Annotated in this window: 55 protein-coding genes and 2 pseudogenes (2 of these 57 only partly in view); 15 read left to right on the forward strand and 42 right to left on the reverse strand. The window is 47.4% G+C overall.

All coding sequences use genetic code 11. From position 1 onward, the window contains the following. Positions 1 to 812 (forward strand): annotated as a pseudogene (locus OF158_RS16445) (carbohydrate ABC transporter permease); its annotated part reaches 271 nt to the left of the window's first position; the annotation flags it as partial. Here OF158_RS16445 and OF158_RS16450 read toward each other — a convergent pair. Next, positions 813 to 2174, reverse strand: coding sequence for an IS4 family transposase (locus OF158_RS16450; protein ID WP_043052472.1), 1362 nt, complete (start codon positions 2172 to 2174; stop codon positions 813 to 815). Positions 2175 to 2343: 169 nt separating this feature from the next. On the opposite strand from OF158_RS16450, the pseudogene OF158_RS16455 reads away from it, so the two are divergent. From OF158_RS16455 to OF158_RS16475, 5 genes and pseudogenes are all read left to right on the forward strand, one after another. After that, positions 2344 to 2574, forward strand: a pseudogene (locus tag OF158_RS16455) (sugar ABC transporter permease); the annotation flags it as partial. 1 nt (position 2575) lies between these two features. Further along, on the forward strand, positions 2576 to 3427 hold the full coding sequence (locus tag OF158_RS16460) for a sugar ABC transporter permease (protein WP_017551143.1): 852 nt from the start codon (positions 2576 to 2578) through the stop codon (positions 3425 to 3427). A gap of 97 nt (positions 3428 to 3524) precedes the next feature. Beyond that, positions 3525 to 4367, forward strand: a complete 843-nt coding sequence (locus OF158_RS16465; RefSeq protein ID WP_017551144.1) for a DUF1189 family protein — start codon at positions 3525 to 3527, stop codon at positions 4365 to 4367. A 29-nt stretch (positions 4368 to 4396) separates the two neighbouring features. Beyond that, positions 4397 to 6679 (forward strand): glycoside hydrolase family 65 protein, encoded by a 2283-nt coding sequence (locus tag OF158_RS16470; protein ID WP_035183263.1) that lies wholly within the window; start codon positions 4397 to 4399, stop codon positions 6677 to 6679. Next, positions 6676 to 8343: a glycoside hydrolase family 13 protein gene (locus OF158_RS16475; protein WP_035183260.1), complete on the forward strand. Its 1668-nt coding sequence runs from the start codon at positions 6676 to 6678 to the stop codon at positions 8341 to 8343. Before OF158_RS16470 ends, OF158_RS16475 begins: the two co-directional genes overlap by 4 nt. A gap of 1222 nt (positions 8344 to 9565) precedes the next feature. Here OF158_RS16475 and murF read toward each other — a convergent pair. From murF to OF158_RS16490, 3 genes are all read right to left on the reverse strand, one after another. After that, positions 9566 to 10942 (reverse strand): UDP-N-acetylmuramoyl-tripeptide--D-alanyl-D-alanine ligase, encoded by a 1377-nt coding sequence (gene murF, locus OF158_RS16480; RefSeq protein ID WP_017551146.1) that lies wholly within the window; start codon positions 10940 to 10942, stop codon positions 9566 to 9568. Between the two features lie 127 nt (positions 10943 to 11069). Further along, positions 11070 to 12137, reverse strand: coding sequence for a D-alanine--D-alanine ligase (locus OF158_RS16485; protein WP_017551147.1), 1068 nt, complete (start codon positions 12135 to 12137; stop codon positions 11070 to 11072). A gap of 419 nt (positions 12138 to 12556) precedes the next feature. After that, the gene (locus OF158_RS16490) at positions 12557 to 13330 is read right to left on the reverse strand and encodes a hypothetical protein (protein WP_014096788.1); all 774 of its coding nucleotides are present in this window, start codon (positions 13328 to 13330) and stop codon (positions 12557 to 12559) included. Positions 13331 to 13763: 433 nt separating this feature from the next. Between OF158_RS16490 and OF158_RS16495 the strand changes: the two genes are divergently transcribed. The 3 genes from OF158_RS16495 (at position 13764) to OF158_RS16505 (ending at position 17132) form a co-directional block, all read left to right on the forward strand. After that, complete coding sequence (locus tag OF158_RS16495) at positions 13764 to 15077, forward strand: hemolysin family protein (RefSeq protein ID WP_014096787.1); 1314 nt, start codon at positions 13764 to 13766, stop codon at positions 15075 to 15077. A gap of 161 nt (positions 15078 to 15238) precedes the next feature. Then, positions 15239 to 15667 (forward strand): MerR family transcriptional regulator, encoded by a 429-nt coding sequence (locus tag OF158_RS16500; protein WP_017551150.1) that lies wholly within the window; start codon positions 15239 to 15241, stop codon positions 15665 to 15667. Between the two features lie 82 nt (positions 15668 to 15749). After that, a complete protein-coding gene (locus OF158_RS16505; protein WP_014096785.1) occupies positions 15750 to 17132 on the forward strand; it encodes a hemolysin family protein in 1383 nt (460 codons plus the stop codon). A 97-nt stretch (positions 17133 to 17229) separates the two neighbouring features. Here the strand turns inward: OF158_RS16505 and OF158_RS16510 are convergent, their stop codons facing one another. Beyond that, on the reverse strand, positions 17230 to 17373 hold the full coding sequence (locus tag OF158_RS16510) for an Lmo0850 family protein (protein WP_013860706.1): 144 nt from the start codon (positions 17371 to 17373) through the stop codon (positions 17230 to 17232). Positions 17374 to 17709: 336 nt separating this feature from the next. Between OF158_RS16510 and OF158_RS16515 the strand changes: the two genes are divergently transcribed. From OF158_RS16515 to OF158_RS16530, 4 genes are all read left to right on the forward strand, one after another. Continuing rightward, positions 17710 to 19173, forward strand: coding sequence for an ISLre2 family transposase (locus tag OF158_RS16515; RefSeq protein ID WP_048339786.1), 1464 nt, complete (start codon positions 17710 to 17712; stop codon positions 19171 to 19173). Positions 19174 to 19383: 210 nt separating this feature from the next. Then, positions 19384 to 20979 carry a hypothetical protein gene (locus OF158_RS16520; RefSeq protein ID WP_014096783.1) on the forward strand — a complete coding sequence of 532 codons (1596 nt, stop codon included), beginning with the start codon at positions 19384 to 19386 and terminating at the stop codon, positions 20977 to 20979. Continuing rightward, positions 20963 to 23764 carry a DEAD/DEAH box helicase gene (locus OF158_RS16525; RefSeq protein ID WP_017550307.1) on the forward strand — a complete coding sequence of 934 codons (2802 nt, stop codon included), beginning with the start codon at positions 20963 to 20965 and terminating at the stop codon, positions 23762 to 23764. Before OF158_RS16520 ends, OF158_RS16525 begins: the two co-directional genes overlap by 17 nt. A gap of 87 nt (positions 23765 to 23851) precedes the next feature. Then, entirely contained in the window at positions 23852 to 24286 is a 435-nt protein-coding gene (locus tag OF158_RS16530) for a DUF4944 domain-containing protein (RefSeq protein WP_014096781.1), read from the forward strand. 31 nt (positions 24287 to 24317) lie between these two features. Here the strand turns inward: OF158_RS16530 and OF158_RS16535 are convergent, their stop codons facing one another. Further along, positions 24318 to 24740, reverse strand: a complete 423-nt coding sequence (locus OF158_RS16535) for a YwpF-like family protein (protein ID WP_014096780.1) — start codon at positions 24738 to 24740, stop codon at positions 24318 to 24320. Between the two features lie 306 nt (positions 24741 to 25046). On the opposite strand from OF158_RS16535, the gene OF158_RS16540 reads away from it, so the two are divergent. Together OF158_RS16540 and OF158_RS16545 are read left to right on the forward strand one after the other, a co-directional pair. Next, positions 25047 to 25406 carry a single-stranded DNA-binding protein gene (locus tag OF158_RS16540; protein WP_014096779.1) on the forward strand — a complete coding sequence of 120 codons (360 nt, stop codon included), beginning with the start codon at positions 25047 to 25049 and terminating at the stop codon, positions 25404 to 25406. Between the two features lie 6 nt (positions 25407 to 25412). Next, on the forward strand, positions 25413 to 25577 hold the full coding sequence (locus OF158_RS16545; RefSeq protein ID WP_013860712.1) for a hypothetical protein: 165 nt from the start codon (positions 25413 to 25415) through the stop codon (positions 25575 to 25577). Between the two features lie 184 nt (positions 25578 to 25761). Here the strand turns inward: OF158_RS16545 and fabZ are convergent, their stop codons facing one another. The 36 genes from fabZ to OF158_RS16725 form a co-directional block, all read right to left on the reverse strand. Further along, positions 25762 to 26187, reverse strand: a complete 426-nt coding sequence (gene fabZ, locus OF158_RS16550; RefSeq protein ID WP_014096778.1) for a 3-hydroxyacyl-ACP dehydratase FabZ — start codon at positions 26185 to 26187, stop codon at positions 25762 to 25764. A gap of 127 nt (positions 26188 to 26314) precedes the next feature. Then, positions 26315 to 27145, reverse strand: a complete 831-nt coding sequence (locus OF158_RS16555) for a flagellar hook-basal body protein (protein ID WP_014096777.1) — start codon at positions 27143 to 27145, stop codon at positions 26315 to 26317. A 27-nt stretch (positions 27146 to 27172) separates the two neighbouring features. Further along, positions 27173 to 27961, reverse strand: coding sequence for a flagellar hook-basal body protein (locus OF158_RS16560; protein WP_035183247.1), 789 nt, complete (start codon positions 27959 to 27961; stop codon positions 27173 to 27175). Between the two features lie 38 nt (positions 27962 to 27999). After that, positions 28000 to 29001, reverse strand: a complete 1002-nt coding sequence (locus tag OF158_RS16565; protein WP_014096775.1) for a rod shape-determining protein — start codon at positions 28999 to 29001, stop codon at positions 28000 to 28002. 389 nt (positions 29002 to 29390) lie between these two features. Then, on the reverse strand, positions 29391 to 29657 hold the full coding sequence (gene spoIIID / locus OF158_RS16570; protein WP_014096774.1) for a sporulation transcriptional regulator SpoIIID: 267 nt from the start codon (positions 29655 to 29657) through the stop codon (positions 29391 to 29393). A 329-nt stretch (positions 29658 to 29986) separates the two neighbouring features. After that, positions 29987 to 30757 (reverse strand): stage II sporulation protein SpoIIQ, encoded by a 771-nt coding sequence (locus OF158_RS16575; RefSeq protein WP_017550310.1) that lies wholly within the window; start codon positions 30755 to 30757, stop codon positions 29987 to 29989. Positions 30758 to 30839: 82 nt separating this feature from the next. Then, positions 30840 to 31850: a stage II sporulation protein D gene (gene spoIID / locus OF158_RS16580; RefSeq protein WP_017550311.1), complete on the reverse strand. Its 1011-nt coding sequence runs from the start codon at positions 31848 to 31850 to the stop codon at positions 30840 to 30842. A gap of 395 nt (positions 31851 to 32245) precedes the next feature. Further along, a complete protein-coding gene (gene murA / locus OF158_RS16585; protein WP_035183245.1) occupies positions 32246 to 33559 on the reverse strand; it encodes a UDP-N-acetylglucosamine 1-carboxyvinyltransferase in 1314 nt (437 codons plus the stop codon). A 32-nt stretch (positions 33560 to 33591) separates the two neighbouring features. Next, the gene (locus OF158_RS16590) at positions 33592 to 34332 is read right to left on the reverse strand and encodes a YwmB family TATA-box binding protein (protein ID WP_014096770.1); all 741 of its coding nucleotides are present in this window, start codon (positions 34330 to 34332) and stop codon (positions 33592 to 33594) included. A 232-nt stretch (positions 34333 to 34564) separates the two neighbouring features. After that, positions 34565 to 34801, reverse strand: coding sequence for a DUF1146 family protein (locus OF158_RS16595; RefSeq protein ID WP_014096769.1), 237 nt, complete (start codon positions 34799 to 34801; stop codon positions 34565 to 34567). A gap of 133 nt (positions 34802 to 34934) precedes the next feature. Beyond that, positions 34935 to 35345, reverse strand: a complete 411-nt coding sequence (locus tag OF158_RS16600; RefSeq protein WP_014096768.1) for a F0F1 ATP synthase subunit epsilon — start codon at positions 35343 to 35345, stop codon at positions 34935 to 34937. Positions 35346 to 35367: 22 nt separating this feature from the next. Next, positions 35368 to 36789, reverse strand: coding sequence for a F0F1 ATP synthase subunit beta (atpD, locus tag OF158_RS16605; protein WP_014096767.1), 1422 nt, complete (start codon positions 36787 to 36789; stop codon positions 35368 to 35370). A 75-nt stretch (positions 36790 to 36864) separates the two neighbouring features. Continuing rightward, the gene (gene atpG, locus OF158_RS16610) at positions 36865 to 37722 is read right to left on the reverse strand and encodes an ATP synthase F1 subunit gamma (protein ID WP_014096766.1); all 858 of its coding nucleotides are present in this window, start codon (positions 37720 to 37722) and stop codon (positions 36865 to 36867) included. Between the two features lie 146 nt (positions 37723 to 37868). Continuing rightward, positions 37869 to 39383 carry a F0F1 ATP synthase subunit alpha gene (gene atpA / locus OF158_RS16615; protein ID WP_014096765.1) on the reverse strand — a complete coding sequence of 505 codons (1515 nt, stop codon included), beginning with the start codon at positions 39381 to 39383 and terminating at the stop codon, positions 37869 to 37871. Between the two features lie 23 nt (positions 39384 to 39406). Further along, complete coding sequence (locus tag OF158_RS16620) at positions 39407 to 39943, reverse strand: F0F1 ATP synthase subunit delta (RefSeq protein WP_014096764.1); 537 nt, start codon at positions 39941 to 39943, stop codon at positions 39407 to 39409. Next, positions 39940 to 40461, reverse strand: a complete 522-nt coding sequence (atpF, locus tag OF158_RS16625; protein ID WP_014096763.1) for a F0F1 ATP synthase subunit B — start codon at positions 40459 to 40461, stop codon at positions 39940 to 39942. Before atpF ends, OF158_RS16620 begins: the two co-directional genes overlap by 4 nt. A 183-nt stretch (positions 40462 to 40644) precedes the next feature. Further along, the gene (atpE, locus tag OF158_RS16630; protein ID WP_026104500.1) at positions 40645 to 40857 is read right to left on the reverse strand and encodes a F0F1 ATP synthase subunit C; all 213 of its coding nucleotides are present in this window, start codon (positions 40855 to 40857) and stop codon (positions 40645 to 40647) included. Between the two features lie 65 nt (positions 40858 to 40922). Then, positions 40923 to 41639 carry a F0F1 ATP synthase subunit A gene (atpB, locus tag OF158_RS16635; protein WP_014096761.1) on the reverse strand — a complete coding sequence of 239 codons (717 nt, stop codon included), beginning with the start codon at positions 41637 to 41639 and terminating at the stop codon, positions 40923 to 40925. Positions 41640 to 41655: 16 nt separating this feature from the next. Continuing rightward, on the reverse strand, positions 41656 to 42030 hold the full coding sequence (locus OF158_RS16640; protein ID WP_014096760.1) for an ATP synthase subunit I: 375 nt from the start codon (positions 42028 to 42030) through the stop codon (positions 41656 to 41658). Between the two features lie 491 nt (positions 42031 to 42521). Then, positions 42522 to 43151: a uracil phosphoribosyltransferase gene (gene upp / locus OF158_RS16645; protein ID WP_014096758.1), complete on the reverse strand. Its 630-nt coding sequence runs from the start codon at positions 43149 to 43151 to the stop codon at positions 42522 to 42524. Positions 43152 to 43400: 249 nt separating this feature from the next. Then, positions 43401 to 44645: a serine hydroxymethyltransferase gene (gene glyA, locus OF158_RS16650; protein WP_014096757.1), complete on the reverse strand. Its 1245-nt coding sequence runs from the start codon at positions 44643 to 44645 to the stop codon at positions 43401 to 43403. A 133-nt stretch (positions 44646 to 44778) separates the two neighbouring features. After that, positions 44779 to 45342 carry a TIGR01440 family protein gene (locus OF158_RS16655; RefSeq protein ID WP_035183243.1) on the reverse strand — a complete coding sequence of 188 codons (564 nt, stop codon included), beginning with the start codon at positions 45340 to 45342 and terminating at the stop codon, positions 44779 to 44781. A gap of 14 nt (positions 45343 to 45356) precedes the next feature. Further along, positions 45357 to 45797 carry a ribose 5-phosphate isomerase B gene (rpiB, locus tag OF158_RS16660; RefSeq protein WP_014096755.1) on the reverse strand — a complete coding sequence of 147 codons (441 nt, stop codon included), beginning with the start codon at positions 45795 to 45797 and terminating at the stop codon, positions 45357 to 45359. A 267-nt stretch (positions 45798 to 46064) separates the two neighbouring features. After that, positions 46065 to 47354 (reverse strand): methyl-accepting chemotaxis protein, encoded by a 1290-nt coding sequence (locus OF158_RS16665; protein ID WP_014096754.1) that lies wholly within the window; start codon positions 47352 to 47354, stop codon positions 46065 to 46067. Between the two features lie 3 nt (positions 47355 to 47357). Next, positions 47358 to 47807: a low molecular weight protein arginine phosphatase gene (locus OF158_RS16670; RefSeq protein WP_035183241.1), complete on the reverse strand. Its 450-nt coding sequence runs from the start codon at positions 47805 to 47807 to the stop codon at positions 47358 to 47360. Between the two features lie 117 nt (positions 47808 to 47924). After that, entirely contained in the window at positions 47925 to 48476 is a 552-nt protein-coding gene (locus tag OF158_RS16675) for a manganese efflux pump MntP (protein ID WP_035183239.1), read from the reverse strand. A 144-nt stretch (positions 48477 to 48620) separates the two neighbouring features. Further along, positions 48621 to 49682: an L-threonylcarbamoyladenylate synthase gene (locus OF158_RS16680; protein ID WP_035183237.1), complete on the reverse strand. Its 1062-nt coding sequence runs from the start codon at positions 49680 to 49682 to the stop codon at positions 48621 to 48623. A gap of 199 nt (positions 49683 to 49881) precedes the next feature. Next, positions 49882 to 50643, reverse strand: coding sequence for a stage II sporulation protein R (gene spoIIR, locus OF158_RS16685; RefSeq protein ID WP_035183236.1), 762 nt, complete (start codon positions 50641 to 50643; stop codon positions 49882 to 49884). A 74-nt stretch (positions 50644 to 50717) separates the two neighbouring features. Continuing rightward, positions 50718 to 51569, reverse strand: a complete 852-nt coding sequence (gene prmC, locus OF158_RS16690) for a peptide chain release factor N(5)-glutamine methyltransferase (protein ID WP_035183249.1) — start codon at positions 51567 to 51569, stop codon at positions 50718 to 50720. Positions 51570 to 51580: 11 nt separating this feature from the next. After that, on the reverse strand, positions 51581 to 52651 hold the full coding sequence (prfA, locus tag OF158_RS16695) for a peptide chain release factor 1 (protein ID WP_035183234.1): 1071 nt from the start codon (positions 52649 to 52651) through the stop codon (positions 51581 to 51583). Positions 52652 to 52801: 150 nt separating this feature from the next. Next, complete coding sequence (locus tag OF158_RS16700) at positions 52802 to 53191, reverse strand: hypothetical protein (protein WP_035183232.1); 390 nt, start codon at positions 53189 to 53191, stop codon at positions 52802 to 52804. Positions 53192 to 53256: 65 nt separating this feature from the next. Beyond that, positions 53257 to 53829 carry a thymidine kinase gene (locus tag OF158_RS16705; protein WP_014096746.1) on the reverse strand — a complete coding sequence of 191 codons (573 nt, stop codon included), beginning with the start codon at positions 53827 to 53829 and terminating at the stop codon, positions 53257 to 53259. Between the two features lie 116 nt (positions 53830 to 53945). Beyond that, positions 53946 to 54146 (reverse strand): 50S ribosomal protein L31, encoded by a 201-nt coding sequence (gene rpmE, locus OF158_RS16710; RefSeq protein ID WP_013860746.1) that lies wholly within the window; start codon positions 54144 to 54146, stop codon positions 53946 to 53948. Between the two features lie 159 nt (positions 54147 to 54305). Next, positions 54306 to 55586, reverse strand: a complete 1281-nt coding sequence (gene rho, locus OF158_RS16715; RefSeq protein ID WP_013860747.1) for a transcription termination factor Rho — start codon at positions 55584 to 55586, stop codon at positions 54306 to 54308. Positions 55587 to 56020: 434 nt separating this feature from the next. Beyond that, complete coding sequence (gene glpX / locus OF158_RS16720; protein WP_014096744.1) at positions 56021 to 56986, reverse strand: class II fructose-bisphosphatase; 966 nt, start codon at positions 56984 to 56986, stop codon at positions 56021 to 56023. Positions 56987 to 57096: 110 nt separating this feature from the next. Then, positions 57097 to 57671, reverse strand: the end of a protein-coding gene (locus tag OF158_RS16725; protein ID WP_035183230.1) for a UDP-N-acetylglucosamine 1-carboxyvinyltransferase. It continues 712 nt past the right edge of the window; only the last 575 of its 1287 coding nucleotides appear in the window; its start codon lies off the right edge, out of view — the gene reads right to left on this strand; the stop codon is at positions 57097 to 57099.

The following is a 57671-nucleotide window of genomic DNA, read 5'->3' on the forward strand; positions in this document are numbered from 1 at the left end:
TTTATTTGCTGAATATTTATGATGCCCGGCGTGTTGCCGCCATCTGGAACTTAAAGGGGACAGCCAACACATCCACCAAGGCCATTTTAAAAAACGCATGGGATGCAGGCTTTCCTTATTTGCTGACGATTCCGGCCTATGTGGCCATGACATTCGTCATCATTTTTCCTGTGCTTGTGACGCTGTTCACTGCTTTTACAAACTATGATTTTTATCATATTCCGCCTTTCCGCTTGATTGACTGGGTCGGGATCAAAAATTTCTTAAATATTTTTTCGCTTAGCTCGTATCGGGCCACGTTTACAAGTGTGCTCAGCTGGACAATCATCTGGACATTATGCGCGACCACCGGCCAGATTGTGCTCGGCATTTTAACAGCCTGTGTGGTAAACCAGCCTTTTATCAAAGGGAAAAAGCTGTTTCGGATCATTTTTTTGCTGCCATGGGCGGTGCCGGCCTTTATTACCATTATGAGCTTTTCCAACATTTTCAATGACAGTATCGGTGCCATCAATGCCCAGGTCATTCCGCTGCTCAACCATCTTCTGTTTACCGACATTCCGGCCATCTCGTGGAAAACGGATCCGTTCTGGACAAAAGTGGCCTTGATCATGATCCAGACATGGCTCGGTTTCCCGTATATTTATGTGATGGTCACCGGCGTTCTGCAGTCGATCCCGGGCGATTTATACGAAGCCGCCATCATTGACGGCGCAAATTTCTGGCAAAAGTTCCGCAGGATTACCCTGCCGATGATTTTATTTGCCACCGCGCCTGTTCTGATCACCCAGTACACATTTAATTTTAATAACTCAACTTTCGCAGACTGAAACAGGTAGGTATACCTTGATATAATTCGGCAGACCCGCAATCCATTGTTGTAGTTGACTTTTGATCAGTTGTTGAATTTTCTTATTACTTTTATCCAGAGTATCTTCAAGAATCTCGACTAACTGCTGCAATGCAACAGCCCAATCAAGGTCATCTATTTCATCACATAATTCATAAAACATGCCACCTAATGTTCTGTCATCTACACTGCAACGGTTTTGCCATGACAAGACAATATACCTTGCAAACACAATGGTCGTGTGGCTGATAAGCGCGTCATATGAACGACTCTGGAATTCCTTTTGTAGTTTTAATAGGGACTTTGTTGTTTTGAAGAAAACCTCAATATCCCAACGCATCCCGTAAATACGGATGATTTCCTGGTCACTCAGTGTACAGTCTGTACTCAAAATCGCCAACCAGTCGCTTTTCTTGTTGCGGTTGCGAACAAAGACAACTTTAATTGGCACGCCATTGGCCTGCGTTGTATGGATGGAACGCAAGATTCCTTTCTTTCCACTAGTCGGTTTAGCTAGACGATACAATTCATCTAGGCTAACACGCTTACCATCGACAAAATAGCGTTGTTTTAATTTTTTGACCATACCAATTACGTCAAGACCTTGTTCTGTAATCTCCTTGATGAGAGGTTGTTGGGTGAACCACGAATCCATTAGAACATAGGAAGCATCGATACCAGAATTCATCGCCCGGGCAATCATGCCAGGAATCTGTTCTGGTGCCGTTTGTAATGCTTCTTTTCGGCGCTTATAACCGGAGCTGCGTTTATCGATATTTTCGGATATGCCGTTGATCTGGCTCTTTTTCGAACTCAATAATGAGAAGTCAACGGGTAGGAATGTTGCGCCATCAGACCATCCTAATGTCAACATGCGGAATCCTTTGTAAAAACGCATTTTTTGAGATGCATGATCAAAGCAGCGAGCCAGAAGCTCAACGTGTTTGCTTCGGTTCCGGTCATAAGATGAATCATCTAAAATCAATACTTTCGGACGGTCATGACGTGTCAATTTCGAAACTTTTCCAATCACTGAGGCAACCAGTGAAAGGAGGAAACGACGCCAGTTGAACGTTGATTGGTTGAGAAACCGATAAACGGTATCTTTGGCTGGAATGTCTGTAGCTTTCTTACTTTCCAACATCCTGAACCAGTTTTTGTTTTCAAAGATCATACAAAAAATCAATTGAAAAATGTAGGCACAAGAAAAACCAAAGGACTTCGTAATACCGGCGATTCGCAAGTGTTTCAACATATTCAACTCTTTAAATGTTGATTTTATTTCATTTGGTAGTTGATTATTCAGGCTGTTTTTCGCTATCATAGTAGGAGACACCTCTTCTATTTGGTAGTGATTTTCGATAAATCAACTATACCAAAAGTAGAGGTGTTTTTTCATATATTAATTTTACTGTCAAGTGCTGTATCTGAGACGTAATAGACATTAGCCAGCACTGAATTTATTATGATTTTCTAGGTGCGAAAGTTGAGTTAATAACTTCTCAATTATTTATCTCTTTAATAACGGCGGGCCGGGCAGTGTCGGAGCGGGGGCCGGGTCGAGCGATATTTTAATTTCCTGGATTTATAAACTGACGACCGGGACATCGCCGCAGTACGCGATGGCCGCGGCGATTACCCTTATGATTTCATTTATTGTAATTGCCTTCTCGATGATCGCCTTTAAAAAGACAAACGCTTTCGGCAATGAGGAGATGATGTAGGATGAAGGCGTTAATGAAAAATCAAAAATTTACCCGTTTCTGGAACCGGTTTTTCACCTATGCATTTTTAATCCTATTAAGTGTGATCATTCTGTACCCATTGCTCATTACAGCGTCGTCTGCTTTCCGGGAGTCCAATATCGTTTCCTTCCAGCTGGATTTTCATTCCCACTGGACATTGGACAATTTCCGCCAGCTGTTTACCCAGACGCTGTATCCGGAATGGTATAAAAACACGCTTATCATCGCGGTAGCAACGATGGTTTTACAGATCGTCATCGTGACGCTTGCCGGCTACACTTACAGCCGCTACCGTTTTAAAGGAAGAAAGTACAGCCTTGTCTTTTTCCTGATCATCCAAATGGTTCCGACAATGGCGGCCTTGACCGCATTTTATGTCCTGGCGAATATCCTGAACGCGCTCGATACGTACTGGTTTTTAACCTTGCTTTATGTTGGCGGCGGCATTCCGATGAATACGTGGCTGATGAAAGGTTATTTCGATACGGTGCCGCGCGATTTGGACGAATCGGCAAGAATTGACGGAGCCGGCCATTTGCGCGTATTTTGGCAAATTGTGCTCCCGCTTGTTAAACCGATGCTTGCCGTCCAGGCACTCTGGGCATTTATGGGGCCGTTCGGGGATTATTTGCTGGCTAAATTTTTGCTCCGGACACCAGAACATTTAACCGTGGCGGTCGGCCTCCAACAATTTATTTCCAACCCGACCCAGCAAAAGGTGACGCTCTTTGCTGCCGGCGCCATTTTAGCCGCGCTGCCAATCTGTATTTTGTTTTTCTTCCTGCAGAAAAACTTTGTATCCGGGCTGACGTCGGGGGGCACAAAAGGATAAAGTGCGTAACGAGATGAACAGCTTTAACAGCTGCCGGCCCATGCGGAAAAAACTTGCAAAAAAACATAGAATACTTTATTGAAATGTGGGATTGCTTATGGAACAGATTCAAAGATTCCCTGCTGGTTATTTTGCGACGATCGTTTCACCCGTAAAAATCTTCCGGCACCGGGGCGCGCTTGGCGTTTGGAAACTGATTCTCATTTTTTTCTTTTTAAACGCCTGCCTGATTGCCCCGCTTTCACTCTCTTTTGCGCAGGCAGGAAATATCAGTTTAAAGCAAGTGGCGCCGCATTTATACGAAGCAGTGCAAACCGGATATACCGGGCAAAACGCCGTCCTTTCCTTTCAAAACGGCATGCTCCAATCCAGCAACGCGTGGACAAAGGATCACGGAGATACGATTATCTCCTTTGACCCAGGCAAAACCGCTGCCGTTTCAGAAAGCCATTACCATACAAAAGTCACGCATTACAAAAATGCGCTCCTTTTCCGGAAAGACCGGCTCATTCTGGCTGATGAAAACGGCTTTGGCTTTTCCGTCCGCTACCCGGCCGGAAACGAGAAGATCACGATCCAAAACGGCCGTGACCTTGCTTCTTTTGCCGGCGCTCTCTGGTTCCGGCAATATAAAGTCAACCTGATTCCGCTTGTTTCATGCCTGATCGGAATCCTGTTTCTTTTCAGCAATATACTTTTAATGGGGGCAGTGTCCCTGATACTTTGGCTGACACGTTTTTCAAGTTCTTCCGGCATCCGGTCATTGAGACAGGCTGCAACCATTACACTATCTGCAGCAGGGGTTCCGTCCATTATTGCCATGTTGGCAGGCTTTGCCGGCGCAGGTGCTGCAACGATGATGATGATCCAATCACTGGGCATGGTGCTTTTCATTGCGATGATTTTTTTAAAAACAAAATTTCTGGCGGACGACATGTAAATACAAGATGCTGACGAGGAGGATTTCTCATGTATTATAACCGGCTTTTCGATGTAGATGAATGGACTTTAAAAACAACGAAGCTCCACCGTGAACATATTCGGCTTCAGGAAAGCATCACTTCTTTAGGAAACGGCTATATGGGAATGCGCGGGAATTTCGAGGAGTCTTATTCCGGGGACCATCACCAGGGCACGTATATTGCAGGGGTCTGGTACCCGGATAAAACAAGGGTGGGCTGGTGGAAAGTCGGCTATCCCGATTATTTCGGAAAGGTCATTAACGCAGTCAATCTTGTCGGGTTGCGCGTCTGGATTGATCAAGAGGAAATTGACCTGTTTCTGGACCCGCTCGAACAATTTCAACTGGAACTTGATATGAAAAATGCCGTCTTGCGCCATTCCTATCTTGTCGAAAAGTCTGGCAAGAAAGTCAAAATTGAATTTGAACGTTTTTTCAGCATTGTCTATAAAGAAATTGCCGCGATCCGAATCCGTGCCACCAATCTTGGCAATCCGGCCGTCCTCACGTTAAAACCTTTCCTGGACGGCAATGTCAAAAACGAAGACGCCAATTATGATGAAATGTTCTGGACGGAAATCCAGTCTGAAGCAACGGAAGACAAGGCCGCGGTTGTCACGGAAACAATTGAAAACCCGTTCGGTGTTCCCCGTTTTACCGTAGCTGCCGCCATGGGCAATCTGACGGAGGCAACGCTTGCTTCCTGTGAGTCGGATACGCTTTATGCCGGCCACGTATATGAAAAAACGCTCGGCGAAAACGAGTCGCTCCTTCTGGATAAAATCGTTTCTGTCACGACAAGCCGGGACTATGAAAAAGATGCGCTCCTCCCCCGCGCCTACGAATTGCTTGAACAGGCTTTGGAAAACGGGTACGAAAAGCTGTACGAGGAGCACGCAGCAGCCTGGCATAAACGGTGGGAGAAAGCAGACGTCCGCATTTCCGGCGATCCGGAAGCCCAGCAAGGGATCCGCTTTAACCTATTCCAGCTTTTTTCGACCTATTACGGCGATGATCCGCGCTTAAACATCGGCCCGAAAGGTTTCACCGGCGAAAAATACGGCGGCGCGACGTACTGGGATACAGAAGCCTATGCCGTACCCATGTATCTGGCCGTTGCCACGCCGGAAGTCACAAGAAATTTACTGCTCTACCGCTACCATCAGCTTCCAGAAGCGTATGAAAACGCAAAAAAACTCGGGCTGAAAGGCGCTTTATATCCGATGGTCACCTTTACCGGGATCGAATGCCATAACGAATGGGAAATCACATTCGAAGAAATTCACCGGAACGGCGCCATTGCTTATGCCATTTACAATTATGTCAATTACACCGGCGACAAAGACTACATCAGCCAGTACGGGATTGTCGTCCTCGTCGGGATCAGCCGCTTTTTCGCCGACCGTGTCCATTTTTCCGAGCGAAAGAAAAAATACATGATCCATGGCGTCACCGGCCCGAACGAGTATGAAAACAACGTCAACAACAACTGGTACACAAACCGGATTGCCGTCTGGACGCTTAAATATACCCTTGCGTCCCTTGATTTTACCGGTGCGGAAAAAGCAGCCGCGCTGAATATTACGGAAGAAGAACGCGCGCATTGGCAGGATATTATCGACCGGATGTATTTTCCGTATGATGAAGAGCTGGGCATTTTTCTACAACAGGACGGCTTCCTGGATAAACCGATCAAACCAGTTAGCTGCCTCCCGAAAGAAGATCTGCCGCTCAATCAGCACTGGTCATGGGACCGGATTCTGCGCTCCTGTTATATTAAGCAGGCTGACGTACTGCAAGGGTTTTATTTCTTCAATGATGCGTTTACAATAGAAGAAAAGCGGCGCCATTTTGAATTTTACGAACCGCTCACCGTCCATGAATCGAGCCTCTCCCCGTGCGTCCATGCGATTCTAGCGGCTGAGCTTCGAAAAGAAGACAAAGCGGTCGAACTGTATAAGCGCACGTCCCGGCTTGATCTTGACAACTATAACCATGATACGGAAGACGGGCTGCACATCACGTCCATGACCGGAAGCTGGCTTTCCATTGTCCACGGGTTTGCCGGCATGCGCACCTTCCATGAAACATTGTCGTTTGTGCCGTTTTTACCGAAAGACTGGGATGAATACGCATTTAAAATCAATTACCGGCACCGCCTCCTTGAAGTGAAAGTAAACAAAAAAGAAGTCACCATCTCCCTTTTGGAAGGCGAACCGCTTGAATTGAAGTTATACGGGGAATTCATCCATCTAACAAATACGTACACGAAGGAGTATGAGCTGTCATGACAGAATGGTGGAAAAAAGCCGTTGTTTACCAGATTTACCCGCGTAGTTTTTATGATACAAATGGTGACGGGATCGGCGATTTGCGGGGAATTATGGATAAGCTCGACTATTTGAAGAAACTTGGGATCGACTGCATCTGGATCAGCCCGGTGTACGACTCGCCGCAGGATGACAATGGCTACGACATCCGTGACTACCGCAAGATCGACAAGATGTTCGGGACAAATGAAGATATGGACCGCCTGCTTGACGAAGCCCATGCACGCGGGATTAAAATCGTAATGGATCTTGTCGTGAACCATACCTCCGATGAACATGCCTGGTTTGTCGAAAGCCGGAAATCGAAGGATAATCCGTACCGCGACTTTTATTTTTGGAAAGACCCGAAACCGGACGGCACCCCTCCGAACAACTGGGGTTCGATGTTTTCCGGTTCCGCCTGGGAGTACGACGAAACAACCGGGCAATACTATTTGCACTATTTTTCAAAGAAACAGCCTGACTTAAACTGGGAAAACGAAAAAGTGCGGAAAGAGATTTACGATATGATGAAGTTCTGGATGGATAAAGGGGTGGACGGCTGGCGCATGGATGTGATCGGCTCGATTTCCAAGTTTCTTGATTTTCCTGATTATGAACTTCCGGAAGGGCAAAAATACGACATTGGCAAGTATCATGCAAACGGGCCGCGCCTCCATGCGTTCATCCAGGAAATGAACCGCGAAGTGCTGTCGAAATACGACTGCATGACTGTCGGGGAGGCCATTGGATCCGATGTCGAAATCGCCAAGAAATATACGGGGCCGGACCGCCATGAACTCAATATGATTTTTAACTTTGAACATATGGATGTCGATACGAAACCAGGCAGCCCTGCCGGCAAATGGGCTCTGAAGCCTTTTGACCTCATTGAATTGAAACAAATCCTTTCCCGCTGGCAATATGCGCTCGCGGATACCGGCTGGAATGCGCTCTACTTTGAAAACCATGACCAGGCAAGGGTTGTATCGCGCTGGGGCAATGATACAACGTACCGGGCGGAATGTGCAAAAGCGTTTGCCACCATTTTGCACGGACTGAAAGGGACCCCTTTTATTTACCAGGGGGAAGAAATCGGGATGGTGAATGCCGCGCTTGAACTCGAAGAATATGATGATATTGAAATCCGGAATGCTTATCAAGAACTCGTACTGGAAAATCAAATCATGACGAAGGATGAATTTTTAACAGCTGTCCGAAAAAAAGGACGTGACAATGCACGGACGCCGATGCAGTGGGACAGCGGTCCGAATGCCGGCTTTACAACCGGAAAACCGTGGCTTAAAGTGAACGCCCGCTATCCGGAGATCAACGTAGCAAAAGCGCTTCAAGATTCGAATTCGATTTTTTATTACTATCAATCTCTGATCAAGCTGCGGCATACATATGATGTGTTTACAGACGGCCGGTATGAGCTGCTGATGCCGGACCATCCGCATTTGTACGTATACACGAGGGAGAATGAATCGGAAAAGCTGCTCGTTGCCGCCAACTTAAGCGAAAACACGGTAAGCTTTGATCAACCGGATGGCAACTGGAAACTGCTGCTTGGAAACTATGAAGATACGCGCTCCAGCACGCTGTTCCGCCCGTATGAAGCAGGAATTTATTATCTGGAAAAATAGATTTTTGTGCTATGTTCACCCGATTGCCTTTGGATGCAAAGAGCGTGTTTGTACGGCGGTTGCTCCGCCATACGCCTCCGCTTTGCCCGGTTGCTTTTTTATGCAAAGAGCCCTCTATCCTGCGTATGAGGGGCTCTTTGCTGTTTCTTTGGTTTGGTAGATTTTTGGCTGAAAGTCTAGGCACGTTTCTTTCGCAGGAGATATGGCTGGAATTTGTCCCGCTTCTTATCGCAGACGCCTCCCTACGATCACTTTTGAACGAAATTCTGACCGCTTTCTTAACGTAGATGCGGCCTATGTGAAGAAAGGCCGGCTTTTTCCCCCGCTTGCTTCACTTAGAGGTGGTCTATGTGAAGGAAGAGATCCTTTTTGGCTCGGTTTCTTAATGTGGACGCGCTCTATGTTAAGAAACAAGCTCATTTTCCTCCGCTTCCTTAACGTAGACGCGCTCTATGTTAAGGAAGCACCTCATTTTCCCTCGCTTCCTTAACGTAGACACGCTCTATGTGAAGGAAGCACCTCATTTTCCCTCGCTTCCTTAACGTAGACGCGCTCTATGTTAAGAAACTATCTCATTTTCCTCCGCTTCCTTAACGTAGACACGCTCTATGTTAAGAAACTATCTCATTTTCCCTCGCTTCCTTAACATAGACGCGCTCTATATTAAGAAAGCACCTCATTTTCTATCGCTTCCTTAACGTAGACGCGCTCTATGTTAAGAAACTATCTCATTTCCCTCGCTTCCTTAACGTAGACGACGGGCTCTAAGTTAAGAAACAAGCCCATTTTCCTCCGCTTCCTTAACGTAGACGCGCTCTATGTGAAGGAAGCACCTCATTTTCCCTCGCTTCCTTAACGTAGACGTGCTCCATGTTAAGAAACTATCTCATTTTCCCTCGCTTCCTTAACGTAGACGCGCTCTATGTTAAGAAACAAGCTCATTTTCCTCCGCTTCCTTAACGTAGACACCTCTATGTTAAGAAAGCATCTCATTTTCTCTCGTTTCCTTAACATGGACTCGTTCTATGTTAAGGAACAAGCTCATTTTCCCCAGCTTCCTTCACATAGACACACTCTATAGCCAAGTTCCCGACCGCTTCCCTTACATTGAACCCGTCCAATCTCCATTCCACATGACAAAGCTTGCCGGAAAATATCCTTTGCCAAAAATGAAAGACAGCCGCCGGAAAAAACTGGCAGCTGTCTTTCACGTATCATCTATTTAGGAAACCGTAATGGCCTTGACCACTTCTTCCAGCTGCATGCCTCTTGAGGCTTTGACCAAAACCAAATCGCCGGCTCCGATTTTTCCTTTCAACATATCGATCAGCCTCTTCTTGTCCTCAAACGCAAACACACGGTTGTCCGGAAAATCGCAAGCATCCGCAATCAAACGGCCCAACTTGCCATATGTAAAAACAAAATCAATTTTTTCGGGATTCAAGTCGCAGCCAACCTCCCTGTGAAACGCCGCTTCCTTTTCGCCCAGTTCAAGCATATCCCCGAGCACGAGGATTTTCCGGCCCGTTCCTTCAAACTGCTCCACAAGCCGGATGGCCGCACGCATCGACGTCGGGCTTGCATTATATGCATCGTTGATAATTTTTGAACCGTTGATGCCGTCCGCCATTTCCATCCGCATTTCGCTCAGCCTCGTTTTCCCAAGCCCTGCGCGGATTTCCTCAAATGGCATGCCAAACTCGCGGCCGGCAAGAATGGCGGCAAGCGAATTGATGACATTGTATTCACCAAGGACCGGCAGATAAAAATCGATATCTTCCGATGCATTTGTCCGGAACGCGCTGCCGCTTGTCTCTTGTTTCCATTCCACCGGATAAAGATCATTTCCGTGCCCTTTGCCAAACGTCTTTGTTCGGATGCCGGTAATGTTTGGCACCCGTTCCTGCAAAAGCGGTTCATCCCCCATATAGATCAGCAGCCCGTTTTCCGGAAGGCCTTCTGTAATTTCGAGTTTTGCATCGGCAATCGCTTCACGGGAACCGAGATTTTGAATATGCGCCTCACCGATATTTGTAATAATGGCCACATCCGGGCGGGCAATCGATGTGAGGAAAGAAATTTCCCCTTTTGCACTCATGCCCATTTCCACTACGGCGATTTCCGTGTCTTCATCAAGGGACAAAAGCGTTAACGGAACGCCCTGGTGGTTGTTAAAATTGCCTTCCGTTTTTTGCACTTTAAATTTTTCGGAAAGGACGGAGGCGACCATATCTTTTGTTGTCGTTTTGCCGTTGCTGCCGGTAATGCCGACAACTTTTGCCCGCAAGGCGTTCCGGTAGCTTTTTGACAGTTCTTGCAAGCTCTTCTCTGTGTCTTCCACGATAAGAAGCGGCACGTTCGCCGGCGGGTTTGGCACATCTTTTTGCCAGAGGGATGCAGCTGCGCCTCTGCGGAACGCGTCTTCCACATATTGATGGCCGTCCGCATGTCTGCCAGTAAGCGGCACATACAGATTCCCTTTTTCGATTTTGCGCGAATCAATGCATACGCCATGTACAAGCGTTTCGTTGTGCTGCAGTTGTTCCCCGTTTTCCACATGGATCATTCCGGTCATTTCCCGGATCGTCCGTCTGATCATTTTCGCTCTTTTCCTCCTTGAAAACAGAACGGGAACCATTCAGAATGGTTCCAAACTGAGATTCGGAAAGCTATTTCGTCCGAGTAAAATTCAGAACAGAAACCATTAATAATGGTTCCAAACCCCGTTACAAAGTATATTTAATCCGCTGTTTTTCCGCATGTCGCTCCAGGGCAAGTTCAATCAGCTTTTCGATCAGCTGCGGGTAATCCAGCCCTGCCTCTTTCCACAGAAGCGGAAACATGCTGAACGGTGTAAATCCGGGCATCGTATTGATTTCATTGATGATCACCCGTTCGTCTTCTGTCACAAAAAAGTCAGCACGCACCAGCCCCGAGCAGTCGAGTGCTTTAAATGCTGTAATCGCAGCTTCGGTACATTTTTTATACACTTTTTCGGGAATATCGGCCGGAATGATTAACGCCGTTTCCCCGTCTTCGTATTTCGCTTTATAATCGTAAAAATCTTTTTTCGCGACAATTTCGCCGGCAACGGAACATTGCGGATCGTCATTCCCAATCACGCCAAGTTCAATTTCCCTGGCCGTGACGCCTTCTTCGACAATGATTTTCCGGTCGTACTGAAAGGCTTCCTTAAATGCTGCTTCCAACTCCGTGCGGTTTTTACACTTACTGATCCCGACGCTTGAACCGAGATTCGCCGGTTTGACGAAACAAGGGTAGCCGGTCTTTTCTTCCACTTGTTGAAAACAGGTTTCGGGCGCATTTTCCCATTCACTCCGGATAAAAGAAACATATTTCACTTGGTCGAGCCCGGCTTGTGCAAACAGGTTTTTCATAATTACTTTATCCATTCCGGCTGAAGAGGCAAGCACGCCGTTTCCGACATACGGCAGGTTTAACAGTTCAAGCATGCCCTGTACGGTGCCGTCTTCCCCGTTTGGCCCGTGCAGCAGCGGAAAAATGACGTCATAGCCGCCTTTTTCACCCGATACAGTGGTTGACAGCGCATTGGGGGCCATTTTCTTTCCGTCACGGAACTCAAGCTGTTTCACGGTTTCAACAGGTCCGGTTAAAAGCGGCCCTTTTATCCAGTCCCCTTCCGTTGTAATGAAGATGGGGTAAATATCGTATTTTTCGTGATCCAAGGCCTGTATTACAGCTTTGGCGGTTTGCAGGGATACTTCGTGTTCAGCGGATTTCCCGCCGTAAAGCAAACAGATTTTCTTTTTCATTGTCATCCTCCATCATACGAACAGGATATTCCTATTTTAACATTTTACACACCCGGTGTGCGCCAAATTTGCCATTTTGATTTGTTCAGTTTCTTCCCTATTGTATGGCAAAACGGGCATTTGTGTAACACGATTTGTTCAGGATTTTTTTAACAGGGGGCTGTTTCCCGTTGCGCTTTGCGACTTGAAAGATGGTGCCCGTTAAAAAACGCCGTCGTCTGCAGCCCTAAAGATGGTTTTACTAAAAAGGTTTTCCGCCGCTATCCATTTTAAAAATAAAACAGGACCCGATACCATTGAAATGCGGGGGATCGGCCCTGACGTTGAAGAGGATTTTGCATCATGAAAAGCGGGGTGGCTTCCTTCCCCGCTTTTCTATCGTAAAACGCGCCAGCTACTTTTCACTGCAGCATGGACGTCTAATGAATTAAAATTTTCCATTCCTGCATCCTGCGGTCATAGACCATTTTTCCATCGATTGGCGTGCCGGAGATGGCGGCATATTCTTCGTGCATTTCATCCATATCATGAAAATCGCCGATCGTCCAAAACGGGATTTCAATTTGCACCCGGGTCTGCACGGCATATTCCATCGAAATAACCATCCCTTCCTTCATCTTCTCCGAAAGCGGCAACAGCACCTCCACCGGGATAGCGGGCAATGCTTTCCGCTTTTTCCGCCCGAACAGAAACGGTTTCTCTCCTTTGATCCTGTTGATCCGCTCGGCAACCACATAGCCAAGCATCGCATAAAAATCACGGAAAGAACGGAAATAAATTTTGCTGTAGTAGCCGTCATCCTGCGATAAATAGACGAAATGGTTATTTAATTTCCGGTAAAAAGGCATCCGCAAATGATGTTTCATATGGCTCAGATACAGCAGTTCCGCAATTTCATACCCCTCCAGCAGATCGAGCCCTTCCTCATCCTCAAAATCCACCCAGCAAAAATCCCCGTAGCTGTAAATGTCTTCTTCTAGCAGGCGCCCGATCGTTTCCTCATCCGCATATTCAAACAGCGTATGTAAATTTACAGTGCCTGCCTCAAATTGATGACGGAGAAGAAGGAGATTCGTCAAATTGGGAAAAGCATGGTAAAATTCATAAAAACAGATGCCGTGCAATAAAACATAGTGATTCACTTCATTCGCGTGAACATATATGAGCTCCCTGTTGCCACCATGGTTTTTCAAACGATTACCCCCGATTGTGCAGAACATGTTATGGACTAAAACCTGCCAGTTCTCATAATTTTATTTTAACAAATTTGGCAAAAAAATTGGATTTTTATTTCATTCCTATCTGAAAATCGTGCATCCTTTATCCTCACTGATGATTATAATGTATTTCCACTAAATGCAAAACCATATACCCCCTAAACCAGTATGATCATTTTTACCGGGAGAAGATGCGCCTTGTGCTTGCAGTTCTGATTGAAATGATTCAAAATATGGATAGGAATATACAGAAAACGACGAATTACTTTCTTGTTCCCGGGCAAGCCCCGTTTTTTCTCCTGTTTTTCGGGAACAGTATACAGGAAGAGTCTCTTAAGGAGGTGCATGTCTTGCCGAATCAGGGGCCATGTAAAACGATTCGTTTTTGCATCTCTTGGCAGGACAAACCATGCTGACGATCAAATTGCTTATTATTGTCTTATTAATCGGGGCCAATGCGTTTTTTGTCGCCTCGGAATTTTCTCTCGTAAGGGTGCGAACATCGAGAATTGACCAGCTCATTGCGGAAGGCAACAAAAAAGCCGCTTCCGCCAAAAAAGTAATCTCCAGCCTGGACAGCTATCTGTCGACAACACAGCTGGGCATCACCGTGATTTCTCTTGTTCTTGGGTGGCTGGGCGAGCCGACATTAAGGGTGATTTTTAATCCGCTTTTAATCAAACTCCATGTTCCCGGGACACTCATCCACGTGGTGACCTTTATTCTTTCTTTTCTCATCATCACCTTTTTCAGCGTCGTGGTTGGGGAGCTTGCACCGAAAAATATTGCTATCCAGACAGCAGAAAATATTGTGCTGCTCGTCGCCAAACCGCTGATTTTCATCAACAAAATCATGTATCCCTTTACGTGGACGCTGAACAAGTCTTCGCGGCTTGTGACAAAAGCGCTCGGTTACGACATGCAATCGGACAATGAAATCACCCATTCGGAGGAAGAACTGCGGATTATCCTGTCGGAAAGCTTAAAAAGCGGTGAAATTAACCAGTCCGAATATAAATATGTCAACAATATATTTGAATTCGATAACCGGATCGCAAAAGAAATTATGGTCCCCCGCACAGAAGTAGTGACGGTCGACAAGAGTGACCGGATTGCCGATCTCATCCGGCTGGCACAATCTGAAAAATATACACGCTACCCGGTTACAGACGGGGACAAGGACAATGTCATCGGCGTGCTCAACATGAAAGAAGTGCTGACGGATTGTGTTTCAAACCCGGATCTCAGGGATGATGCGACGATTGAACCGTATATTAATCCGATTATCCATGTCATTGAAACGGTACCGATTCAGGGTGTTCTTGCTCGCATGCAAAAGGACAACACCCATATGGCCGTTTTACTGGATGAATATGGCGGGACTGCCGGCATTATTACAGTCGAGGACATTTTAGAGGAAATCGTTGGTGAAATCCGGGACGAGTTTGATACGGATGAAATCCCGCTTATCCAAAAGATCGGGGATGCGCATTATATTTTGGACGCCAAAGTGCTGATTGAAGATGTAAATGACCTCCTTGCGATCGAAATTCCCGATGATGATGTGGATACGATCGGCGGATGGCTGTTGACACAGAAATACGATTTAAAAAAGGGCGATTCCGTGCCGTTCCAATCGTATGACTTTAAAGTAAAAGATATGGAAGGTTCGCACGTCCTGTATGTGGAAGTATCAAAAAAACAGGAAGCAGCTTCCTCCTAACGGGGGCTGCGCAACCTGGTTTTTCCTGCTTTTGAATAAATTGAATTTTCCTAATTACATTTTATTTCTAACCGATACGTTTGACTGTATGGTATTTATGTTTTATAATAGTCGTAATATAAGTGTGCTTTTTCAGAGATTGGGGTGATTCCAATGGGGCTTTGTACCGCATCGGGGAATTAGCATCCATTGCCAATGTTTCAAAACGGACCATTGATTACTACACCCGGCTCGGGCTGTTAAAACCACAACGTACCGGTGCAAATTACCGGATTTATGACGAAAACGCCGTAAACGAACTGCAGTTTATAGAAGAATGCAAAAAAATGCATCTTCCGCTGAAGGCGATCCGGGCCAAACTGGAATGCAGAAGGAACGGCATATTGAATGCACATGCCTTAATCCAGCAATTGAACCTCTTCTCCGAACAGCTAAAACAGCTCAATACGGAACTGAAGGATATAACACCGAATCTGGAAAAACTGCCGGAAGCGCAAAAAGAAACATTGCGCAATCAATTATCGGGAGACAGCCTGGCACTCGTCCAGTCCCTTTCCTCCATTTTAAACAGGGAAGTGGTTTGGCACTAAAATCGGGAATAGAATCATTCAATTTTGTAAAAATACAGGAGGTGACTCCTGCCCCGTCTCTATTCGGAGCAGGGAAACTTATTTGGACATATTTAAATTGGTGCTGATTTTTATATTAATCGCACTTTCCGCTTTTTTTGTAGCTTCAGAGTTTGCAATCGTAAAGATTAGAAGTTCCCGGATTGACCAACTCATCGAAGAAGGAAACAAAAAAGCGATTTCGGTAAAAAACATCATCACAAATCTTGATGAGTATTTATCGACCTGCCAATTGGGCATCACCATCATTTCGCTTCTGATCGGATGGATCGGAGAAGAAACCGTATCGCATCTTCTCGCCCCCGTGTTCGGGCTGTTGCATCTTCCGGAGTCTTTTGGCGCCGTTTTCTCCGTCATCCTTGCCTTTGCTGTCATTACCTTTGTGCATGTTGTGGCAGGAGAACTTGCACCAAAAACAGTTGCGATTCAAAAAGCGGAAACCATTACGTTTCTTGCAGCAAAGCCGTTAATTTTGTTCCACAGGCTGATGTACCCGTTTATTTGGCTATTGAACAGTTCTGCCGGCCTGATTACAAAAATGGTTGGGATGGAATCCGCATCCCGGCATGACGTCGCCCATACGGAAGAGGAATTGCGGTTTATCCTGTCTGAAAGCTATAAAAATGGTGAAATCAATCAATCAGAGTTTAAATATGTAAATAAAATTTTTGAGTTTGATAACCGGATTGCGAAAGAAATTATGGTGCCAAGAACCGAGATTGTCTCCCTTTCCAAAGGTGATTCCCTCCGGACGTTCATGGACCTCGTGCAGGAAGAACGGTTTACCCGCTACCCTGTCATTGACGGAGATAAGGACCATATTATCGGGATCATCAATTTAAAGGAAGTCTTAACCGATGTACTGAAAAAACAGGCTCCCCCTTCGTCACTGGAAGCGTATGTCCGGCCGATTATCCGCGTGATCGACACGATTCCGATTAATGAGCTGCTCGTCATGATGCAAAAAGAGCGCATTCACATGGCCGTCTTGCTTGATGAATACGGCGGCACGAGCGGCATTGTGACGGTCGAGGATATTTTGGAGGAAATCGTCGGTGAAATCCGTGACGAATTTGACATGGATGAGGTGCCGCTGATCCGGAAAGTCAAGGACGGTCACTTTATTATCGACTCGAAAGTACTGATCAGTGAAGTGAATGACCTGCTCGGCACACAAATTTCCGATGAAGACATTGATACCCTCGGCGGCTGGATTTTAACCAAAAAGATCGAGGCGAAGCAGGGCGACACGGTTGAATTCGGGGATTACACCTTTACGATCAGTGAAATGGAAGATATGCATATCCGCTATATCGAGGTGAAAAAGAAAGCGGCACGGCCGGCGGTTCAAACTGCAAAACAGGAACCCGTGTCCATGCTTCAAAATGAATCCGGACATCCTGAAATGTTAAAAGCTTTTGAGTAATGGAAGGCAGCAAAAACCTGCCTCGGTGCAAGCCAAAACCAAAAAAACGCGGACGATCGCTTGGTCGCCCGCGTTTTTCCGCTCCGCAAAACAGGAATTAATGTTTTTTGTAAACCGGTTGCAACTTTCTCCCTTCCAGCACTTCGAACAATTCCAGCCGGGATTTCGTAAAAGAGGTTTTAATTCCCATTTCCGAAAAGGCCGATATCATCTTTATTAAATGATCATGGTTTTTTTTCATACGACCACCTCATCTATCATGGATTTCCGTACTGTTTCCTTATCTGTATATGTATTCCCATCTATATAGGATTTTACACGGCATTTCTTAAAGTTTTATGAAAATTTTCTTGTCTTACTCTTAATATAGCAAAAAAATTAAAAAAATATAAGGGTTTTCATCAAAATTGTTTGATTTCCTTTCATAAGTCTGCGAGAAGAACAAATAGACCGGTTGCAGCTGTCTCCTTGTATGTGTAAAATTTTACTCGAAGGGGCAAATGAGTGGAAAAAAATGGGAAGACACTCTATCATCTAAATGTACACCTTGAATGAACATCTAGAGAGAGGTCTTCCCATGGATATTATATCAATAATTGCTGGATTATTAAAGGGTACAAAGAGTCTTATGGAATTTGAAGAACAGCTTAAACTTCTGATGCAGAAGGCTTTTACACAATGGGTTGGGGATGTATTTGAGGAGTTAGATAAAACAATTAAACAAAAGAAGTTGGAGGAAGGCTGGGAGTACTGCCGTAGTGATAACAGAAGCGTTCAGTTTCTATTTGGAAGTGTGACTTTTAAACGTTCATTAATGCGTGATAAGAGAGGGAACTCACATTATCCCTTGGATGAATGCTTGGGGCTGGTACCCCACCAGAGATATAGCCCGTTAGTGGAATTAAAGGTGGCAGAGTTGGCAAGTGAGAACACCTATCGGGAGGTGGCGAATATTTTAAAAGAATGGACAGCCGTGAGTCTTAGTCATACAACTGTAGGGGAAATGGTGAAACGCGTAGGAAAAACGCAGGTGGAAGCCGACAAGGCCCTTGTAGAAGAGATGGAAATAGCTGCTTCACTGCCTGATGGGAAGAAGGTAGACTACCTGTTTTCCGAAGCAGATGGCGTATTCATCCGGGGACTGGAAAAGAAACAGAGTATGGAAGTCCACCATGCCATTCTCTATGAAGGTTGGGAAACCAATGGAAAAAGGGTCTCCCTGCGTCAGCCCACAGTCATCATGACGACGGAAGACATTCAGACATTTTGGGATGAAGTCCAAGCCACAGCTGCCAACACCTATTCCCTCGAAAAAGCGCAAGTCATTACAAACAGTGATGGAGGTGCTGGGTACACAGCTGAACGGTTTCAAACAGCATTCTCACAGTCGGAATTTCCGGTGCTCAACCAGCTGGATACCTACCACGTTGCACAAGCCATCATAAGGACATTTGGGGGCGGAAAGAGCGAGATCAAGGAGCAAATTAGAAAAGCGATTAGAACGCATGATCTGGACCAATTCACGTTATATTTGGATACGCACGAAAGCACCTTGACGGATAAAAAGGCCCTCAAGAAAATCAAGGAATTCCGTTCGTATATCTTGAAAAACTGGGACCGCATTTTTGACTGGAGAGACAGGGTGAAAAACGTGCCGGAAGGTGCGAGAGGCCTAGGAGCGATGGAATCGAACCAAAGGCATATCTCCTTCAGGATGAAAAAAAGGGGCATGCATTGGAGTGAACTTGGCGCAGAAGCCATGGTGAAAATCAAACAAGGCATACTCAATGGGACATTTAAGCAAAATATTAGAGCTTTCGTTTTAAGCCTGGATCAGTGGGGACTGATCGTTGAGGCGCGCGAAATTTACGAGACTCCTGCGGGAAAAGCGAGCCAGGAGAGACCCCGCAGCGAGGTACGAGCGAGGAGGCTCGCCGGCCGCCCGCGGAAAGCGAGTGAATTTCGCGCGCCTCAACATCCCCGTTATCCATCTTTATACGAAAATACTACATCTTTTCCGAAAATTACACCGAGCAAGTAAAGCACGGTAGCCGAAAGTGTACAAAAAGAGTGTCTAGGAATACCCGATATTTAAACCTTGTCGAGAAAAACTTGACACATACTGTCTCCTTTCCGCACTGGACATCAACGGAAATGTGTATTATGCTAAATAGTTGAATTATCATCTGTCACAATCGAAGCAGCTACCTGCTTTTTGTTTACATATTTTACTAAGGAAGTGTGTCGTCCTATGGCCGCCTTACTGAATGATTATGCCAAAAAACTTCAGAACCATTTGCAGCCGGAGCGCGATTCCCACCAGAAACTGGTGCAAAAAGGGCTGCTGTTGTACCGCCAGCATCTAGTCCATGACAAACGGATTTCGGGACGGTTTTTGCGCGGGAAAGTTCAGGATGTGACACCGGTGGATTGCGGGCTGGATCTTTTTGACCCGTTGTTTTTTGATTGTTCCTGCCCCCATGACGGTTTTTGCCGCCACCTGATGGCTTTGTTTTTCTCTGCCTATAGTGAAGAAAACAGTGTGTTTGACTGGGTCCGGGAGTGGAAGCGACGCAGTACGGACGGGGACATTCTGCAATCCGTGAAACGGGCAAGCGATTTGCTGGAGAAAAAGGCGGAAACATCCGGGCAAAACATCAGCATGTGGCTGGACGATTTCCATACCGCTTTTGAAGAGATCAATGTGAATGATGAATTTCTTCTCGATCTCTCGGCAAGGGAAGTATACCGCCGGCTTACCCTTTTTTTGCCTGTCGAACGGGAATGGGAGCCGCTTTACAAACTGACTGCTGCCTATGAATTGTTTAAGTACATTAACACGATTTGTTTGAAAAATGACTTTTTTTCGTCCACGGCTCTCATGCAATTTTTGTCCGGCGAAGCGGAAGAAGCGGCAAACCAGCTGTCGTCCGCAGCGCTCCCGTTTGTTTTTGATCCGTTTATCGCTTATTTCCGCGAAAACACCCGTGAGCTGGCAGAAAGTGTATCCCTCTACGAACTTGAAACCGTTGATTTTTACCGAATCCTCTGGTCGCGCCTGCTAAAGAAAGAAAATTGGCGGAAAGAGGAAGAGGCGCGTTTAAGGAAGGAAATTTTAAACAGCATTGATGCCGGTGAAAATCTCTCCTCCACGAAGGTGCTCTGCTTCATCCATCTCGCCTTTTTGCTCGGGAATGACGACACCGCGCTGTTTTTTCTCAGGCAGCTGGCTCAAAGCGGCGTCAATACAGCCGTATATATGCCGTACTGGTTCTTGGAACTGAAAGCGGACGAGAGACTGTTCCGCTATATCTCCGCTGCCTTACCGATGATCCCGCGCCTTTTGGAAACATGCGGGGATGACTATGACAAGGCTGCCTATATGCGAATGTTTTTCCGCTCCATCAATGAACAGGCGCTCTCCGCCCAGCAGCTGAAATTACTGGAAAAACTGTACCGCGCCTTTTTGCCTGTCAGCGCCCCGAAATACGGGGATATTTTATTTTTATCCGCAAGATACAGGGAGTGGGCGGAACTCCAAACACTGATCGGCAATACACCCGAGGATATGGCAAAAGAAAAACTCGAACGGGTTGCAAAGCAAGCACCTGAAGTCCTCCTCCCTCTTTACCACCGGGCGGTCGGCATCTGTATCGGGGAAAAAAACCGGAAGTCCTATCAAAAAGCCGTCCGCTATTTGAAAAAATTAAAAGCCATTTACCGGAAACGCCATGAAGAGGAAAGGTGGTACGCATTCTTTGACGAAATCAAGGAACGGACAAAACGGATGCGCGCTTTTCAGGAAGAATGCAGGAGGGGAAATTTGACCGATGCAGATGGAATATGATGTAAAAATCAATATACAACCGGATCCGGGCGGGCGTTATTTCTTATATGCCGAAGACCGGGCCGGAAACGAAGCCGATCCTTCCTACTGGGCGCCGTCTTTGTTGATGTGGCATGAAGAAAGTTTTTATGGCGCCTTCATACCGTACACGCGTTTCGGAAACCGCAGCGGGATTTTGGCCGACAGCTTTACGCTTTTGTCCCTGCTCGGAAAAGAAGGTTTCAGTTCGATGTTGCGATGGGATTGGGATGAACGCGGGCAAATTTATCTTGCTGTGGCTCCCGTGCTGCTTGATGCCGTTTTAAGCGGCGGCTGGCTTGCGACAGCGGCTGCACTTCCGGAAGAAGAAGCATGGGCGATAGAGCTGCCTGATACCGTCATCCACGAGTTCAACCCGTCATTTTGGGACCGGGAGCTGGATGAAAAACCTTTGTCGCGCGTGCTCTCCGAATGGTACGGAGAAGCGGCCCGTTCTTTTATCGCCAGCCGGCCGCAATTGAAGCGGCAATTCATGGAGCTGAAAAAATCAGGCTTTACAAACCAGGAACTCACCTCCTATTTTGACAAGCGACGCTTTCAACTATGGGCGGGCGAAGCGTCCCTCCCCTTTACAATTGGGATCCGCCTTTTTGAACCTGACACGGATGGGGGGTACTGGAAGCTTGAGACCGTGTTGCGCGACCGTGATAAACCGGAACGGCTGCTCGTCTACCCTCGGCAAAAGCTGTATAAAAAATGGCAGCCATTTGAAGAAGAGATCCGGCTCGAACAGGCAAGATGGGGAAAATTGTTCCCTTGGCTTCATGATGAAAACGGGCAGCTGCGCAATGAACTCGAAGAAAACCAAGCATGGGCATTCTTCGTTCACGCCAGCGAAAAGCTTCTCCCGCTCGGTGTCGAAATTATGCTGCCGTCCTGGTGGTCATCCGTTAAAAACGCCAATATGCGGCTGAAAGCTAAACTGAAAAAAAACACAAGCTACCGGTCTTTTTTTAATCTTAATACGGTGCTCGAATTTGACTGGCGGATTTCCTTAAATGGGGCAGAAATGAGCGAAGAAGCGTTCCAAAATCTGATCAACAAGGGGCGCCGCTTTGTGAAAGCGGGAGACGAGTGGATCACACTTGATCCGAAGATGATTCGATCGCTGCAGGCGCTTATGGAAAAAGCCAAAAAAGAGGGGCTCCATCTTCAGGATCTGCTCGCACAAACTTCCGAATCCGAAGAGGAAACGGATGAAGAAGAAACAGAGGATGTGCAGGCGCTCGCCCGGATTCAAATTGAACTGAACCAGTCATTAAAAAAGTTTATCCGAAAGCTTTCCAATCTGACCGAAATGCCATCCGTCCCGATCCCGCCCGGATTTCAGGGCGATTTGCGGCCGTACCAGCAGCTCGGCTTAAACTGGCTTGCCTTTTTGCGTGATTGCGGGTTTGGCGCCGTACTGGCAGACGATATGGGGCTTGGGAAAACCGTGCAGCTGATCGCTTACCTTCTCCATGTGAAATATACGAAACAGCCGGAAAAACCGGCGCTTATCATCTGTCCGACATCTGTCCTCGGCAACTGGCAGCGGGAAATCGAAAAATTTGGAAACAGCTTAAATGTCGCCCTCCATTACGGACCGAACCGGGAAAAAGAAAAACTGGGGGATTACTATCAACATGCCGATGTTGTACTGACGAGCTACGGGATTGCCAACCTTGATTTCGAGGCATTGTCAGCTGTGGAATGGAGCACGATCGCCCTTGATGAAGCGCAAAACATTAAAAATGCGGAGACGAAACAGTCGCGGGCGATCCGGAAACTAAAGGGCAGGCACTATATTGCTTTGACCGGCACCCCGATGGAAAACCGGCTCTCAGAACTGTGGGCGATCTTTGATTTTACCAATAAAGGCTATTTGGGCACGTTCAGGCAGTTCCAAAAACGGTTCATCGCCCCGATCGAAAAGGATGGATCGAAAGAAAAAATCCGCGAGCTTAAGCGCCTCATTCAGCCGTTTTTGCTACGCCGGACGAAAAAAGATCCGGATGTGGAACTGAATCTGCCCGAAAAGCTGGAGCAAAAAGAATATTGCCCGCTGACGGCGGAGCAGGCGGCTCTGTATGAAGAAACGGTGCAAAATGCTTTTAAGGGGATCGACCAGCTGAGCGGGCTTGGCAGAAGAGCGCTGATTTTGCAGATGCTGAACCGGCTGAAGCAGCTGTGCAACCATCCTGCCCTGTTTCTGAAAGAAGAAAAACCGGCGCACCTTTTGGAACGGTCATTTAAATTGGAAAAACTGGCCACGCTGACAGAAGCCATTTTGAATACGGGAGAATCATGCCTGATTTTCACCCAGTATATCGGGATGGGCCAGATGATTCGGCAAATGATGAAGGAGCTGTTCGGTCTTGACGTTCCGTTTTTAAACGGAAGCATGCCGAAAGCAAAACGCGACCAGTTGATCCGTGATTTTCAAAACAAGGCGTTCCCTGTTTTTCTCCTGAGCTTAAAAGCCGGGGGAACGGGCTTGAACTTAACAGCGGCCAATCATGTCATTCATTATGACCGCTGGTGGAACCCGGCTGTTGAAAACCAGGCAACAGACAGGGCGCATCGCATCGGACAGCAGCGGTTTGTCCATGTCCATAAATTGATTGCGACCGGCACACTTGAAGAAAAGATTGACGCCATGCTTGAAAAAAAACAGGCACTGAACGACGAAATTATCCAAAGTGACAACTGGGTAACTGAGCTGTCCGATGACGAATTGAAACATTTGGTTTTGCTGCAAAGTTAAAGGGAGAGGAGTACCACTTTATGCCTCCTCCCCTTCCGTTATTTTTTGAATATTTATTATTATCTATGAAAAGGAGGGGACGTAACCATGAAAAAGTCTTGGGCTATTATTGGTATCATTGCTGCCGTTGTTGTTATTGGAATCATAGTTGGTGTGGTTGTTTATGAAAAGGAAAAGCCCAGCTATCCAAAATGGGTGGGCCACAGTAAGAGCGGCAAATGGACTGCTGTATTATCGTATAACGGAGAGAAATATGAGGATGTTAACTATTCTGGAGATTTCATTTGGAATGGCTCCAAAAAAGAAAAAAAGAAAGTGTATGTCTTGAAATCGCAATATTGGATCGGTGGTAAAATGGAAGTTGGAGACAAAACGGAAGTGAAAGAAAGAGTGTCACCGGACACCGGATTTGTGGAGTATACAGATGCGCCGAAAAAAGGAGAACATCCAAAAGTCATTATCTATTGGGAAGAAAATAACAAAGTCCATAAGGAAGTCATTCCATTAAAAAAGAAAAAATAGTGCTGAAAAATACACGTAAAGCCGCTCTGTTTTATGACGCAGAGCGGCCTTTTCCGTTTAATCTTTCTTTAAATGCCTCAATTAATTGCTCGCCTTCATACCCTTCGCGGACCAGCTCCTCGAGCAGTTTTTCCGCATACGCGATCCGTCTCGAGCGCATTTTCCCTTCGAGCAGAACGCTGATCGTCCCGTCAAATTCTCTTATTCCCCTAACCCGGGTCGAAAGCGGTGCCGGATCATTGTTCTCGTAAGTGATCACGACTTCGGTATCAAGCTCCGTCTGCTGCTTTTCTCTTTCCGCAAAAAACGGCAAATACTTGCGCTCCGTGTACGCTTCAATCAGCCAGGTGCCCCTTCCGTCTTCCTTGTTCAGAATCAACCCGTCAATCAACGGAATCGACACCCGTTCGCCGTCATTCAAAATGGTAAGTGACAGGATCTTAAATGTTTTCATCCCTTTCCTCCCTATTCGTTTGTAAAAATTATAACATACATCCAACCTACGATCACCGATCACGCCAAGTTTCTCCCCTCGTCTCAAAAGACCGGTGACTGCCATGTTTTTGCCGGCCGACAATGCCCATCTCCATACGAAAAAAATTTTAAATTATACCATATCCCTTTTTTGTCGCCGAAATTTGTAAAAATCACGCGTGAAAAATTGATTTTTGCCCGAAAAAAGGGGGCGATTTTTGAAAAATGACGATTTTACACGAAAATGGAAAGCCGGTAAGATAAATGCAGGAAGGGGGTGGCACAGTTGATTAACCAGGTCACATTAGTTGGAAGGCTTACAAAAGATCCGGATCTTCACTACACAGCAGATGGAAAACCGGTGTTAAATGTTACGCTTGCCTTAAACCGCCATTACCGGAACCAATTTGGCGAAACGTTAACCGATTTTGTCCAATGTACCCTTTGGAATAAAATCGCAGAAAACACAAGCAAATATTGCGCAAAAGGTTCCATGCTCGGCATTACCGGTCGGATTCAGACCCGCCATTATGATAATAAAGAAGGAAAAAGGGTTTATGTCACCGAAGTCATTGCCGACACAGTCCAATTTTTAAGCAAACGGCCGGAAAACAAGCCGCTGCAAAAAACCGGTCAGGGAGGGTAGCATGCAATGGAAGATGCAGCAAAACGGTTGGATGCACTTGAGCGGGTCTTAGCGGATATGATCGTCAAGCAGGGCATGCTGAACCGGCAGCTTGCACTTTTGATGCAGGAAGTAAAACGGATAGAGGAAGAGAGCCGCAAAATGCCCGCACTCGTGCCACACCTGAAGTAACGTAAGAGTTTTCCTTTCCTAACTTTTTTCCATTTACCAGTTCCTAAATGTTTCTCCTATTTTGCCCCATCAGAGAGAATGTGTTTGTTATCAATACCGATCCTCTTCTTATCCCCTTTTCTTTTTTGTCAGCTGGACATCCGGCTGATTTTTTTTCGGGAAAAAGCGGCCTGGTGCCCCGTCTTTATTTTTCAAGCGCAAACATGATTTCCGCTTCACAGGCAAGCTCCCCGTCGACGGTGGCAACCGCTTTGCCTTTTCCGACCGGCCCTTTCAAGCGGATGATTTCCACTTCGAGATGAAGCTGGTCTCCCGGTTTCACCTGGCGTTTAAACCGGCATTTGTCAATCCCTGCAAAAAGCGCAAGTTTCCCGCGGTTTTCTTCCTTTTTTAACATGGCGACAGCGCCCACTTGTGCGAGCGCCTCCACAATCAATACACCCGGCATGACCGGATAGGACGGGAAGTGGCCGGCAAAAAAGGGTTCATTTCCAGATACATTTTTGATTCCAACCGCACGTTTTCCTTCTTCCACTTCAAGAATACGATCAATCAATAAAAAAGGATAACGATGCGGGAGAATGTCTTTAATTTGTTGCAAATCCAACATTGGCAAAAATCCTCCATTTTCAGTTTCAATCCGGGAGCGAACAAGGCGGGGGCAGGATCCAAACAGCTGCCTTCCCCGGGATCCGCCTTAAAGTGCAAGACAGCTGTTTTCCGTAAAAAACGAATCATCAGGAACGGATGTTATTTACAAGGCCCATCATCTGGTCGGACAATGTAATCGTCTTTGACTGGAACTGATACAACCGTTCTGTTTTCGTTAGCTCCGTTATTTCAGTGGAAAGGTCGACATTCGATTTTTCAAGCACGCCCTGCTGCATAGAAATCTGGCTGCGGGTTGCACCTGTCAAATCTGTGTACACATTTGCCGCATTAACGTTTTGCGGCAGTCTCAGCAAGTTGTTCCCGACCTGTTCCAGCACTTGCGGATTGCGCATTTGGACAACGCCGAGGTTAAAGCTTTCCCGCGTGCCATCACTGTATGCCACCTGCAAGGTCCCGTTTGGCCTGATCGCGTAATCTGCTACATTGCCCCGAAATGTAATCATCGCGTTATGCTCATCCAGGACAGGGTTCCCGTTCGCATCAGTGAGCACACTTCTATTGTTTCCGAGCGGGGACACTTCCAATGCGCCATTGCGCGTAAATGCCACTTCATCACTGCCATTTGCCCGGGCAAGCACTTTTAAATACTGGTTTTCTTTTGTAAAGGCCATATCAAGGGCGCGTCCGGTATGTTCAAGTGCCCCCTGCGATGGGGAAATGACCGCTTGTGCCAGTTTTGCCCCCGTGCCGGTCCGGATGCCGTACGGCGTTTTTCTGCCTGTTTCTTTGGATGTATCCGGCTGGTTGTTGATTTGCTGGACGAGCAGATCGGTAAAGCTCGCCTGTTTGCTTTTATAGCCGTTTGTATCCACATTGGCAACATTATGGCTGATGGTATCGATTTTGTCCTGCAACTGCCTGAGCGTGTTCGTTGCTGTCAGCATGGATTGATTCATGGCGCTATTTCACCCTACCATTCTCCGTTATACTTTTCCTACGTCGTTTACGGCTTTGCCGAGGCTTGCATCATAAGCCTGCAGTACTTTTTGATTGGCTTCAAAAGAGCGGTAAGCACTCATCATATCTGTCATTGTTTTTGTCTCATCGACATTGGAAGATTCCAGGAAGCCCTGCTTGATTTGAAAGCCGTTTTGGCCTGCAGCCGGCAGCGCACCGTTATTCGCGAGCGTATATAAACCGTCGCCTGTTTTCTCAAGCTGTGCCGGATTTTGGGCGTAAGCAAGGCCGATCGTACCTGCATAGCGCCCGTTCTCCGTTACCGCGCCAGCCGCATCGACGGAAAAATCGGTTCCCCCTGTCCGAATCCGGCCCCCGTTTTCATCCAGCACATAATGGCCGGAAGCGGTCGTTAAATAGCCTTCCGGGTTTACCGTGAAATTCCCGTTCCGCGTATAGACTTCATGGCCGTTGCCATCATCGATGCGGAAGAACAGGCTCCCCTCCGGTGAAGCTTGATCGAATATGGCCAAATCGGTCCGGTTGCCTGTTTCTTCAAGGTCGCCCTGTTTAAAAAGCGGCAGTGTTTCCTGCATGTAAACACCGGTCGCAAGTGACCCGACCGATTTCACCACTTCGCCTGTTGTCCCGTTTTTATCCATATAACTGAGCAGCATTTTCGGGAAAGAGCGGATCAATGACTGGTCCGTTTTATATCCCGGCGTATCTGCGTTGGATAAATTATTGGCGAGCAAATCCGTTTTTCGCTGCTGGGCGATCATCCCGGAAGCCGCTGTATACAAACCCCGTAACATTGCCATTCACCTCGCTGGAGCATTCATCAAACGTTTGATTAAACGAGTTTTCTTTTTGAAATTTTATCGATATTTTCAAGCATGACGCCTGTTCCGATCGCTACAGAACTCATCGGATTTTCGGCAACAAGGACCGGTACTTTAATTTCTTCGGCAAGCAATTGGTCAATACCGTGCAAAAGGGCCCCGCCACCTGTTAAAATGACACCACGATCAATGATGTCAGCTGACAGTTCAGGAGGCGTTTTCTCCAAAACGTTTTTCGTGGCGTGGACAATGATGGATACGGATTCACGCAGCGCTTTTTCAATTTCAGCAGATTTAATCGTAATCGTCCGCGGCAAGCCGGAAACCATATCCCTGCCCCGGATGTCCATTTCTTCATTGCGGGCGCCCGGAAATACCGTGCCGATATTCATCTTGATATTCTCCGCCGTCCGTTCGCCGATCAGCAGTTTGTACTCCCGTTTTATATACTGCAGAATTTCATTGTCAAATTTATCACCGGCCATTTTGATGGACGAGCTTGTCACGATGTCCCCCATCGATAGTACCGCAATATCCGTCGTGCCGCCGCCGATATCAACCACCATGTTCCCGCTCGGCTGGAAAATGTCCATGCCTGCACCGATGGCCGCCACTTTCGGTTCTTCTTCCAGGTAAACATTTTTCCCGCCGCTTTTTTCTGCTGCCTCGCGGATCGCTTTCTGCTCCACGCTCGTAATATTTGTCGGGCAGCAAATCAAAATGCGCGGTTTCGATAAGAATCCCTTTACATTCAGCTTGTTAATAAAATACCGCAGCATCGTTTCTGTTACGTCAAAATCGGCAATGACACCGTCTTTCAACGGGCGGATGGCGACTATATTGCCTGGTGTCCTGCCTACCATGCGGCGCGCTTCCTCCCCGACTGCGAGCACTTTATTGGCTGTTTTCTCAATCGCCACAACAGATGGCTCATTCAGCACAATTCCCTGGCCTTTTACGTGGATCAGTACATTCGCGGTACCCAAATCAATTCCGATATCCTTTGCAAACATGTATGTGCTCCTTCCTCATTTTTCAAACTTTTTTAGGACGATTTATCTATTCGAAGTCTATCATTGTCTGTTATCCCTGATTATTTATTTTAGCATATTTTTGCCGGGTTTCGGGATCATTTGTCAAATTTTATTTTCGGGTATTTTTCAAGCGGGGTAAACGGAGGGGATTTTACAGGGGCCGGTCTTTCAAAAAAGCGGCTTCCGCATGGGTGTCCTTTTTAATTTTGCGACAGCTGTTTACCGGATGGAAGCAGCTGCGCACTGTCACCGGAATCGTTCCCCAAACCGATCCGGTCCGTAAAAAGAAGCAACCGCGCAATTCGATTGCTTCTTTCAGGGATCATGGAGCCCTCATGAGCCGGAAAGCGCTGCTAACGGTTTTGCTGTTACTCTGTGACTGGATACTCTTCTTTTTTATATTTTTGCTTCGTTGCTTCCCCTCCGCGCAAATGGCGGACAGATTTATGGTAATCGAGGATATCCTTTACCTCATTTGCCAGTTCCGGATTGATTTCCGGCAGCCTTTCCGTCAAATCTTTATGGACAGTACTTTTGGATACGCCAAACTCTTTCGCAATTACGCGAACTGTTTTCCTCGTCTCCACGATATACTTCCCAATCTTGATAGTCCTCTCTTTGATGTAATCGTGCACACTACTCGCCCTCCCCAAAAATTGGATGTGAGGCGTGTGAAATGAGACTCGCTGGATTCAATTTTGTACTGGGTCCCGCAGGCTGTTCATGCTTGCGGCAGAAAGTGAAGCCTTTCTGATGGTGCAGAATATAATCAAGTCTGTAGCGAAGATGTTCCCGTCATTAACGATTCCTCACCTCAAACACTCTCGCTTTTTTGTCAAGTTTGTAACAGTTTATTAGCTTGTGTACCATTTTATGCAAGAAACTGCTTTTTTTACGGGAAGCAGGCGGAAAACATAAAAAAAGGACAGAGGTTTTCTGTCCTGTTTACAGCGCGGGCTGTGTTTTAATGACTTTTCTGGCTGGTTGATGTTTTTTCAGAAGACTGGCTTTGCTTAGACTGGCTGCTATCAGATGAAACTTCCGGCGTTTTGACGTCGCTGACCGTTTTATTGAAGTAGCCTTCCGGATTGACCGCTACATCATCTTTGCGGATTTCAAAATGAAGATGCGTCCCGGCTGCTTTGTTCAGCTCGCTCCGGCCGGCTTTTGCGATCGTTTGTCCTTGCTTAACCGTATCGCCTTCTTTCACCGCAATGTCTTTTACCGATTGGTATTCGGTCGTCACACCTTTGTCATGTTCGACTTCAATGACATTGCCCAAAACAGCGTCTTCCTGCACTTTTGTAACAGTGCCGCCCATTGCAGCGACAACGTCAAATGTTTTGCCATTTTTCATCGTAATGTCGACTCCCTGGTTCGGCTGGTACGTGTTGCCGTATACAACAAGTGCGGCTTCCTGGTCCTTGACGGAAGCATTCGCGTCGTAAAACTTCTTCTCAATCGTGGCCAGTTCAGGTTTTTGTACCGGCATTCTGAAGTTTTCTACCGCTTTGTTTACTTCGATTGCTTCATTGCCGGATCCTTTCTGGCTGATGGATGCATCGTTTTTGAATTTTTCTTTTGCCGAATGGGTTCCAAGCGACTGATACCAAATAATCCCTGTAATCAACAGCACCGCGCTTACTAAATAGATTGCCGGATAGACCCAGCGTTTTTTGAAGAAATTTTTTATGTTCTTTGGTTGAGAAGGCCGTTTCTTTTCTTCCTCTCTCATTTATCATCACCTCAGCAACCATTCTGAACATTTCTTCATTTGTTTATACATCAAGTTTAAAAAATTTTTGTCTCGAAAGGGGTTATTTTTTTGCTAGGGCGCCGGCTCCGGCAATTTGGCTGAATGGCTGAACCGTGACGCCTTGATAATAATACGCCACAATCGCTTTATAATCTTTCCCTTCCTGTGCCATGCCGTTTGCCCCGTACTGGCTCATGCCGACGCCGTGCCCGTATCCTTTCGTTGTAATTTCAATTTCATTTCCTTTTCTTTCCCATGTAAAATCTGAAGAAGGCAGCCCCAGCTTTTCCCTCACCTGCCTGCCGGTGAAAACTTTGCCGGCAATTTTGATTTTCGCCACTCTTTTTCCTTCTGTCCTGGATAAGACGGTTCCCGTATCATTCGCTTGCATCCGGACCCCGAGTTTTTGTTCAAACGCCGTGACAGGGATGGATGTGACTTTCTTGAATTTTGGCGAGGTTTGATCCCACGGGCTTTTCACGCTTTTTAAATATGGAACGGCATTGGACCAGTAATCGCCGGCATTTTCTGTGTAACCGTTGCTGGTTGAGAAAAACGCTGCATCGATCGGCTTGTTATGGTAAGTGATAATTTCGCCTTCTGTTGCAGCGACCGCTTTGTTGATTTTCTCCATTTTTTCCTGATACGCTTTCCCCCAAACGTTTTTCAGTTCATCCCGGCTCAAATATACCTGGTCGTTGACCGTATCTGTCACATTGGCATTATCCGGCAAATCCCTGTTTCCGCCATTTAACATCCGGTTGACGATGAAAGTGCGGGCAGTCAGTGCCTGGGCTTTTAATGCCTCAAGTTTAAACGTTGCAGGCATTTCAGCTGCGACCACGCCTGCAACATAGTCTTCCATTGGCACGCGGTCAACCTTTTTCTCCATGCTTCTGTATACGGATACCTGGACGGATGCCGCTTTTTTCTCCTCCTTTGCCGGTTTTTTTTCATGCAATTTTCCGCTCACCTTGTCGTTGTGGAACGGAAGGACGACGAGGGCCGGAATAAGGAAGGAAAAGGCGAGTACGAGGATCGCTGCGACTACAACAGGTTTGATTGGTTTCATGCTGACGCCTCCATATGGTCGAAGTGGTGAAAAGCCTATACTCCAATTTATGGGACGGGACAAGCATTTATGATTAAAAATGCATGCTAGAACGTTGTGGGGGACAAGCACGGGGCAAGCATTTGCCGGCACTGAAAAAAAAGCCACCGAACCGTCCGGCGCGCTTATGGGCAAAGGAGGAGAGATGCACATCGGAAAAGTTGCGGGGCGCACGCTTGGGGCAGGAGAGAACGCACTGGCCGGCGTTTCAGCATAAACTGTTCAACAACTATATGAAAAATCAGGACCTATACGTTTGAAACCGGCCCGTTTTGTCCATAATGGGAACAGCGGCAGAAAAATGGCGAAAAAAAAACCCTGCACATGGGGAATATGTACAGAGGTTTTTATACAAACTAGAGATTGGCGTCAGCAAGCAACTGATCTTGTTTTGCCGGCGCAACTTCCACTTCATCGTCGACCCTTTCAATGTTGGCCCCAAGTGCAGCCAGTTTTAAATGAAAGTTCAAATAGCCGCGATCCAGATGTTTTAATTCGGTCACCCGGGTGATGCCTTTTGCCGCCAGCCCGGCAATAATTAAAGCGGCGGCTGCCCGCAGGTCTGTTGCGGCAACTTCAGCCCCCTGCAAATTGCACGGCCCGTTCACAATAACCGAACGCCCTTCTATTTTTAAATCCGCATTCATGCGCCGGAATTCTTCCACATGCATGAATCGGTTTTCAAATACCGTTTCCGTAATCACGCTCGTGCCTTCAGCACACAAAAGGAGCGCCATCATTTGCGACTGCATATCGGTCGGAAATCCCGGATAAGGCATTGTCTTGATGTCTACTGCCTTTAATGTTTCCGGGCCGATAACCCGGACGCCGTTCTCTTCTTCAATGATGGTTACACCCATTTCCTCCAGTTTTGCAATTAAGGAAGAAATATGCTCAGGTACCGCACCTTTTACCAACACATTTCCCTTTGTAATCGCAGCAGCAACCATAAATGTCCCTGCTTCAATTCTGTCCGGTATGATGGTATGATCAGCAGCATGCAGCTTCTCCACACCTTCGATCTTGATGGTTCCCGTGCCGGCACCTTTTACATTCGCGCCCATTTCATTCAGGAAATTGGCAAGATCCACAATTTCAGGTTCTTTTGCACAGTTTTCAATGACCGTTTGTCCGTCAGCCAGCGATGCGGCCATCATAATATTCTGGGTTGCGCCGACGCTTGGAAAATCCATATATATTTTCGCGCCATGCAAGCGGCCGGATACCGACGCTTCAATAAAGCCGTTTCCCACATCTACTTTGGCGCCCATTGCTTCAAATCCTTTTAAGTGCAAGTCAATAGGGCGGGATCCGATGGCGCAGCCTCCCGGTAATGCGACCCTTGCTTTCCCGGTTCTTGCCAGTAACGGCCCCAGCACTAAAAAAGATGCCCTCATTTTGCGTACATATTCAAAAGGCGTTTCAATTGATAACTCCCTTGATGCATCTACAGTGATTTCATTCTCCAGAAACGTAACTTCAGCATTCAGGTGGCGCAGCACTTCACTGATTGTAAATACATCGGAGAGTTGTGGTACATCACGTATGATGCTTTTTCCTTCACTTGCCAATAACGATGCAGCGATCACAGGCAATACGGCATTCTTTGCGCCTTCCACTTGAACGGCGCCCTGAAGCCTGTTTCCGCCGCGGACGATGATCTTTTCCAAGAGTATTCCCCTCCGCGTCCATATTCTCTATATTAATATTCAATCGTAATGATGGGTGTGCCAATTACGACCGTTGTCTTACCGCTCAAACCGCTGTTTCGCAAACCGATTTGCACATTCATTTTCCGGTTTTTGGCATGGATATTTTCAGAAAACTTAGGCGAGTATCCGGAAACTGCATAAAAGTTCTTTTCTTCCATTGTTTCAGTTTCTTTCGCATCAAGACGTTTCAGCAGTTGTTCTTTTTTTTCATGTAACAAAACACGATCCATTTTATCACTGAATTCGCCTTTGATACAAGAGAAAACCATGGGCTTTTTCGTAAAAAGCGCTCGAGTGCGGGCAGATACCAGTTGATTGACTTTACGCATTTGCGCGCGGTCCCATCCTTTGCCATTCACTTCATAAATGATATACGAACCGTTTTCAGCATTTGATAGGGTCGACATAAATTTTACGGTTTCGACATAATGGCTTTTTTCCAGCTTGCCCGTGAGCACCTTCACATGCCTGTCCGTTTTTACCGACCAGTGCATTTCAGGGAATGTATCCTGCAATGTCTGCACTTTTTCGGCCCATTCCGGTTCGGACGGCGCCCTCAGGGGTTCTCTTGTATATAAAGACCATTCAGTGACTTTGCCGTTTAATTTTGCAATGGACGCCTGAAATAACTGCAATTGATCCGTAAAATTGGCCGCATCTGTCTTATTCCCCATGAAAATAAGTGTCAAACCTACAATTGCCAAAACCGGATATACAAATCGGAATTTCATCTTTGCGCTCCCCTCTCTCTTATTAAAAGTGTTAACAAGAGAGACGGCAGAAATACCAGGTAAAAGTCGTCAAGTTTTGACACCCTATACACTAGTATAATGAATCTTGTCAAAAAAGCATACCTAAATTGTATGCAACAGATGATTTTTTGGAAACAGGAAAAATGAACCATTTTCCAGCCTCAAAAGAACCAATCAATTGGAATTTTGAAACAATGCTTGACGACACCCGTCATTGGAACAGGAAATGCAGGCGCTGCGCCCACAGCAAATAATCAAGGAAAAAATTGCTGACGCTGTATCCGATTGCGACAGAAAGGAAAATATACAAGAGCCTTGCCTGGACAATGTGGTTTTTCTTTATGATCTTTTCAATGTGGACGGCTTGGAGGATCCAAAACGTCATGCCAATAAAAAATAAATTCACAAGGATGCTGAGCACTGCCTGCGTTCCGAATTCGGCTGTCATCTGTCCTCATTCCCTTCCTGTTTTAGTCCGTTCAGGCGCCTGCCCGGTAAATCAGCCGCTTAAAGAAAAACACCTTCCGAAAAAGCAGAAGGTGCCGTTATTTTGATCATAAAATGACAATATGGAAAAGCGGTTATCTGGAAAAGTGGCGGTAGACATCAATCCGGTTCATCGCGCGTTTTAACGCAAGCTCTGCCCGTTTAAAATCAACATCATCCTGATGGGACTGATGCAATCTTTTTTCTGCGCGCTGCTTTGCTTCTTCCGCCCGCCGGATGTCTATCTGTTCGGGGGTTTCGGCAGCCTGCGCCAGAATGGTCACTTGATTGGACCGTGTTTCCAAAATGCCGCCGCTCACTGCAACCACTTTTTCCTGGTCGCCGTTTTTAAACCGGACAACGCCGATATCAAGCGGCGCAACAAGCGGAACATGCCCGTACAGGATGCCGATCTCGCCGCTTTTGGCCTTTGCAATAACCATTTCTACTTCCGCATTGTATACCGGGCCGTCCGGAGTGACAACACTGGCTTCAAATGTCCTCATTTTGCTTCCTCCCGGTCCCGTATTATACTTTTACACCCATGGCTTCCGCTTTTTTCACAGCATCCTCGATCGTGCCTACGAGGCGGAAAGCATCTTCAGGAAGATGGTCGTATTTCCCTTCAAGAATTTCTTTAAAGCCGCGGACGGTTTCCTTAACCGGCACATAAGATCCAGGCTGGCCTGTGAATTGTTCCGCAACGTGGAAGTTTTGCGACAGGAAGAACTGGATGCGCCGAGCCCGCGCAACAATCATTTTGTCATCTTCGCTCAGTTCGTCCATCCCGAGGATCGCGATAATGTCCTGAAGCTCGCGGTAACGTTGCAATGTTTGCTGTACCTGGCGGGCAACATTGTAATGCTCTTCCCCGACAATTTCAGGGGACAATGCCCTTGATGTCGAAGCGAGCGGATCCACAGCAGGATAAATCCCCATTTCCGACAAACGCCGTTCAAGGTTTGTCGTCGCATCGAGGTGGGCAAATGTTGTGGCCGGAGCCGGGTCAGTATAGTCGTCAGCAGGTACGTAAATCGCCTGAATGGAAGTAATGGAACCTTTATTGGTCGACGTAATCCGTTCCTGCAGCTGACCCATTTCGGTTGCAAGGGTCGGCTGGTAACCTACGGCTGACGGCATACGGCCGAGCAGCGCAGAAACTTCAGAACCTGCCTGTGTGAAACGGAAAATATTATCGATAAAGAGCAATACGTCCTGCCCTTGCTCATCACGGAAATATTCAGCCATCGTCAGCCCTGTTAAAGCGACACGCATCCGTGCGCCAGGCGGTTCGTTCATTTGTCCGAACACCATCGCTGTTTTGGCAATAACGCCGGAATCTTTCATTTCGTAGTAGAGGTCGTTCCCTTCACGTGTCCGTTCTCCTACGCCGGCGAATACGGAAATACCGCCGTGTTCCTGTGCAACGTTGTTAATCAGTTCCTGGATTAACACGGTTTTGCCAACGCCGGCACCGCCGAACAAGCCAATCTTCCCACCTTTGATGTAAGGCGCCAAAAGGTCAACGACTTTAATGCCGGTTTCAAGAATTTCAACCTGCGTGGATAATTGCTCGAAAGAAGGCGCCGGTTTTTGGATCGGGTCGCGTCGCACATTGCCTTTCAGTTCGCCGTCAAGGTCAATGACTTCCCCGAGGACATTAAATACACGGCCAAGGGTTGCTTCCCCTACCGGTACAGAGATCGGCGCACCTGTGTCCACCACTTCCATGCCGCGGCGGATGCCGTCTGTGGAAGCCATCGCAATCGTGCGGACGGCATCATCGCCCAGGTGTAATGCAACTTCCAGTGTGACATTGATATCCACTTCATTGGCATTTTTTGCTTTATAATTGATTTTTAATGCGTTATAAATATCAGGGAGCTGACCATTTTCAAACTTTACGTCAACTACCGGACCCATTACTTGCAGAACGTGTCCAATGCTCATACTGTTCCCTCCTAACTTGCTTGATGGCACATGCCCGTTCCGTTTCGACAAAAGAGCGGTTTGCCAAAACGGAAATTATTCCAGTGCAGCTGCTCCACCGACAATTTCCGTAATTTCCTGTGTGATGGATGCCTGGCGGGCACGGTTATATGTCAATGTCAACGAGTCGATTAATTCAGTTGCATTGTCCGTCGCATTTCTCATTGCAGTCATGCGTGCCGCGTGTTCACTTGCTTTGCTGTCCAGCAGTGCGCCGTAAATGAGGCTTTCTGCGTATTGCGGCAGCAAAACACTCAGGATTTCTTCTGCAGACGGTTCAAATTCATAGGAAATGAGCCGGTTTGTCGTCGTTACATCCGTAAGCGGCAGCAGCCTTTTTTCCGTCACATCCTGGCTAATGGCGCTGACAAAATGGTTGTAATACAAATACAACTCATCAAATGTCCCGTCTTCATACATCGCGACCGTTTTCTTTGTAATATTTTCGATATCCTGGAATGTCGGATGGTCAGACAGGCCGACAATCTGCAGCACAACATTCATCTTTAGACGCCTGAAAAATTCGTATCCTGTACGGCCGATAACAATAATCGCATATTCATCATCAGATTGATGGCGTTCCCGAATGGTCTGGGTTACAAGCCTTAAAACGTTGCTGTTAAAAGCGCCGGCCAGTCCGCGGTCAGATGTGATCACGAAATAACCGGTCCTTTTAACCGGGCGGGAAACAAGCATCGGATGCCGGACGCCGCCTGTCCCCTGGGAAATGCTGACCACTACATCCTGCATTTTCTCCATATAAGGGACAAATGATTTGGCGGACAATTCCGCACGGTTCAGTTTTGCAGCCGACACCATCTGCATGGCCTTCGTAATCTGGCTTGTTTTCTGCGTAGAGTTGATCCGGTTTTTTATATCGCGTAAGGATGCCACTTCACTTCACCACCCTTGTGAGTTAATCAGGATTCCAATCCCGGATTGAAATCCTTTGTCTTATCCGGCCCGTTTGCCCCGGGATGATGCTACAGTGAAAAAAGAACGCATGCTGCATAAGGGTAACGGGGTTCTCTGTCCAATTATTATTGCTGTTCAGATGCTACGAAGGTCTTTTTAAAAGCCTGAATAGCTTCTTTCATTTTTTCATCGTCAGGAAGATTTCCGGTTGTACGGATTTCTTCGAGCAGGGATGCCCGGTTCTGGTCCAGCCAGTCATAAAGTTCCGATTCAAAACGGAGAATGTCTTCTACTGGAATATCGTCCAGCAACCCTTTTGTTAATGCATACAGGATGCATACTTGTTTTTCCACTTTGATTGGCTTGTTCAGATCCTGCTTCAATACTTCAACCGTACGCTGCCCGCGTGCCAGTTTTGCCTGGGTGGCTTTATCCAGATCCGACCCGAATTGGGCAAATGACTCAAGTTCACGGTAAGAGGCCAGGTCAAGACGCAGTGTACCGGAAACTTTTTTCATTGCCTTGATTTGTGCGGCACCGCCGACGCGGGATACGGATAACCCTGCATTGATCGCCGGACGGACACCTGAGAAGAACAAGTCGGACTGCAGGAAGATCTGCCCGTCTGTAATCGAAATCACGTTTGTCGGAATGTAAGCCGAAATATCGCCGGCCTGTGTTTCAACGAACGGCAATGCAGTCAATGAACCTCCGCCTTTTGCATCGCTTAATTTGGCAGCACGTTCAAGCAGGCGGGAGTGCAAGTAGAATACATCGCCAGGATAGGCTTCACGGCCCGGCGGACGGCGCAACAGCAAGGAAAGTTCACGGTAAGCAACAGCCTGTTTGGATAAGTCATCATATACAACAAGCACGTGTTTTCCGTTGTGCATGAATTCTTCACCCATCGCAACACCGGCATACGGAGCCAGGTATTGAAGAGGCGCCGGTTGTGAAGCGGAAGCCGTTACCACAATCGTATAATCCAAAGCTCCGAATTTGCGAAGCGTTTCAACTGTACCGCGGACGGTCGATTCTTTCTGGCCGATCGCAACATAAATACAAATCATGTCCTGGTCTTTTTGGTTTATAATCGTATCAATCGCAATGGTCGTTTTACCGGTTTGGCGGTCGCCGATAATCAATTCCCGCTGTCCGCGGCCGATCGGCACAAGCGCATCGATCGCCTTAATCCCCGTTTGCAGCGGTTCGCTTACCGATTTCCGATCCATTACGCCAGGCGCTCTTGATTCAATCGGGCGGGTTTTCGTTGTGTTGATGGGTCCGAGCCCGTCAACCGGCTGGCCGAGCGGGTTGACGACACGACCGATCAGTTCCTCCCCGACCGGCACCTGCATGATCCGGCCTGTACGCCTTACTTCATCGCCTTCATGGATTTCGCGGTAAGGCCCGAGAATAATGATCCCGACATTACTTTCCTCAAGGTTCTGCGCAAGCCCCATGACGCCGTTGGAAAATTCCAGCAGTTCCCCGGCCATCGCCTGGTCAAGACCGTGTGCACGTGCAATCCCGTCACCGACTTCGATAACGGTACCGACATCGCTCACTTCAATTTCAGACTGGTAATTTTCAATCTGTTTTTTTATCAGCAAGCTGATTTCTTCAGCCTTAATGCTCATAAATCCAGCACCTCATTTCTCACTTAACTGATTAATGTTTTTTCAAGCCGTTCCAATTTTCCGCGCAAACTGCTGTCAAAAATAGAGTTTCCAATTCTGATTTTTAATCCGGCTAGCAGACCGTCATCCACGATATTCTCAATGTTTAAAGACAGCTTTCCGACTTTTTTGGCAAATACTTCGGATATCGCTTTGCTCTCGTCTGCAGAAAGCGGGCGGGCAGAGTAGACAAGTGCATCTGCAATGCCGCGTTCATCATTCACCCGTTCAATAAAAGCACGGCACACCCTAGGAATGAGCTCGTCCCTGTGCCGCTCAGTCAAGAGCAACAACAAATTCAAAGTGAAAGTGGATAATCCGGAAAAAATGTTTTTAAGGATTTCTTGTTTCTTTTCTATCGTCAATTTCGGAGATTTAAGGAGCTTTCGGAACGGTTCGTTTTCCTCAAAAACCTCTTTTACCGCCCGGACTTCTTTTTCGATCTCTTGAAGCTGCCCGTGCTCTTTTGCAAGCTCGAAAAGTGCCGAAGCGTACCGTTTTTCTACCGCCTCATTACTCATTTCATTTCTCCTGCCTCTTTAATAGAATCGAGTATGAATTTCTCGTGGTCTTTCTCGGAAATTTCTTTTTCAATCACTTTAGAGGCAATCATCACGGACAAGGATGCTACCTGTTCACGCAAAGCAGCAACAGCTTTTGCTTTTTCCTGTTCGATTTCAACTTTGGCTGCATCTTTCATGCGTTCTGCTTCCTGACGCGCTGTTGCAACGATATCATCATGCTGCACTTCTGCTTGTTTCCTTGCGTTTTCAATTAAATTCTGACCTTCAACGCGTGCTTCTTTCAGCAACTTGCGCTGTTCTTCCAAAAGCTTGGCTGCTTCTTCGCGGTTTTTTTCCGCCGTTTCAATTTCTTTTGCAATATGTTCCTCACGTTTCCTCATCATTTCGACAAGAGGACCGTAAGCAAATTTTTTCAATAGCAGAAGCAACACAACAAAGATGATGGCCTGGAATAAAATATCGCCTGTGTTGAGCTTCCCTAGCACAAATCCGAGTACTAAATCAGTCTGGGACACCCGGGTTCACTCCCTTCCACACGTTCTTAAAACATTCTTTCGCACCCTTTACCAAAAAAGAAGCAAAATGGTTCAAAGAAGATGGCCTTGAACCGCTCAAAACAAAAGCCACAACGATTCTTGGCTAAATCATAAAGGAAAGGCGAAGGTTTCTTAGAATCCGCTTCGCCGTCAACATTTTCCTTATCTTCCCAGTGCAATAAATGCGATAACAACCGCAATGATAGGAAGAGCTTCAACTAAGCCGATGCCGATAAACATTGTTGTCTGCAAAAGGCCGCGTGCTTCTGGCTGCCTTGCAATCCCTTCAACTGTACGACCGACAATAAGGCCGTTACCAATACCGGCGCCCAATGCTGCCAAACCAACTGCGATTGCTGCTGCAAGAATACCCAAACTCATGATAAGATTTCCTCCTTTGGAATATATAAATAGGTGATTTTTCAAAAATATAGAAATGGTTATTCCTCATGGGCAATCCTATGAGAAATATAAACCATTGTTAACATGGTAAAGATATATGCCTGGATCGTGCCGACAAAAATAGAAAATCCTTGCCATACAAGGGTCGGAATAATTGCTCCGATTGTCCCCCAAATGTTTGTATGCATCGCCAAAGTGCCCGCAAGCAGCGACAGCAACACTTCGCCGGCATAAATATTCCCATAAAGCCGGAGCCCTAATGTTAATGTGTTGGCAAACTGTTCGATCAGGTTAATCGGGACCAGAAACCATAACGGTTCAGCATAGCTTTTCAGATATCCGCCAAACCCCCTCTTTTTGACACCGTAAAAGTGGGACAGGCCCATGACCAGAACAGCCAGCGTAAGGGTAACAACCGGGTCGGAAGTAGGTGACTTCCACCAGGAATAATGGTCATAAACAACCATAAACGGCAATCCAAGCATATTGGAAACAAAGATATACATGATCAGTGTTAGACCCAGAATGTGAAAGACGCCGCCGGTTTTCCAGTCCATATTGCTTTTAATGATCCCTCTTACAAAATCCATGACCCATTCCATAAAATTCTGCATGCCTGTAGGTTTCAACGCCAACTTTCTTGTTGAGATGACCGCAATGATGAACACGATCAATGATGAGACAGTAATCATCATGACGTTGGACAGGTTAAAATACAACCCCATGAATTCAACTATCGGTTGCTTATGTTCCACCGAAACTCACCTCACTTTACTTTTTTCTTTGTTGAAGCAAACCTACAAAAAAATCTATCATAATGACCAGATAAGATGTCATTACGCCAATCACTACAGCTAAAAGATGAAACAAATCCGGAAAACGGAGCGCCACCGCCACCGCGAGGACAGCAGTCGCCATTCTCATCCCGGTACCGAGCGAGACCCTTTTTTTGCCTGAGGAAACATCGGTAACCGCCAATGTTTTCTTCACCATAAGCCATAAGTTAAAGAGGCTAACAGCTGTGCCAAGCAAAAGCCCGAGGAAAACAGAGCGGCAACCGGGAAACATCGCCCCCGTCAAATAAAGGCACAAAAGAATCACCAAATACTTGCGCAGCCTTTTGTAGATACGTAGAAGTTCCGGCATGCCTTAAACACTCCTGACAAGGGACGCCGATCAATTGCAGCACAGCAGGAAAGCGGTATGTCACTTCACCTGGCAAATCGCAACATTCTTAACCAAAACTTACAATTTGTTAAGGTTACGAGTAGCCTGCAGCTCCGGCTTTACTGGTTTTTCAGATTTCCGGCATATAAATAGTAGAATCCCAACCATATGAAAACCTTCTCATTATGTACACTTTTTTAGCATACAATAGCGCTTATCCAATGTCAATAGGAGTTTCCTTGATATAGTCATTAGAACTTGTTTTTTCGAGAAAAGGTCATCCCGCCTCCCGAAATAGGAAGGAAACGCCTGCACTGGCGTAAGCTTGCGCCCTTTTTCCAATCGTTTACATACCTGGCATTCATCTATATACCGAAAACATACCGTTATTATAGACCCTTTTTATTTTTTTACCAGCCTGTTTCTGCAGGGTTAACAAAATTGTAAAACACGAAGCGCATCCATACATTTTATTTTGTTCCAAACAGGCGGTCCCCCGCATCTCCGAGGCCCGGCACAATGTACCCTTGCTCATTCAGCTTCTCATCAAGGGCTGCTGTATAAATATCAACGTCCGGATGGGCTCTCTGTACGGCTTTCACACCCTCAGGGGATGCAATCAGGCACATGAATTTAATGTTTTTTGCGCCTCGCTGTTTTAAAGACTGGATCGCATCCACGGCAGAACCGCCTGTAGCCAGCATCGGATCGACAATAATAAAATCGCGTTCCTCTACATCGCTTGGAAGTTTTATGTAATATTCAACCGGCGTCAGTGTCTTCGGATCGCGGTACAGGCCGACATGTCCGACTTTTGCAGCCGGGATCAGTTTCCGCACGCCGTCGACCATGCCCAGGCCCGCACGCAGGATCGGGACAATGCCGATTTTTTTGCCGGATAAAATTTTTGATTTTGCCTTGCAGACCGGCGTTTCAATTTCAATTTCTTCAAGCGGCATATCGCGGGTAATTTCAAATGCCATCAAAGTCGATACTTCGTCGACAAGTTCGCGGAATTCTTTTGTCCCCGTATGTTTATCGCGGATATACGTCAACTTGTGCTGGATCAGCGGGTGGTCAATGACATGAAGTGTGCTCAAATGAATTCTCTCCTTTAAAGGTTGGTATCAGGTTCGGCAAATGCTTACCCCAACCATTTTACACGAAAAAAGCGCCCAATCTCAAGGAAAGCCAAAAGAAAATCCTGAGGCCGGGCGAAAGGATCCAGCCCCGCGTTTTACGGGGCCATCCTGCTCAATTTTTTTGCCGGTTCTGACTCGAATTTGTTTTTATGCCACATTGGAAGCGGACCAGCCATCCGTCCGGAAAAAGCGGGATAAAACCCCTGCTTAGTTTTGGCCGGCGTACAGCGGAAAGCGTTCCGTAAGATGCTTGACGCGTCCTGCCGCTTCTTTTAAGACTGCTTCGTTATCCGGATTTTTCAATGCCGATCCGATAATGGATGCCACCTCATCCATTTCTTCAAGGCCGAATCCCCTTGTTGTGACTGCGGGTGTGCCGATTCTGAGACCGCTTGTCACAAACGGGCTTTCCGGGTCATACGGAATCGTATTTTTATTGGCCGTAATGCCGATATCATCGAGCACTTTCTCCGCATCCTTCCCGGTAATGCCGAAAGAGCGCAAATCAACGAGAATAAGATGATTATCCGTCCCGCCGGATACAAGGTCAAATCCCTCTTTTTGGAGCCCTTCCGCCAGCCGTTTTGCGTTATCCACCACTTTTTGCGAATAGATTTTGAACCCGTCTGTAAGCGCCTCTCCAAAAGCGACGGCTTTAGCCGCAATCACATGCATAAGCGGGCCGCCCTGGATCCCCGGGAAAATCGATTTGTCCACTTTCTTTGCAAATTCCGCTTTGCATAAAATCATGCCGCCGCGCGGTCCCCGCAATGTTTTATGCGTTGTGGTCGTCACAAAATCCGCATACGGCACAGGGTTCGGATGTAACCCGCAAGCCACAAGCCCTGCAATATGCGCCATATCCACCATTAAATAGGCGCCGACTTCATCCGCAATTTCCTTGAACTTTTTAAAATCAATCGTGCGGGGGTATGCACTTGCACCGGCAACAATCAGTTTCGGCTTATGTACGCGCGCTTTTTCCAATACATCTTCATAATCAATATGCTGCGTTTCCTTATCCACACCGTATTCCACAAAATGGTACTGCATGCCGCTGAAATTGACCGGGCTGCCATGTGTCAAATGCCCGCCGTGGGACAAATTCATGCCAAGCACCGTATCGCCGTGCTCCAGAATGGTGAAATAAACCGCCATATTGGCCTGTGCGCCAGAATGCGGCTGGACATTGACATGTTCGGCACCAAAAAGCTGTTTTGCCCGCTCCCGCGCAAGGTCTTCCACAATATCCACATATTCGCATCCGCCGTAATAACGGTGCCCCGGATAGCCTTCCGCGTATTTGTTGGTCAGAACGGAGCCTTGTGCTTCCATCACCGCTTCGCTGACAAAATTTTCGCTGGCAATGAGTTCAATCTTGTTTCTTTGCCGGTTCAATTCCTGCCGGATCGCCTCGTAAACTTCCTTGTCTTGATTTGCAATATGGCTCAATTCGGTACCCCCTCAAGATTGTTTTCATATTCTTTTTTATTTTACCATAATGCTTTGCAAAATTTGTCCATTTTTTTGACAGGAAGAAAAAAAACATGCCCCGCATACAACATGCAGGGCAGTATAGGGGTCCTTATTCCGGCTGTTCTTTTTCGTAAACCGCCCGCACGCCGCCGATCAGTTTCGGCCGCGTTTTGGCAAATGTAACATGGGCTTTTCCCAGCTCTTTTTCGGAAACCCTTACAGGCACGGCAACATGCTTTAAGTGCATGCCGATCAATGTATCTCCGATGTCGATGCCCGCGTCAGCCCGGATATATTCGACGACAACGGGATCTTCCATGTGAGCGTATGCATACGTAGCCATCGCGCCACCCGCCTTCCGGACAGGCACGACCGTCACTTCTTCCCATCCCTTTTCATCAGCAAGCGAACGGTCAACCACAAGCGCCCGGTTCAGGTGTTCGCAGCATTGAAATGCCAGTTGGAATCCGAACCGGCGTGCAAACATCTGTACACTGTCATAAATAATGGCGGCGACATCCATTGCCCCTGCTGTCCCGATTTTTTTCCCGGTTACTTCGGATGTCGAGCAGCCAACAACAAAAACCTGTCCTTTTTTCATTGGCACCTGCCGGAAAAATTCATCCAGCATGCGGTCCAACTGTTCTTCCAAACGTGCCGAATCTGATTGCAACAAAAACACCTCTGTTATTTTTGTTCATACTGCGCGATTTTCTCAATCCTGCGCGCATGGCGGCCGCCTTCAAACGGCGTTCCGAGCCATTCTTTTACAATTTCACAGGCCAGCCCCGGCCCGATGACCCGCTCTCCCATGGCGAGGACATTGCTGTCATTATGGGCCCTTGTAGCCTTCGCGCTGAAGACATCATGCACAAGCGCGCAACGGATACCCTTTACTTTATTGGCGGAAATACACATCCCGATTCCGGTGCCGCAAATAAGGATCGCACGGTCAAATTCCCCTTTTGCCACCTTTTCCGCAACCGGAAGCGCGTAATCCGGATAATCAACCGATCCTTCACAATCGCATCCGAAATCTTCGTAGGCAACACCCAGATCCTGAAGCAAACCCGCAATTTCCTGTTTAAGATGCTTACCGCCGTGGTCTGAAGCCAATGCCACTTTCATGTTCTTCCCCCTCCTTCATGCTTCTGATTCTATTGTGGCACAGAACGGCGAAAAAGAAAATAAAGCGTCTTAGAGCCAGGTTCCATGGCTGTTAAAATTTCCGGCCCGTTTAAAACGTCCATCGTCCCCGGAAAAATGCCAGGCATACGGCCACATGTTTCCGCATCTCCTCTTGTCTTGCGGGATTTCCCGGCACAAAACCAGAATTGCCACGCTTCTTCCAGCCAAAACCGGTGCTCCCCGTCCAAAACCAGGCGGGCGAAAAACTCACCGGATATGAAAGCGGCGGGTGCTCCCTTTTAATTTCTCCGCATCCTGCTCGAGCTGCGCGATAAGCCTTTCAATCAATTCCATGTTCTGCGCCTGCTCATTTGTAATCGCGGTGACTTCTTTTGCCCCGGCAGAAGTCTGTTCGGTAATGGCCGCCACTTCCTGCGACTGGCTCGAAGCTTCGTGAATCGCATCCATTTGGTTCTTGGCCATACCGGCAATTTGATCAACTGCCCCCGCAACCAAATGGATTGATTCCGTCATTCTGTCCATCGCTTCATTGGCCTTTTGTCCTCTGTGCACTTCTTCATTGGCTTTTTGAACTTGTACAGCCATTTGTTCGACAACCCGTGTACCTTCCTGCTCAATGTGCTGGATCATCCCGGTAATACCCTGAACGGCCTGGGCACTTTCATCCGCAAGCTTCCGGACCTCATTTGCGACCACCGCAAACCCGCGCCCGTATTCCCCGGCGCGTGCCGCTTCAATAGAAGCATTCAACGCCAGCAAATTGGTTTGTGCCGCGACTTCACCGACAAAAGAAATGATCCCCTCCACTTTCTTCGTTTCTTCCGCAAGATCCCGAACGGCTTCCAGCGAGATGGTATTTTCTTTTGCCAGATTTTCAACACCTGATATAAGCGAGTCCATTGTCTCTTTGCTCGTCTTTAATTCGCTCAGCATGTGATCAGAAGATTTTTTGCAAGTATCCGCTTTCCCGCGGACTTCGGATGCAAGCTGATAGGTTTTTTCAACGAGGTCAGCCGCAGATTGGGTGGCAGCCGCGGATTGCTCGGCGCCAAGTGAAATCTCTTCCACCGTCTTGTTTACATGTTCCGCCTGGCCCGCAGCCAGTGCCGTTTTCTCCGATATTTCCGACACACTTTCTTTGGTGCGTTCCACATTTTCATCAATTTGTTCAACCGTCTCCCGCAAATTGGAAAGCAAAGAATTGAAAGCCGCTGCGAGCGACTCGATTTCATCGCCCGATTTCGGCACGGGGACTTCATCTCTTAAATCCCCGCGGCTCGCTTTAAGGGCTGCATCTTCTAACTTGCGCATCGGGCCTGCAATCAGGAATGAACCGAAAAAGCTTAAAATCCCGGACCAGATAATCCCTAATGCAAGTGTAATGACAATAAACCACGGCAGCTTTATCCAGTCGGAAAAAAACGGATAAATAAGATAAATGAAAAGACCGCTTGCCGAATATGTAATAAAAGACAGCCCGGTTACGAACAATACAATTTTCTTCGTTAAACTGAATCTATAGCTTCGCTTTTCCATCCGTCACACCCGCCCCTGGTTTCCCATTTTCCTGTTTTTAATCAAACGATTGATCAATGCATGCAATTGTTGATAAGTTTCTCTGTAAGCATCCAGGCTGCCGCCGTACGGATCCGGCACATCCCCGCTGCTTCCGGCATACTCCGCGATCGTAAACGTTTTATTGCGGGCATGCGGATACCGTGCTGCCACTGCCTGTTTGTGCCCGGACGTCATCGTAAGAATCACGTCAGCCCAACCCGCCAAATTCTCCGAAAGGTTCCGGGCGTGGTGGCGGAAATCGATTCCATTTTCTTTCAGCACTTCGTAGGTATGGACAGAAGTGTCTTCACCCTCGGGCGCAAAAAGGCCGGCTGATTCCACTTCAATGCCTGTCAGCTGTTTCGCTTTTAAAATAGCCTCGGCCATCGGGCTCCTGCATGTATTCCCGGTGCAAACAAAAAGGATATTCAAAGGCTGTCCTCCTATCCTGAACTTTTAAATCTACTATTATTATAGTAAAAAAGACCTTAATTACAAGGTCAATCTGTTGATAGATAAAAAAAAGCCGGAAAATTGAAGCCGGCTTTTCTAAATAGAAAACAGCAATTTCAGTCCAAAAACAACGAGGATCGTTCCCCCGAGCACTTCGCCATACACCCCGATCCAACCCTGGAATTTCCTGCCGATCAAAAGGCCGAGCCAGGTTAAAAATGTAGCAGCAACGCCGAAGCAAATCATGACAGCAACAGTCCGCACGCCGAAAATGCCAAGTGATAGCCCGGCAGAAAAACTGTCCAGGCTTACACTCAACGCAAACAGCATCGTTCCCCATCCGGACGGGCTGACAGCTTGCGCCCCCTCCTTTTTGAAGACCCATACAATCATCTGTATCCCCATAATCACGAGCAATATGCCACCAATATACTGGGCAAATAGGCCAAAAGTATGGGAGAGAAGATGGCCCGCAAAAATGCCGAGAACCGGCATCAACACATGAAAAATGCCGACCGTTAAACCTATGTAAAAGATTTGCCTCAGTCTGGGCTGCATCATGCCCACGCCGAGGCTCACCGAAAAAGCATCCGTGCCGAGCGCCAAAGCCATGATCGCCAAAGTTACCATTTCTGCGATGACTGCCATCTCTTTTTCCCCCTTTGGACGTGCCTATTCCAGCTTATGCACGTCCGGGGCGTTTTAGAAGCCGCAGATCATCCGAAACCGCCCGCGCACCTGATCCGCAATAAAACAGCACCAAGCAATAAGGGCCGTTTGGAAGCGTCCGGGTTACTGAACATCCTCTTCTTTTACATAACGATGCCCCGCTGCTTTCTCAAGCCGGTTCATAATCGCCCGGCCGATGCCTTCACGCGGGAAAATTTCAGAAAATATCACATCCACTTTTTGCGCATCAAACGATCGAAGTGTATCATACAAGTGATGGGCAACGGTCTCAAGGGATGCCCGCCTGCCACAAACTGCCACCACATCAGCACGGACGATACCGGACGTTTCTTCCGTCACAATCGCCCCTGTTACTTCCCCTTTTTCCCGGTGCGCATCGATCATTCGCTGCATAAAAGCCGTGCTGCCATCCACAAGATAAACCGGCGCATCCGGCGCATAATGCGTATATTTCATGCCAGGTGCTTTCGGCCGGGTGCCAGCACCAGTCCCCTTTAGTCCCGGATCAAGCCTCACTTTTCCAATCCGTTCTTCGAGCTGTTCTTTCGTAACACCGCCCGGGCGCAAAATCACAGGCACTTCCGCTGTCACATCGAGCACGGTCGATTCCACTCCGACACCCGTTTCTCCGCCGTCCACAATGCCGGCAATTTTACCGGCAAGGTCTTCCCGGACATGGCGAGCTAATGTCGGGCTCGGCTTGCCGGACCGGTTGGCGCTCGGGGCGGCAATCGGCAGCCCGCTCATGCGAATAAGCGCCAGTGCAACCGGATGCCGGGGCATGCGGATCCCGACCGTGTCCAGCCCGGCCGTCACCTTTTCGGACAATGCCCCTTTCTTTACTTTTACAACGAGCGTAAGCGGGCCCGGCCAAAAAGCTTTCATCAGCACTTTCGCCGTTTCCGGTATTTCTTCCGCCAATTCTTCCAGCTGCTTTTCCTCCGCAATGTGGACAATCAGCGGATTATCGGATGGCCTTCCTTTTGCCTTGAAAATCTTATCCACCGCTTCATCGCTTGTTGCATCGGCTCCTAAACCGTATACCGTTTCAGTCGGAAAAGCGACTGTCTGCTTCTCTTTCAGTAACTGCGCTGCTTCTGCAAGTTGTGGATAAGCACCGGGATTCTCCACAGTTTTATCCACAACCCAGTATTTTGTTTCCATTCTTTTTCACCTTTCTCCATCCAATCATCGGTCCTGCCAGGATATTTATTTATCAAGTTTTCTCCCGGCAAGTATACAAAAGTTCGAAAAATGAAACAAGTATTATCCACAACTTGTGGATAATACTTCGCATTTTGTTGATAACCCGTCTTTGTTCCAGCCCGTTTGTCCGAGCTTTCCACAATCCGGGTGGAAAATGTTAAAACAGTTCTTTGATCACTTTCACAATCAGCAGCTTTTTCTCCACCTCGCCATCCTCTCCGGCGTAAACAGCGCTAGTGTGGTTTGCTGTTTCACCGACTGGCTGTTTCGTTTTGCGGTCTTGTGCCGCTGGTTGATTTTCATGCGGTTTCCGGTTCACTTTTTCAGCTGTCGCCGCTTCGGCAGGTTTTGTGCGGGCATTGGAAGTCGCAACCTTCTTTGTTTCCGATTTCTTTTCTTCACTCCCGCCAGCTGTTGCAACGCCGTTGGAAAAATCGAGAAAACAGAGGGGCGGATACAGGACGCACCACCAATTGGCGCCCTTGCCTTCCCCAAGCGTAATCAAAACCGCTTCATACTTCCCGGCCGGATATAAGTACTGGCCGTATAATTTTGTCGGAAAGGCGACCTTACCAAGTTCGGCTTTTACCGGTTCGTCCAGCTGTTCTTCCGCCATCACCCTTCTTGCAATGCTTTCAATTTCCGGCAAGTGGGAGCGGATGACTTTTTCCGCTTCTTTTTTGGAATTTAAGTGGCCTACCCATTTGGCGATGTTCGTATTTACTTCATCGCGGATTTTCCGTTTTACTGCCTGGTCTTCCGGCTTGTCACTGTTTGCCAGAATGCGCAGCCGGATCGCATCTTTCGGAATAACGATGGTTTCAGCCTCCACCGCTTTTTGTTTCGGTGCATATAAACTGATGATCGTTGCGATCGATAACATGAAAATATACAATGAAACCACTGTTTTTCTTTTCATTTTCTTCCCCCGTCCCTTCATATTCCCATTGTGGGCAGGAACAGGGGATTTTAAACTATGAATCTGAAAAAAAGCTAATTTTTTTCGCAAAACACCATCCGCTCATGGCCATTGATATCGCGGACGACTTCCACAACGCTTTCCGGAAATGTATCCCGCAACAGGCAGGAAACGCGCTCCCCCTGGCCTGACCCGATTTCAAAACCGACGAGCGCCCGCTTGTTTAAAACAGACGGCAATGTTTCCATAAAGCGCCGGTAAAACGCAAGGCCGTCTTCTCCGCCAAACAGGGCCGTTTCCGGGTCATGGTCGCGCACCACAACGGATAACGAGCCCCGGTCCGTTTCCGGGATATACGGCGGATTGGATAAAACAATGTCCAATTTCTCGCCGTGTATAAACGGTTGGAGCAGATCTCCGTGCACAAACCGGATATCCGCATGCAGGGCTTCAGCGTTTTTTTCAGCTACGGCAAGCGCTTTTTCCGAAATATCGGAGGCGTACACCAAAAGCTCCGGCAACTCCAATTTAATTGTGGTCGCGATAATGCCGCTTCCTGTCCCGATATCTGCCAATGTAAGCCCTTTTGTTTCCCCGAAATGACGGCGAATCCGTCCGATTGCACCCTGCACTAGTTCTTCCGTTTCCGGGCGCGGAATAAGCACATCCCCATTGACAAAAAATTTCCGTCCGTAAAAGGTTTCATAGCCCGTGATATGCTGGACCGGAACCCCTTTTGCATGGGCTTCTGTTGCTTGCCGGAACTTCGCCTCCACATCCGGAGGCAATGCCATCCGCAAGTTGGAAAGCAGGCGGGTGCGATCCATATCCAGAAAATGTCCGAGCAAGATCTCCCCGGCTTGCGCGTCACGACCGTTTTCCGTTAAAAAAGAAGAAGCCCACTGCAAGGCTTCATACACTTTTATGTTCCTTTCCATCAGCCATTCACACGCTCCAGTTTTTTTGACTGGTCTTCAAGAATAAGGGCATCAATGATTTCATCGAGTTTGCCATCAAGCACCTGGTCAAGCTTTTGGATCGTTAACCCGATCCTGTGGTCCGTCACACGGTTTTGCGGAAAATTGTACGTACGAATCCGCTCGGAACGATCCCCCGTTCCAACGGCAGATTTCCGGTTGGCGTCATATTCCGCCTGCGCTTCCTGCTGAAATTTATCATAAATACGGGCACGCAGCACTTTCATCGCTTTTTCTTTATTTTTGATCTGCGATTTCTCATCTTGGCAAGACACGACAATCCCGGTCGGAATATGGGTCAGGCGCACAGCTGACATCGTCGTGTTGACGCTTTGCCCGCCCGGCCCGCTTGATGCAAATGTATCGATCCGGATATCTTTCTCATTGATATCCACTTCGACTTCCTCCGCTTCCGGCAAAACCGCAACCGTTGCCGTTGACGTATGGATACGCCCGCCCGATTCCGTTTCCGGCACACGCTGCACCCGGTGAGCCCCGTTTTCAAACTTCAATTTCGAATACGCACCCTTGCCGTTCACCATAAACACAATTTCTTTGTACCCGCCGATCCCCGTGACATTGGCTTCAATCACATCGATTTTCCAGCCTTGCGATTCGGCATAACGCATGTACATGCGGTACAGGTCGCCTGCAAACAACGCGGCCTCATCCCCGCCTGCTGCCCCGCGGATTTCCACAATTACGTTTTTTTCGTCATTCGGGTCTTTCGGCAGGAGCAAAATTTTCAGGCGCTCTTCATATTCCGGGATTTTTGACTCGAGCTCATGGATCTCTTCTTTCACCATGTCCTTCATTTCAGGATCGAGTTTTTCCGAAAGAAGCGACTTTGCATCCTGGAGCTGTTTTTGCACTTCTTTATATTCACGGTACACCTGCACGGTTTCCTGTAAATCCGACTGCTCCTTCGAATACTCCCGCAGTTTTTTCGGATCATTGACGATCTCAGGATCACTTAACAACTCGTTCAGCTTTTCGTACCGGTCTTCCACGGCCTGCAACCGATCGAACATCGAACCCCACCTCATTTCACAACGTATTCCCGTTCCGATAACAGCAAAATCCGCCCTCAGACATAACAAATTTATTATAGTATACGCACGGGGAAACTTAAAGCGGAACATGAAAACAGCTGCTGAAACGCCTTTTTCCGGGATGATTTCCTATTTCACGTCTATTCGGACATGAATGTCGTAACGGGGGGCCACTTTCAAAAGTTGGCTGCGGATGTCCGCCGCTTTTTTCATTCTTTCCCTGTGGTTCAGCTGTTCCTCCGTGTGGACATTGACCCACATATCTTTCCCGTTCACATATACCGAATGCGGGACGGCGTTGTCCATTTTCCAAACCGCTTCCCGCACCCTCTCGATATCCGCGTTTACAGCAGCTGCCCCGCCAGCATCCCCGTTTCTTTGCCCGGCCTTTTGCGTATCCGCCGTGCTTAACGGCCTCGTTTCAACACGATCCGGCGCAGCTTCACGGGTCCGGTTTTGGGCCGTGCAACCTGCTAAGAGCAGCATGGCCAGGCAGAGGAAAATCAGCTGTTTTGCCATAAAAAAAACCTCCTTTTCCAATAGGTTTCCCTTCGGACGGAGGTTTATTTACGAACCACATGCCGTCACAGCGGCGGATGGTCGTGGCATTTGCGGCAAACAGGATAATACGTGTCATTCCCGCCGATCTGGATCTGGTCCCCTGTATACACCGGCTTCCCGTTCTCATCGACGCGCAAATTCATCGTCGCCTTCCGCTCGCAAAACCAGCAGATCGTTTTCATTTCTTCGATTTTATCCGCATACAAAAGCATGTATTTGCTGCCCTCAAAAAGTTCATTTTGAAAATCATTTTTAAGGCCGAATCCCATTACCGGGATATGCAAATCATCGACAATGCGGGCAAGCTGCAGCACATGTCTTTTTTTCAAAAACTGGACTTCATCGATCAGGACGCAGTATGGCGGGGGATTGTACCCTTTCACCATTTCAAAAATATCCGTATCATCGTAGATCGGGATCGCCTTCCTGCGCAAACCGATTCTGCTTGAAATATAGCCTTCTTCATCGCGCGTATCGATACCCGATGTAAAGATAAGGACCGGTTTATTCTGTTCTTCATAGTTATGGGCAACTTTCAATATTTCAATCGATTTGCCGCTGTTCATTGCGCCGTATCTGAAAAATAGCTGTGCCATCGTTCCCGCTCCTTATTTCAACAAATATGGTTTTAGGATCAGAAAAATCCGTCCGGGCAAACCGGAATCCCATAAAAAAAACAGGCAAACGCATCGCCTGTTTTTCATGGATTCTTTTATTTAAGTCCGTATTTTTTATTAAAGCGATCAACACGTCCGTCAGCAGTCGCGAATTTTTGGCGTCCTGTATAGAATGGATGGCATTCGGAACATACTTCCACGCGCAGTTCATCTTTTACAGAACCACTTTCGAATTCGTTGCCGCACGCACATTTGACCATTACTTTTTTGTATTCTGGATGAATTCCTGGTTTCATGCTTTTCATCTCCTTCAGCCCTGAGTCATTGCGAAACAGAGTTCTATTGTTTTACGGGACACGCCCTGTAAAATTTCATAAACACACTATGCTTAGTATAGCAAGTCCGAAGTGGAAATGCAACATCACTGCCTGAAAAAAGTTCTTCCTTATTTTTCCTTATATTACACGCCTTGACGATGATACTTTCAAGTCTGCTTTGATCATTTCCACAAACTCGTCGTTTGTTTTGGATTGTTTCAGCTTGCGCAAGAATTTTTCGACAAAATCCGGAGAATCGGACATCGATTTGCGGATCGCCCACAGCACTTCGAGATGGTCTTTCGAAAGCAGCAGTTCTTCTTTCCTTGTACCGGAACGGCGGATGTCGATGGCCGGGAAAACGCGCTTTTCAGCGAGGGAGCGGTCAAGATGGAGCTCCATGTTCCCGGTGCCTTTAAATTCTTCATAAATCACATCATCCATGCGTGATCCGGTATCGACTAGCGCGGTGGCCAAAATTGTCAGGCTGCCGCCTTCTTCAATATTACGCGCCGCCCCGAAAAACCGTTTCGGACGATGGAACGCAGCCGGGTCAATCCCGCCTGAAAGCGTTCTCCCACTCGGCGGAATCACAAGGTTATAGGCGCGTGCGAGGCGCGTAATGCTGTCCATTAAAATGACGACATCGCGCTTATGCTCGACAAGGCGCATCGCTCTTTCCAATACGAGTTCCGCAACCTTGATATGGTTTTCCGGCACTTCGTCAAAGGTCGAGCTGACGACATCCGCATGCACGGAACGTTCAATATCTGTTACTTCTTCCGGCCGTTCATCAATCAACAGAACGATCAATTCCGCATCAGGATGGTTCACGGTAATAGAGTTGGCAATTTCTTTCAGCAGCATCGTTTTACCGGCTTTCGGCGGCGCCACAATCAAACCGCGCTGCCCGAAACCAACCGGGGTGATTAAATCCATAATCCGGGTGGACAGTTTTTCGGGAGCCGTTTCAAGGATAATCTGCCGGTTCGGATAAAGCGGCGTCAGAGCCGGAAAATGAACCCGTTCCTTAGCGGTTTCCGGGTTTTGGCCGTTTACCGCTTCCACATGCAGCAAGCCGTAATAGCGTTCGTTTTCTTTCGGCGGCCGGACTTTGCCGGAAACCTTATCGCCGTTTCTTAAATCAAAGCGGCGGATTTGCGAAGCAGAAATATAAATGTCCTCCGAACTTGGGGAGTAGTTGATCGGGCGCAGGAATCCGAATCCTTCCGACTGGATGATTTCGAGCACGCCTTCCATAAAGAAATACCCTTCTTGCTCTGCCCGTGCTTTTAAAATCGCAAAAATTAACTCTTTTTTCGTCAGTTTGCTATAGTAGGATACTTTATACTCTCTTGCAAGGGCATAAAGCTCTTTTAACGTCATATTTTCCAGACTTGATATTGATAAACTTTCCATAAAAACACCACACTTTTTCAATTTACAGTCGGGTAGAGCAGTCTGTTTCTTCCGTTACATCAAAATTTTCCATTTGTTCCCGGCGCTTAAAACTATACCGGTATACCAATGGAACAGAACAGGCTAAAAATAAAGGAATGTGAAGGCAAGATATGAACATCCACAGTTTTGCTTTGCGCATAGATAGAAAACATGAGCTGTCTGCAAAGAGGCAATGTTGCAGCACGTGCATCTATGGAGCCGCACCATGTACGGAAGAAAAAGAAGACAAACAATTGAATATTTATAAATAAAATCATAATCATTTTAACCCTGAAACAGAAGAGAAATCAACTAAAAATAGCATAAGAGGTAAAAAACTTTGTTGAAAATGGGAGGGAAGGCGGCACTTCCGCCCTTCCCCCGCCGCTATAGCTGCATGGTCCCCCGGAGATTTACGCTTTGATCACAAGGTTCGGCTTTTTCTTCAGACTGTGCTGCCCTTCAATAAAGCGGACCGTCCCCGACTTTGCACGCATGACGACAGAATGGGTGGATCCGTACTGGCCCTTAAATTGGACACCGCGCAAAAGTTCCCCGTCGGTTACGCCGGTCGCAGCAAAAATGGCGTCATCCCCGCTCACAAGGTCGTCCATCATCAGCACTTTATTGATGTCAACCCCCATGCTCAGGCAGCGTTCTTGCTCCGCGTCGTTTTGCGGCAGAAGGCGTCCCTGGATCTCGCCGCCGAGGCATTTCAGCGCAACTGCTGAAATAACCCCTTCCGGCGCGCCGCCCGATCCGAACAAAATATCCACACCGGTATGGTCGAATGCCGTGTTAATGGCAGCTGCCACATCCCCGTCATTGATCAGTTTGATCCGGGCGCCTGCAGCACGGAGCTGCGCAATAATTTCTTCATGGCGCGGACGGTTCAGAACTGTTGCCACCACATCCTCGATATCTTTATTTTTCGCCTTTGCCACAGCTTTTAAATTATCGATAATCGGCGCATTAATATCAATCATGCCGACTGCTTCAGGGCCGACAGCAATTTTATCCATGTACATATCCGGCGCATGGAGCAAATGCCCGTGATCTGCTATCGCCAGCACACTGAGCGCATTCCAGCCGCCGGATGCCAGGATATTCGTTCCTTCCAGCGGGTCAACTGCAATGTCAACGCGGGGGCCGTATCCATTCCCGAGTTTTTCCCCGATGTACAGCATTGGTGCTTCATCCATTTCCCCTTCACCAATGACGACAGTGCCTTTCATCGGAATGGTGTCGAACACATCACGCATCGCGGACGTTGCCGCATCATCCGCTTCATCTTTCAATCCGCGCCCCATCCATCTTGCGGATGCAAGTGCTGCAGCTTCCGTGACGCGGACCAATTCCATTGACAAACTTCTTTCCAATTTCACTACCCCCATAAATAGATTTTTTAATTAGTATATCACATTTAAAAAATTATTGTGTCATAATTTCTTTGTTTTTTTCTATTTATGGGGGAGCCGGCAGTTGTCCGCTAGGAATGGTTCAGGTGTTCCATCTCCTTTTCGGACATGCCTTCCCGCCAAACAGCAGCACCAAGTCCGGTTAATTTTTCTACGAGGCAGCTGTATCCGCGGTCGATATGTTCCACGCCTGTCACTTCTGTCACGCCTTCTGCCATCAGGCCGGCAATGACAAGGGCAGCACCCGCACGCAAATCACTCGCTTTCACCTTTGCCCCCTGAAGCCGGACCGGCCCGTTTACAATCGCAGACCGTCCTTCCACTTTAATATTGGCGCTCATTCTCCGCAACTCGTCAATATGTTTAAAGCGGGCGGAATAGATTGTATCGGTTACGATGGACGTCCCTTCTGCTCTTGTCAGAAGCGTGGTGAACGGTTGTTGCAGATCTGTCGGAAACCCCGGATAAACGAGCGTTTTAATATCAACGGGTTTCAGCTTGTCTGCTTTCCCGATAAAAATCTGTTCATCCCCGGTTTCCACAGGTATGCCCATTTCCCTGAGCTTTGCGGTCAGCGACTCGAGATGATGCGGAATGACATTGTCAACAAGTACTCCTTCACCCGCGGCCGCCGCCAGGATCATAA

It is taken from the genome of Weizmannia sp. WK01, assembly GCF_025905465.1.
Taxonomy (GTDB): domain Bacteria; phylum Bacillota; class Bacilli; order Bacillales; family Bacillaceae_C; genus Weizmannia; species Weizmannia faecalis.

Bases quoted from the DNA above. Each gene is read 5' to 3' on its own strand.
- prfA (WP_035183234.1), bottom strand. From the start codon at position 52,651: ATGTTCGATCGGTTGCAGGCCGTGGAAGACCGGTACGAAAAGCTGAAC.
- OF158_RS16575 (WP_017550310.1), bottom strand. From the start codon at position 30,757: ATGAGAGAGGAAGAAAAGAAACGGCCTTCTCAACCAAAGAACATAAAA.
- OF158_RS16705 (WP_014096746.1), bottom strand. From the start codon at position 53,829: ATGGCACAGCTATTTTTCAGATACGGCGCAATGAACAGCGGCAAATCG.
- OF158_RS16530 (WP_014096781.1), top strand. From the start codon at position 23,852: ATGAAAAAGTCTTGGGCTATTATTGGTATCATTGCTGCCGTTGTTGTT.
- OF158_RS16545 (WP_013860712.1), top strand. From the start codon at position 25,413: ATGGAAGATGCAGCAAAACGGTTGGATGCACTTGAGCGGGTCTTAGCG.
- OF158_RS16590 (WP_014096770.1), bottom strand. From the start codon at position 34,332: ATGAAATTCCGATTTGTATATCCGGTTTTGGCAATTGTAGGTTTGACA.
- OF158_RS16520 (WP_014096783.1), top strand. From the start codon at position 19,384: ATGGCCGCCTTACTGAATGATTATGCCAAAAAACTTCAGAACCATTTG.
- rpmE (WP_013860746.1), bottom strand. From the start codon at position 54,146: ATGAAACCAGGAATTCATCCAGAATACAAAAAAGTAATGGTCAAATGT.
- OF158_RS16640 (WP_014096760.1), bottom strand. From the start codon at position 42,030: ATGCCGGAACTTCTACGTATCTACAAAAGGCTGCGCAAGTATTTGGTG.
- spoIID (WP_017550311.1), bottom strand. From the start codon at position 31,850: ATGAAACCAATCAAACCTGTTGTAGTCGCAGCGATCCTCGTACTCGCC.
- spoIIR (WP_035183236.1), bottom strand. From the start codon at position 50,643: ATGAAAAGAAAAACAGTGGTTTCATTGTATATTTTCATGTTATCGATC.
- OF158_RS16700 (WP_035183232.1), bottom strand. From the start codon at position 53,191: ATGGCAAAACAGCTGATTTTCCTCTGCCTGGCCATGCTGCTCTTAGCA.
- atpA (WP_014096765.1), bottom strand. From the start codon at position 39,383: ATGAGCATTAAGGCTGAAGAAATCAGCTTGCTGATAAAAAAACAGATT.
- rpiB (WP_014096755.1), bottom strand. From the start codon at position 45,797: ATGAAAGTGGCATTGGCTTCAGACCACGGCGGTAAGCATCTTAAACAG.
- murF (WP_017551146.1), bottom strand. From the start codon at position 10,942: ATGATCAGACGGACGATCCGGGAAATGACCGGAATGATCCATGTGGAA.
- fabZ (WP_014096778.1), bottom strand. From the start codon at position 26,187: ATGTTGGATTTGCAACAAATTAAAGACATTCTCCCGCATCGTTATCCT.
- OF158_RS16535 (WP_014096780.1), bottom strand. From the start codon at position 24,740: ATGAAAACATTTAAGATCCTGTCACTTACCATTTTGAATGACGGCGAA.
- OF158_RS16525 (WP_017550307.1), top strand. From the start codon at position 20,963: ATGCAGATGGAATATGATGTAAAAATCAATATACAACCGGATCCGGGC.
- OF158_RS16680 (WP_035183237.1), bottom strand. From the start codon at position 49,682: ATGGAAACAAAATACTGGGTTGTGGATAAAACTGTGGAGAATCCCGGT.
- OF158_RS16460 (WP_017551143.1), top strand. From the start codon at position 2,576: ATGAAGGCGTTAATGAAAAATCAAAAATTTACCCGTTTCTGGAACCGG.
- OF158_RS16675 (WP_035183239.1), bottom strand. From the start codon at position 48,476: ATGGCAGTCATCGCAGAAATGGTAACTTTGGCGATCATGGCTTTGGCG.
- atpD (WP_014096767.1), bottom strand. From the start codon at position 36,789: ATGAGCATTGGACACGTTCTGCAAGTAATGGGTCCGGTAGTTGACGTA.
- OF158_RS16475 (WP_035183260.1), top strand. From the start codon at position 6,676: ATGACAGAATGGTGGAAAAAAGCCGTTGTTTACCAGATTTACCCGCGT.
- rho (WP_013860747.1), bottom strand. From the start codon at position 55,586: ATGGAAAGTTTATCAATATCAAGTCTGGAAAATATGACGTTAAAAGAG.
- OF158_RS16565 (WP_014096775.1), bottom strand. From the start codon at position 29,001: ATGTTTGCAAAGGATATCGGAATTGATTTGGGTACCGCGAATGTACTG.
- OF158_RS16620 (WP_014096764.1), bottom strand. From the start codon at position 39,943: ATGAGTAATGAGGCGGTAGAAAAACGGTACGCTTCGGCACTTTTCGAG.
- OF158_RS16560 (WP_035183247.1), bottom strand. From the start codon at position 27,961: ATGTTACGGGGTTTGTATACAGCGGCTTCCGGGATGATCGCCCAGCAG.
- OF158_RS16595 (WP_014096769.1), bottom strand. From the start codon at position 34,801: ATGACAGCCGAATTCGGAACGCAGGCAGTGCTCAGCATCCTTGTGAAT.
- OF158_RS16465 (WP_017551144.1), top strand. From the start codon at position 3,525: ATGGAACAGATTCAAAGATTCCCTGCTGGTTATTTTGCGACGATCGTT.
- OF158_RS16600 (WP_014096768.1), bottom strand. From the start codon at position 35,345: ATGAGGACATTTGAAGCCAGTGTTGTCACTCCGGACGGCCCGGTATAC.
- OF158_RS16515 (WP_048339786.1), top strand. From the start codon at position 17,710: ATGGATATTATATCAATAATTGCTGGATTATTAAAGGGTACAAAGAGT.
- OF158_RS16470 (WP_035183263.1), top strand. From the start codon at position 4,397: ATGTATTATAACCGGCTTTTCGATGTAGATGAATGGACTTTAAAAACA.
- OF158_RS16555 (WP_014096777.1), bottom strand. From the start codon at position 27,145: ATGAATCAATCCATGCTGACAGCAACGAACACGCTCAGGCAGTTGCAG.
- OF158_RS16485 (WP_017551147.1), bottom strand. From the start codon at position 12,137: ATGAAAAAGAAAATCTGTTTGCTTTACGGCGGGAAATCCGCTGAACAC.
- OF158_RS16495 (WP_014096787.1), top strand. From the start codon at position 13,764: ATGCTGACGATCAAATTGCTTATTATTGTCTTATTAATCGGGGCCAAT.
- OF158_RS16510 (WP_013860706.1), bottom strand. From the start codon at position 17,373: ATGAAAAAAAACCATGATCATTTAATAAAGATGATATCGGCCTTTTCG.
- OF158_RS16665 (WP_014096754.1), bottom strand. From the start codon at position 47,354: ATGGAAAAGCGAAGCTATAGATTCAGTTTAACGAAGAAAATTGTATTG.
- OF158_RS16450 (WP_043052472.1), bottom strand. From the start codon at position 2,174: ATGATAGCGAAAAACAGCCTGAATAATCAACTACCAAATGAAATAAAA.